The sequence below is a fragment of the Variovorax sp. Soil_C_26 genome, assembly GCF_057657075.1.
In genome coordinates, this window is record NZ_JBDGJC010000015.1 from 1 (window position 1) to 57671 (window position 57671).

A 57671-nucleotide genomic window follows, 5' to 3' on the forward strand; every position below is an offset into this window, starting at 1 on the left:
TCGCTCTTGTGTCCCACCACCAGCCGGCGTTTGAGGTCTTCCAAATCGTCTGTCATTTACGTTCCCACGTTGCTCTATGTGGGAACGTAGGCTGTCAGGTCATAGCCTGCGGCTCAAGGACGTGGTTCGTTGACCGCATACGATAGAGCGGTAAAACTCGTCGAACATCGCAGCTTTGCTTTCACAAGCTTCCAGGGTTTCTTCAGGTCAACGCTGCCCCCCACAGACCGGGCTTGAGTTCGACGGGGCTGCGGGAATCTAGAAGACTGCTATCGCTGCATATCTGCCGTTCGCAGGGACAGTGCGCCGGCCTGGTCGCGGCACGTTACTACTGCTTGCGGTGCGTTCTCGGCCGCGGGACAGCACAATGTTCTCGCGGCGCTGGTTATCGCGGAGCTGATCAAGCGCTCGTCAACAACGCAGTGCCGCCCCTACTTGTTCATAAAAGCTGGCCTTCGTAAACGCCTGCTTATCGTGAGTTGAGATGGTAGCGAGCTCGACCGACGGCAATAGGGCGTTTACGTACCTTTGGTTATCGTAGGTTTCGCCGCGGCCCTCGGCTTTGGGCAAGGCGGGCGAATGACCGTCAGCCATCCTTGCTCATGCTTACAACTACCGATGCGCGGGCTGGTTGTCATCGTGTCGTTGCGGGCTGTACAAGCATTCCGCCCTTGGTGTTCAAGTGTCCCGGCGCGTTCTCGCCTGTTGCGCTACGCTCACTGGCACGCTGACTGTGAGGTCCAGCAGCATCTGCGCCATGCCCTTGCCCAGCGGGTCCATGCGCATCGAAGAGGGCCCGCCGCCGTCGAGCGCATCGTGCACGAGCAGGTTCATCGAATCCGTTCCCGGCAGATGGAAGCGCGTGACCTTGCCCGCCGGCAGGTGCCGAAAATAGGTCTCGACAATCTCAGGCTGAAGCCGATCCCAGAGCAGCGGCAGCCATTCGGGCTGCCGCGCGATGAGACCGATGTTCGAGATGTTCCCCTTGTCCCCGCTGCGCCCGTAGGCCAGTTCGATGAGGCGCACCTTCTCGCTCGGCTCGCCGGCATCTCTCCACGGCTCAGGCTGCGACATCGCCGGCGCGTCGATGACCGCCGAACCGGGCGCGATCTCGACCGCACGCCTCTCGCCATTGAGCACGAAGTTCGTCTGCAGCGCCTTCTTTTCCAAAAGGAAAGAGAAGGGCTTGATCAGCGGAGACACGGCGGGCCGGCCGCCGCCCGGGCTGGTGGTGCCCGGCGCCCACGAGGTGCCTGATGGCGTGATCTCACGCGCGAACATCGCTAGCGCGGTCTTCTGCGGATGGTTCGCCACCACACGCATCATCACCTCGCGTACGTTGCGTGTGCGCGCATGCGGGCCGTAGAGCGTTTCCGACCCGATGACCTCGATGTACGTCGACGTGAAAGGCGGCAGGCCGCCGTCGCGCAGGATCTCACTGGTACGTTCAATGATTGCCTCCGCTGTCCGGCGCGCCTTCTTCTCTGCATCAATGCCGATGATCACCATGCTGCCCGCGCAGCGAAAGCCATCGAGCTGTGTGGCCGACACCTTGTAGTGCGGTGTCGGCGCGCGGCCTTTCGCGGGGCTCACACGCACACGGTTCTCGCCCTGCTGCTCGATCGTGACGTCGCGGAAGTCGCAGCTCACGTCGGGCAGCAGGTACGCGGAAGGGTCGCCGATCTCGTACAGCATCTGCTCGGCGACGTTGGCACGGATCACCTTGCCGCCGGTTCCTTCGGGCTTGGTCACCACGAAGCTGCCGTCGGCATGGCATTCGACAATGGGATAGCCCATGTGGGCCCAATCTGGAATGTCTTCCCAGTCGGTGTGCAGCCCGCCCGTGGCCTGGCAGCCGCATTCGATGATGTGCCCGGCCAGGCTGCCCGAGGCGAGCAGGTCGTAGTCGCTGGTGCGCCAGCCGAACTCGTGCATCAGCGGACCGAGCGTGACGGCGCTGTCGACGCAGCGCCCGGTGATCACGACGTCGGCCCCTGCGGCCAGTGCAGCTGCCACCGGTGCGGCGCCCAGGTAAGCATTGGCGCTCAGCACCTGCTCCGGGAGTGCTTCGCCGGTGAACATGTCGCGCACGCCGCGCTCGCGCAGTTCAGGCATGAGCGCGCTGACGTCGTCGCCCTCGACCACGGCGATGCGCAGCGCGATGCCTTGCGCATCTGCTAGTGCCTTCAGCGCGGCCGCGCAGCCGTGCGGGTTGATGCCGCCCGCATTGCTCACCACCTTGATGCCCTGGCGCTTGACCTCGGCGAGCACGGGCTTCATCGCGATGTCCACGAAATCGGTCGCATAGCCCATGTCGGGATTCTTCGCCCGCGCCGACGCGAGGATCGACATCGTCGTCTCCGCAAGGTAGTCGAAGACGAGGTAGTCGAGGCGGCCGCCCTTCACCAGTTGCGGTGCGGCGACCATGCTGTCGCCCCAGAATCCCGATGCGCCGCCGATGCGCACGGTGCGGCCCGTTGTGTTTGATGTGTCTGTCATAGGGTGTCCTCTGCGCAGGCCAGCTTATCCAAGGCCCCGCCGCAACGCTTGCGCCGACTGGCTGACGCGTGCAGCCACTTTGCGCAAGACCGATGGCCTCGCTTTGCGCAAGATGCATCCAGAGCGAGAGCCAACCCCATGCCACTGTCAGTCCCGACCCTCGAGCGCAAGCTCGCGCACACCCGCACCATCACGATCCGCGGGCACGAGCGCGGCGACGGGCTGTTCGACATCGAGGGCCATCTGGTGGACGTGCGCCCCGAGGCCGTGAGCTTCGCGGGGGGCGGCCGCCGCGCCGGCGAGCCGATCCACGTCATGTGGCTGCGGCTCACGGTCGATGCCGAGGCGCTGATCGTCGATGTCGAGGCCGTGACCGACGCGGGTCCGTTCGGCAGCATGTGCGGCGCGATCTCGCCTGCGTACAAGGAGCTCATCGGCGTTCGCGTGGGTGCCGGATTTCGCGGCCACGTCCGCCGCCTGCTGGTGGGCGTGCGCGGCTGTACGCACATGACCGAGATGCTGTCGACCATGGCCACTGCCGTGATCCAGACGCTCGCCGGCAGCCGCCTGCAGCCGGAGGACGAACGCCCGTTCCAGCTCGACGGTTGCCACGCGCTGGCGGTCGATGGCCCGACGGTCGCGACTTTCCATCCGCGCTGGTACCGCAGGAAGGAAGCGTCGCCCGATTGAGGCCGCGCTGCGCGCGCGACCGGTTCATCCGCCCTCGGTCCGCAGTTGCGCCTTGTGGATCTTTCCGGCGGGCGTCAGCGGCAGTTCTCTGCGCAACGCGACCTGACGCGGCATCTTGTAGTCGGCGATGCGGCCCGCACAATGCGCCAGCACGTCGGATTCGGTGAGCCCGCTACCTTCCCTGGCCACGACGAAGTACCGGCCGATCTCGCCCAGCACCGGGTCGGGCACGCCGATGCCCGCGACCATCACCACCGCAGGGTGCGTAGCGATCAGCGCCTCCACCTCGGCCGGGTACACGTTGAAGCCGCCCTGGATGTACATGTCCTTCATCCGTCCCTTCAGCGTGATGAAGCCGCGCCCGTCCACCTGGCCCAGGTCGCCGGTGCGCAGCCAGCCGCCATCGAACGCGCCCTGGTCTGCGGCCGCGCCGATGTAGTCGCGGACCACGCCCACCCCGCGGAACTGGAGCTCGCCGATCTCGCCCGGCGGGAGTGCTGCGCCGGCCGGCCCCATCACGCGCACCTGCGCGCCGTCCAGCGTGGTGCCGATGCTCTGAATCAGGTCGTCGTCGCCGCATTGCCAGGGCGTCATCACGAGCGCGCCCGAAGCCTCCGACAGGCCGTAGAGATTCATGATCGTCGCGACGGGCATGCGCTGCTGCAGGTGCGCGAGCAGCGTGGCGTCGACGTTCGACCCGCCGGTGATGATGAGACGCACCGAACTCAGGTCGACCTCCGATGACTCGGGGTGCATCAGCAACAGCGTCAACATCGTCGGCACGCCGATGAGGATGGCCGGCGGATGGCGCCGGATCATGTCGAGCACCGTCTTGGCCTTGAAGACCGGCACCAGTTCACAGGTGCCGCCCGCCAGCATCTGCGACAGGATGCCGCAGGTGATGCCGCCCACGTGGTTGAACGGATTGGCGAGCTGCACCAGGTCGCCCGGCCGCGTCCGCGTGTGGCGGAACTGGCCGCCCGCGGAGGCCAGCAGGCTGGCATGCGTGAGTGCGCACCCCTTCGGGCGCCCCGTGGTGCCGGAGGTGTAGATCACCATCGCCAAGTCGGCGGGCAGCACGGCTCGCGTCTGCGCCGCCAGCGCGGCCTCGTCGACGGGCGCGCTCGCCATGTGCACGAACACGTCGCTGTCGATGGCGATCACATGCCGCAGCGCAGGCAGCGTCGACGCGATGCGGTCGAGCATCGGCAGGAACTCGAAGCCGTCGACGCAGCTCGTCGTGAAGACCGCCTTCGCCTCGCTGTCGGCGAGCATGAACGCGATTTCAGCGTCGCGGTAACGCGGGCTCAGCGCCACCACCGCCACGCCGATACGCGTCGCGGCGAAGAAAAGCTGCAGCCACTCGACCTGGTTGTGCGAGAGCACCGCGATGCGGTCGCCGCGCACGATGCCGTGCCGTAGCAGGGCCGAAGCCAGCCGCCGGCTCGCGGTTTCCACGTCGGAGAAAGAGAAGCGCCGTTCGCCGTCGATGTAGGCGATGACATCGGGGTGTGTCGTCGCTGCGTGGTGCAGCGCGGCATGGAGGAGGGCACCGTTCCCGGAAGGTGACGCGTCGTTGGGGCTGGCGTGGGCGTTGGCTGGCATGGCGGGGCTGGACGGCGAGAGACTGCTTGAATCGAGGGGGGTATTCGCACAGCCTAAGAAATGCACGCCGCCGTGGCTTGCGTGCACTCGCTGTTTGCAGCCACTTCGCGCAAGACCCGCCATGCGCCCACGGCTAGCCTCGTGGCAAGCAAGGAGCACCGCATGGAATTCTTCGAAGCCCCGCCGCTTCCCTTCTATTTCACTCCCGAGCACGAGCAGTTTCGCGCCAGCCTAAGGGGCTTCATCGCGCGAGAGATCACACCGCACGTCGACGAGTGGGACGAGGCCGAGACCTTCCCGCGAACGCTCTACGGACGCGTGGCCGAGCTGGGCGTGCAGGGCCTGGGCTATCCGGAGGAATACGGTGGTACGCCGGCCGACATCTTCTACCAGTTGGTCGTCGCGGAGGAATTCGCGCGCTGCGGCGGCGGGGGCGTGCAGGCATCGCTCAACTCGCACAGCATCGCGCTGCCGCCCATCCTCAAGGCGGGCAGCGACGAGATCAAGCGTCGGGTGATCCCGCCGGTGCTGTTGGGTGAGAAGATCGCTGCGCTCGCGGTCACGGAGCCTTCCGGCGGATCGGATGTTGCCAACCTCCGAACGACCGCGGTGCGCGACGGCGATCACTACATCGTGAACGGCGAGAAGACCTTCATCACCTCCGGCATGCGCGCAGACTTCATCACGACGGCCGTCCGGACCGACCCCGTCATCAAGGGCTCGGGCGGCATCTCGGTGCTGCTGATCGAAGGCGACACGCCTGGCCTGTCCCGCACGGCGCTGAAGAAGATGGGCTGGTGGAGTTCCGACACGGCGCACCTGCGCTTCGACAACTGCCGCGTGCCAGTCGCCAATCTCGTGGGCGAGGAGAACAAGGGCTTCAAGACCTTCATGAACAACTTCAACAGCGAGCGCCTGTTCATGTCCGCGCTGGCCTGCGGCTACGCGGAGGTCTGCTTGCAGGAGGCGCTGGACTGGACGCGTCAGCGTACGCTGTTCGGCAGCACCCTGTCCGAACGGCAGGTGGTACGCCACAAGCTGATGGACATGACGCTGCGCATCGATGCGGCGCGCGCGCTGCTCTATGACCTGGCTTACCGCATCGAGCATGGCCTGGCCCGTCCCGCGCAACTGGTGGCGCGCGTCTGCCTTGCCAAGGTGCAGGCCACGCAGGCCATGCAGTTCTGCGCGGACCAGGCGGTGCAACTGCTCGGCGGCATGGGTTTCATGCGCGGCACGCGCAGTGAGCGCATCTACCGCGAAGTGAAGGTGATGATGATCGGTGGCGGCTCCGAGGAAGTGATGAAGGACCTCGCGGCGCGGCAACTCGGCGTATAGCCGCCCCGAGTAGCGAACGCAAGACGATCCGGAAAAGAAAAAACGACAAGAGAGCCACGATGAAACAGACCATCGAAGACCTGCGTGCCGAGTACGCCCAACTCACCAACCTCGCGCGCACGCTGACGCCCGCCCAGTGGGCCGAGCGCAGCGCCTTCTACGGCTGGACGCCCTGGGACGAGATCGCGCACCTGTGCTTCTTCGACGAGACGGCGTTGCTGTCGGCCACCGATCCAGGCGCCTTCGCCGCCAACACCGCGGCGCTGCTCGCCGAACTGGGTACCGGCAGAGAGATCAGCGCCATCGCGCGCGCGAAGTACGCGCACCTCGACGGCACCGCGCTGATCGCGCATTGGGAGCCCGTGTCCGCGAAGCTGATGCAGTCGCTCGCCGTGCTCGATCCGAAGGCGCGGTTGCCCTGGTACGGGCCGTCGATGAGCGCGCGCTCCTTCGCGACGGCGCGCCTGATGGAAACGTGGGCGCATGGACAGGACGTGTGGGACGTGGTCCGCCGAAGGCGGGCCGCTGGCGACCGCCTGCGCCACGTTGCCCACATCGGCTTCACGACTTTCGGCTGGAGTTTCGTCAATCGCAAGCGTCCGGTACCCGACGTGGTGCCATACGTCGAACTGCGAGCGCCTCAGGGCAACGCGCTGTGGACATGGGGCGATCCGGTGTCGCCGGAGCAGGTGCGCGGCTCCGCGCTCGACTTCTGCCTGGTCGTGACGCAGCGCCGCAACCTGGCCGACACCGAGCTTACCTATACAGGTGGTTCGGCGAAGGAATGGCTGCAGATCGCGCAGTGTTTCGCCGGCGATCCGGTGGACGCGCCCGCACCCGGCGTTCGTCAGGTCGCCTACGTCGATTGAGCGCGCCGCAAGCGATCACGCTGGCGCTGCAGTCGCGCATCGACGCAGCGCTCGAGCAGCTGCGCCACGGCAGCGGTGCGAAGTGCCTGTCCGACCATGCCTTCTCGAACCTGTATCTGTTCCGGGACGCGCACGACTACCGATTCTTTCCGGGTGAATGGCCGGGTGTTGCAGGCCGCACCTACGACGGCGCGCGCCACTTCATGCCGCTGTTCGATCCTTCGAGCACGCCGGTCGTCGCGCTCGAATCCCTCATCGACGTGCATGGCTGTCTTTATCCGGTTGCAGGCCGGCATGTCGCGGCACTGGAGGGCCACTTCGTCACCAGCACCTCCGACGATGACGCCGACTATCTCTACGATGCGTCGAACTTCCGCGACTACGCAGGCCGTGCGCTGGCTAAGAAGCGCAACCAGGTGCGGCAGTTCCTCGCGAGCCACGCGCCGCGCACCGTGTCTTTCGACTCCTCCCACGCCGATGCCGCACTGGCGGTGCTCGCTGGTTGGATGGCACAGAAGGGCAAGGGGAAAGGCGAGGCGGACGAGCGCGCCTGCATCGAAGCCGTCACGCATGCCACCCGCTTCCGGTTGGAAGGCTTCGTGCATCTCGTCGACGAGCGGCCCGTGGCCTTTGTGCTGGTCCAGGAACTGCAGCCCGGCCTGTTCGCGGTGCGCTTCGCCAAGGGGCTGGACAGCCATGTCGGCGTCTACCCCTTCATGTTCCAGCACCTCTGCCGCCATTTCCCGCGGCCGGTGCGCTGGTTGAACTTCGAGCAGGACATGGGCATCGCCGGCTTTCGGCGCAGCAAGCGCTCGTACCAGCCGAGTGCCCTGCTTTCGAAGTGGCGCGTGTCGCTGCGCGCCTGAGTGCTGAGTGCGGCGCGCCGGCGTCGGCGGCTCAGCGCTTGTTGCGGATCGGCAGGTTGATCTCCGATGCGGGAATCTCCCGCACGAGATCGAGAATGTCGAATTCGGTCTGCTGAGCCCGCTTCTTCATGCGGAAGTGGAACATCGGCATCATGGCCTGGTGGTCTTCCTTGCGGAAGGTCATCTGGCCCTTCGGAGTCTCGAAGGCCATGCCCTCCATCGCCGCGATGAGCCTTTCGGTGTCGGTCGACTTCGCCTTGCGGATGCCGGTGACGATGGCGCTCGCGGCCGAGAAGCCGCCGCACACGAAGAAGTCCGGTGGCGCCTTGAAGCGCTTCATGTGCTCGGCTACCAGCCAGTCGTTCGCCTTGTTCTTCGGGAACGTGTAGTGGTAGTAGGTTCCGCCTTCCAGCCCCTCGAACTCGCGCCACGTCTGCATCACCGACAGCAGCGATCCGCCGGGCGAGAGCTCGATTCCGAAGCGATCGGGCCGCATTGCCGCCAGCTTTCGGATGGGGTGCTCGCCGCCCCAGGGAATCACCATGACCTTGCGCCCGCTCACGCCCTTGAACGCATCCGCGATACGCTGGAAGGGCGCGGTGAAGTCGACGGTGCCTTGCGGCACGAACTCCTCGTGACCCATTTTCGCCTGTGGATTGAGCCGGGCGAACGACTCCTTGTACGCGCTCACGTTGTCGCGGCCGAACACGTTGTCCTGCGCCAGGAAGGCGACGCTGATCGGACCGGGAAACGCGGACACGGTCGCGGTCGAGTCCAGCGTGCCGGTGCGCGCGACGCGGAACACGTAGCGGTTCCATTTCTCGCCGGTGATCGAGTCGGCGGCAGAAGGCTCGACGATGAGGATCTTGCGGTATTCCTCCGCGATGGGCAGGGCGACCACGGTGCCCGACGAGCCGCCCGCGCCCACCGCGATGTCCTTGTCGTCGGCATAAGCCTCGGCGAGCAGCGCCTTCGACAGGTCGGGGCGCAACTGGTCGTCCTTCACGATGATCTGCACCTTGCGGCCGTCGATTGTCATGGCTCCGCCGGTGAGGTACTCCAGGCCCATTCGGAAGCCGAGTTCGTCCTGCTTGGCGTAGGCCTCGAAGGGCCCGGTCTTGCCCGCAATTATCGCGACCTTGATGTCGCTCGTCTGCGCGATGGCGAAGCGGCCCGTGTGCGCGGCGAGCGCACCGGCGGTGGCGGCCTGCGTGAATCGGCGTCTTGAAATCATGTTCATCCTCGGTGTGAAGTGGCTTGTCTCGTCGTTCTCAGAATTCGAACCGGGCTTCCATCGCGATGCCGCCTTCGGCTGTGCGCGTCCACAGCGTGTGCTCGCGCTCGTCGCCGGTGGGCGCGGCCATGCACACGCGCACGCCATCGCCAGTGCAGAAAAGTGGCGCACGTGCACGAAAGGTGGCGCGCCTCGGCGATCTCGCAGGAGAAGCGGCGCGGACGGTTTCCGCCAGCAGCATCGCCTGCAGCGGACCGTGCACGACCAGGCCCGGATAGCCGGCGATGCCCGTCGCGTAGGGATGGTCGTAATGGATGCGATGCGGATTGAAGGTGAGTGCCGAGAAACGGAAGAGCATCGCTTCGTTCACCGTCCAGTGCCGCTCGACGGACACGAATGGGGCCTCTGCACGAGGCGCCGTCACCCCGGCGGGCGGCGCCGCGCCCAGGAACACGATGCGCACCTGCTCCACGACGCAGGTCTCGCCGCCCTGCAGGTGTGTGTGTTCCAGCGTGACGAAGACCATCTCTCCGCGCAGTCCGTGCCTGGCCTCGATGCTGCTCAGGCGCGATTGCCGCTGCGTCGCGACGCCGAACGCGAGCGGCGCCATGAAGTCGTACTCCGCACCGGCCCACATGATCTGCTCGGCGTCGACTGGCGGCAGCAGCGCCTGGTCGCGCGGTGCGCCGTCGTCGCCGAGCTCGATGGTCGGCGTCGTGTCCGGAAAGTGCAGCATGTGCCACAGCGGCGGAAGATGGCCGCTCGGCCATGCCCTCCGCGGCAGGCTCAGGGTCGCCGCGAGGCATTGCGCGGGCACGGGGCTGAGCGTCTCCTCGGCGGATTCTCCGCGCCCGATCCAGAGCCGTAGCTCGGCGAGTTCCGATTCGCTCATGGCGTCGGCTCCGTGGCGGCGCCCGTGCGCGCTGCCAGCTCGCACCGGACCCTCACGGTCAACGAACCGGCGAGTTCTTCCGCCTTCAGGCGTTGGGCGTCGGTGTCGAAGAAGGCGAGCGCAACGACGCCGTGCTTCGGATCGTCCTCCACGTGGATCGACGCCGGCAGGTTCACGGCCTGCAGCAGCTCGCGCAGCGCACGCTCGATGGCGCGCTTGCGCAGCGCGGGCTTGAAGATCTTGCCGACGGCGGTCACCGGCATGGCGTCGATGCATTCGACCCAGACGGGCGCAGCGGCGCGTTCGGTCACGTGTGCCTTGGCGTAGGCCTTCAGGCTCTCGGCATCGGCGGTCGCGCCGGGGCGCAGGGTGACGTAGGCCACGGGCAACTCGCCAGCGTACGCATCGGGCCGACCGACCGCCGCGGCGAGTTCCACGTCCGGGTGGCGCGCCAGCGTCTCCTCGATCGTTGAGGGATCGATGTTGTGGCCGCCGCGGATGATGAGGTCCTTCGCGCGGCCGCAGAGCCAGAAGTAGCCGTCGGCGTCCTGTCGGCCGAGGTCGCCTGTGTTCAGCCAGCCGCCGGGCAGCCACAGGCTGGCGTTGTGCCGCGGATCGCGATAGCCGGGGATGAGATGCGGACCCTGGATGGCGACCACGCCGATCTCGCCGATCGCTGCGTCGCGCGCATACGCTCCCTGGTCGTCCATCACCATCGTTTTCATGCGGCTGTAGGGAACGGGCAGCCCGATGGAGCCGATGCGGCGCTCGCCGTCGCGCGGGTTCACCGACGCGCACGCGGTCGTCTCCGTCATGCCGAAGCCCTCGAGCAGGCGGATGCCTGTCGTCTTCTCGAAGCGGTTGAAGGTTTCGACCGGCATCGGCGCGGCGCCGCAGATACCGAAACGAAGCGATGTGATGTCGGCGTTGTCGATAGGCACGTTCAGCAGCGCGGCGTACACGGTCGGCACGCCCGAAAAGGTGGTCACACGAAAGCGCTCGACCAGCCGCCAGAAGTTGGGGATGAGCGCCGGGTTGCGGAAGCCGTTACGCCCCGCGATCAGCACGCAGGCGCCGCTCATGAACACGGCCAGCCCCGTGACCACCACGCCGTTCACATGGAACAGCGGCAGCCCGCAGACGATGACGTCACTCGGCTGGATATCGAACATCTCGCCGAGCATCCAGCTGTTGACGACGAGCGAGCGATGGTTCAGCTGTGCGATCTTCGGCGTGCCCGTGGTGCCGCCGGTGTGAAAGCACGCGGCGATGCGCTCCGGGTCCGCTACTGGTGCGAAGCGAGGCGCCGTGGGCTGGCCCGACATGGCCGCGCCGAAGTCCTGCGCGCCCTCCGGTGTTTGGCCGTCCGAGGCGCCGACCAGGAAGGTCGCGCGCAGGCCCGGCAGCGCGGGCAGCAGCGGGGCGACCTTCGCCCACAGATCGGGAGCGAGCGCGGGCGAGGCAGCGACAATGACCTTCGCGCCGAGTGCCTTCAGGAGCTCGACGATCTGCGCCGGCTCCAGATAGTGGTTGACCGCCGCGACCCGGCAGACGGCCTGCGCGCCCCAGATGCAGTAATGCGCCTCGGGGACGATGGGCAGCAGGTAGACCACGCAGTCGTCCGCGCCGAGCCCCAGCGAGGCGAACAGATTGCCGGCTTGCACGACGCGATCGCGCAGTTCGGCGTAGGTGACGTCGACGGTCGCCTCGGCCGGATCGCCGTCGCGAAGGAATCGGATCGCCTTGCGCTCGGGCCAGCGCTGTGCCGCCGCATCGAACACATCGAGCGTCGATCGCATGTGGGCGAGTCGATCGGCCAGAGGCACAGCTTCGCGGTCGGCAAGGTCGGCGCTGTGGCGAACCGGCGGTCGATCGATCCGGTCGGCGACCCTCGACGGGCCGGAATGCGTGCTGGAGGGGATCATGATGTGTCGTGCGAAGCCGGCGACGAGGCGGCCAAAGGCGATGTCCAGAGGCTAGCGGGCCCGCGCCCGCAGCGCTTGCGTCGACTCGCTGAGTGGCCGTCGCGCGAAGCGCCGGCGACAGCCAGTTCCCGCAAGACCCGCCATCGGCCTTTGCCTAAGCTGGCAGCCATCCAACAGTCCGCGAACGCCAACCCGGCATTTGCAGCACCACAGCACATGGCAATCATCGAGTCGAACGTTTCCCCCGGCAGCGAGGCCTTCGAGGCTAACCGCACCGGCATGCTGGCCCTAATCGAGCGCGTACGCGACTACGAGAAGCGCAGCATCGCCACATCGGGCAAGTCCCGCGAGCGCTTCGAGAAGCGCGGGCAGCTGCTGCCGCGGGAGCGGCTCTCTCTGCTGCTCGACCCGGGAACGCCTTTCCTGGAGATCGGTTCGCTGGCGGGTCTCGGCCTTGACAATCCAGACCTCGAGAAGAGCGTGCCGGGCGGCGGCGTGATCGGTGGCATCGGCTGGGTCTCCGGCGTGCGCGTGATGATCAACGCGTCCGACTCGGGGATCGATGCCGGCGCGCTGCAGCCCATGGGCATTCCCAAGCAATTGCGCATGCAGGAGCTGGCGCTGGAGAACAAGCTGCCCTACGTGCAGCTCGTCGAAAGCGCAGGCGCGAACCTGATGACCTACAAGGTCGAGGAGTTCGTCACCGGCGGCAACTTGTTCCGCAACATCGCGCGCATCTCGGCGGCAGGGCTGCCGGTGGTGACGGTCACGCACGGCTCCTCTACGGCAGGCGGCGCCTACCAGACGGGCTTGTCCGACTACATCATCATGGTGCGCGGCCGCTCGCGGGCATTCCTCGCCGGTCCACCGCTGCTGAAGGCCGCAACAGGGGAGATCGCGACGGAAGAAGAACTCGGCGGCGCGCTGATGCACACCTCCATCTCCGGCCTCGGCGACTACCTGGCCGAGGACGACCGCGACGCGATCCGATTGGCTCGCGAGATCCTATCGAACATCGACTGGAATCGCGGCATGCCGACCGAGCCGGCGCGCAGTTTCAAGCCGCCGCGCTATGACGCGGAAGAACTGCTCGGCATCATGCCGATCGACCACAAGCGCCCGGTCGACATGAAGCAGGTCATCGCGCGCATCGCCGACGATTCCGAGTTCCTGGAGTTCGGCGAGAACTTCGGTAGTGCGACGGTCGTGGGCCACATCAAGATTGAAGGCATGCCGCTTGGCGTGATTACGAACAACGGGCCCATCGATCCCGCCGGCGCCACCAAGGCCACGCACTTCATCCAGGCCTGCTGCCAGTCGAAGACACCGATCCTCTATCTCAACAACACGACGGGCTTCATGGTCGGCAAGGACTACGAGGAGGCCGGCATCATCAAGCACGGCTCCAAGATGATCCAGGCCGTGACCAACGCCACCGTGCCGCAGATCACCATCTATTGCGGCGCCTCGTTCGGCGCTGGCAACTACGGCATGTGCGGCCGTGGCTTTCATCCGCGCTTCTGCTTCTCGTGGCCCAACGCGAAGACCGCGGTGATGGGCGGCGAGCAGGCCGCGCAGACAATGGTCAACGTGACAGAGGCCGCGATGAAGCGAAAGGGCGCAGAAGTCGACCGTGAGAAGCTCGCCGAGATGGAGCGCCGCATCGTCGACCGCTTCGACAGCCAGATGAGCGTCTTCACCACCAGCGCGCACTTGCTCGACGACGGTGTGATCGACCCGCGCGATACGCGCGAGGTGCTTAGCAAGGTTCTTTCGATCTGCCGCGACGCCGAGTTGCGCCAGCCGCAGAAGATGCAGTTCTCCGTAGCGCGGCCCTGAGTCGTGGCGAGCCGAGGTACACCATGCAACTCACGCCAGAACACGACACCTTGCGCGACACGCTCAAGCGCTTCATCGACAAGGAGGTGAACCCCCATGTCGATGAATGGGAGCGCGCCGAGGTCTTCCCGGCCCACCAGGTGTTCAAGCGCCTCGGCGACCTGGCCATGCTGGGCTTGACCAAGCCGGTCGAGAACGGCGGGGCCGGGCTGGACTATTCGTACGGTGCCGTGATGGCCGAGACGCTCGCGCACATGAATTGCGGCGGCGTGCCTATGGCCATCGGCGTGCAGACCGACATGGCAACGCCAGCGCTGGCCCACCGCGGCAGCGCCGAGTTGCGTGCGGAATTCCTGGCGCCCGCGATCAGCGGCGACTACGTGGCCTGCCTGGGTGTGTCCGAGGTAGGCAGCGGCTCCGACGTGGCGTCGATCAAGACAACGGCACGCAAAGTCGGCGACGACTACGTCATCAACGGCGGCAAGATGTGGACGACCAACGGCACGCAGGCCGACTTCTGCTGCGTGCTCGCCAACACCTCGGAAGGTGCCTCGCATCGCAACAAGTCGCTGATCGTGGTGCCGATGAAGACGAAGGGCGTCGAAGTCGCCCGCAAGCTGCGCAAGATGGGTATGCATTCGTCGGACACCGCGCAGATCCATTTCGACGAGGTGCGCGTGCCGCAGCGCTTCCGCATCGGCGAGGAGGGCATGGGTTTTATCTACCAGATGGAGCAGTTCCAGATCGAGCGACTCTGGGGCGCACTCAACAATGCCGGCATGGCGCAGCGCGCCATCGACACCACCATCGCCTACACGCGCGAACGCCGCGCATTCGGCCGCTCCATCCTGGACAACCAGTGGGTGCACTACCGGCTGGCCGAACTGCAGACCGAGGTCGCGGCGCTGCGCGCGCTGTGCTGGCAGGGCGTGGAAGAAGTCACGGGCGGGCAGGACGCCACCCGGACCGCCACGATGGCCAAGCTCAAGGCAGGCCGCGTGATCCGCGAGGTGGCCGACGGCTGCCTCCAGTTCTGGGGCGGCATGGGCTTCGTCGACGAGAGCCCCATCTCGCGCATCTACCGCGACGGCCGGCTCACATCGATCGGAGGCGGCGCCGACGAGGTGATGCTCCAGATCCTCAGCAAGTTCATGGGCACCTTCCCGTCCGCTCATTGAAACAACATCGACGAACGCTCCATGACCGCATCGACTTCCAGGCTCACTCCCTTCCGCAAGATCCTCATCGCCAATCGCGGCGAGATCGCCTTGCGCATCATCCGCAGTGCGCGCGCGCTCGGCTACCGCACCGTCGCCGTCTACTCCACGGCGGACGCCGGCGCACGCCACGTGCGCGAGGCCGACCAGGCCGTGTGCATCGGCGAGCCGTTGCCCGCTCAGTCGTACCTGCGCATTCCCGCCATCGTCGAGGCGGCGAAGCTCAGCGGCGCCGACGCGGTGCATCCCGGCTACGGCTTCCTGGCCGAGAACGAGGACTTCGCGCAGGCCTGCACCGACGCGGGGCTGGTGTTCATCGGGCCCTCGGCCGAGGCCATCGTCTCCATGGGCAACAAGGCCGGCGCCAAGACCCTCATGCAGGCGGCCGGCGTGCCCTGCATTCCCGGCTACCAGGGCGATGACCAGAGTGAGGAACGGCTCGCGGCCGAAGCCGTGCGCATCGGCTTCCCGGTGATGATCAAGGCCACCGCCGGCGGCGGCGGGCGCGGCATGCGGCTGGTGCCGTCGGCTCGTGAATTCTCCGAACTGCTGCGCAGCGCGCGCTCCGAGGCGCAGAGCGCGTTCGGCGACCCCGAAGTGATCCTCGAGCGTGCCATCGTCGAGCCGCGCCACATCGAGATCCAGGTGTTCGCCGACCGCCACGGCAACGCCATCCACCTCGGCGAACGCGACTGCTCGGTGCAGCGCCGCCACCAGAAGCTGATCGAGGAGGCGCCGTCACCCGCCGTCAATGCCGACCTGCGCGCGCGCATGGGCGCCACCGCCGTCGCCGCGGTGAAGGCCATACGCTACGAGGGCGCAGGCACGCTCGAATTCCTGCTCGACGCGGAGGGCAACTTCTACTTCATGGAAATGAACACGCGCCTGCAGGTCGAGCACCCGGTGACGGAGGCCATCACCGGGCTCGACCTCGTCGCGCTGCAGTTGCGCGTGGCCGGCGGAGAGGCGCTGCCGATCACGCAGGAGCAGGTGAGCTTCAGCGGGCATGCCATCGAGGTGCGCCTGTGCGCCGAGGACGCCGACAAGGGCTTCATGCCCCAGAGCGGCACGATGGCGCTGTGGGAAATGCCGGCGCAGCTTCGCGTGGAGCATTCGCTGCGCTCGGGTGGCGAGATTCCACCGTACTACGACTCGATGATCGCCAAGATCATCAGCCACGGCGACACGCGCGATGCCGCCCGCCGCAAGCTGATGTCCGGGCTGGACGATGCGGTCGCGCTCGGCGTGACGACGAACCAGGCCTTTCTCAACCGTTGCCTCGGTCATCCCGTTTTCGCCGCGGGTGGCGCGACCACGGCGTTCATCGCGCAGAACCAGGATGCGCTGCTTGCGCCCGACACCGCGACGCGCGACCGCGCCGCTGCCGTCGCCGCCGTGCTGCTGTACGAGACGACCGGCGCGCGCCGCCAGCCCTCGACGGGTCGTCGCATGACGCACAGCCTACCGATCTCGCTGCGCTTCGACATCGACGGCCGCGCGGTGAGCGCCGGCATCGTGCTGACGCGTCAGCGCCGCTTCGACGTGTCGATCGGGGAGGCCACTCATGTCGTCGAGCTCGACGAGATCGACGGGCACATGGCGCGCTTCGTGTGCGACGGCCTCTACGAAAGCGCCGCCTTCTATCGCGACGGCGCCGCGCTGCTGCTGCACTACCGCGGGGCTCCGACCCGCATCGAGGACAAGACCCGCGCCGCCACCGCGCGCCAGGGCGAGGCCGGCGGCGACGGAAAGGTGCGCGCGTCGATGAACGGCCGCGTGGTCGCAGTGATGACGGCGATCGGCGACCAGGTGGAGGCGGGCCAGCCCGTCGTCACGCTGGAGGCGATGAAGATGGAACACATCCACTCGGCGCCAGTGGCCGGCAAGGTGATCGCGCTGCATGTGAAGACCGGCGACCAGGTCGCGGCGAGCCGCGTCGTGGTGGAGATCGAAGTGGCCGAGAAGGAAGCCGTGGCTGCCTAGGCACGGCCCATCGCGGGGCGCGCGGCCGGCGTCCGGAGAACAAGGAGCAAGACAGATGACGCAGACGAACGACCACGCCGGCGAGCCGGCCGTGCTGGTGGAGAAGCGTGGCCACGCGATGTGGGTCACGATCAATCGGCCCGACAAGCGCAACGCGATCAACAAGGACGTGGTGGCCGGCATCCGCGACGGCTGGCGCCGCGCCCATGCCGACGGCGACGTGCGTGTGATCGTGCTGACCGCCGCGGGCGAGAAGGCCTTCTGCGCCGGCGGCGACCTGCAGCCGGGCGCAGGCTTCGCGTTCGACCTGTCGCAGCCCAACATCGACTACGCGGACATGCTGCGCGAGGTGCAGAACGCCACGCTGCCGAGCATTGCGCGCATCAACGGCGTCTGCATGGCGGGCGGCGTGGGCCTGCTGTGCATGGCCGACCTGGCGGTCGCGGCCGACCACGTGCAGTTCGGCCTGCCGGAAGTGAAGATCGGCCTATTCCCCATGCAGGTACTCAGCCTGCTGCAGACCATCGTGCCGCGCCGCACGGTGCGCGAGTGGTGCCTGACCGGCGAGCCTTTCGGCGCCGCCGAGGCCCGGGACGCCGGCCTGGTGAACTACGCGGTGCCGGCGGATGAACTCGACGCCAAGACGCAGTGGCTGGTCGATCGCCTCGCGGGCAAGTCGCCCACGGCGCTGCGGCGCGGCAAGTACGCTATGCGCGCCATGGCTTCGATGTCCTTCGACGAGGGCATCGCCTACACCGAGAGCCAGATCGCGCTGCTCGCCATGACCGAGGACGCGCGCGAGGGACTTGCATCGTTCAACGAGAAACGGCGGCCGGTATGGACCGGTCGGTGAGCACCGGCGCGGCAACCGACCGCAGCGCACACGCGGTCGGACTGGCCGAATGGCTGGCTCGGCGCGCGGCACGCGCACCGCACCGTCCGGCGCTCACCTGCGACGACGTGTATTGGAACTATGGCGAACTCGTCGATCGCGTCGAGCGCATGTCGGCCGTGCTGGCCGCTGGCGGCGTGACCGCCGGCGCGCGCGTCGGCTACCTCGGCCTCAACGATCCGGTGTTCGTCGTGGTGCTGTTCGCCACCGCGCGGCTCGGTGCGATCAGCGTGCCGCTCAACTTCCGGCTCAGCGGTGCGGAGCTCGCCTTCGTCATCGACGACGCCGGTGTGCACACGCTGGTGGTTGGCGAAGAGCACATCGCGGTGATCGATCCGATGCGCGACGGGCTGAAGTGCGGCCGCTACATCCATCGCGGCGCCGGTGCGCCGGGTTGGGAATCCGCCGATGCGCTGATGGCGGACGCACCCGCCGCCCCGCCGGCGGTGGCCGTCCGGGCGGATGATGTCTCCGTGATCATGTATACGTCGGGCACTACGGGCCACCCAAAGGGCGCGATGCTCACGCACGGCAACTTCTGGGCGAACAACCTCAACGAGATGTTCCTGTGGGACATGGCGTCCACAGATGTCACGCTGAACTTCGCGCCGATGTTCCACGTTGGCGGACTGCTCTGCGGCAGCATGACGACGCTGTTGGCCGGCGGCCATCTGGTGCTGCAGCGCGGCTTCGACCCGAAGGCTGTGCTCGACGCTGTGGCTAGGCATCGCGTGACGGTGAGCTTCGCGGTGCCGGCGATGCTGCTGTTCATCAGCCAGCACGACGCGTTCGAGGCGGCCGACCTTTCCTCGCTGCGGCTCGTAGCGGTGGGCGGCGCACCCATGCCCGAGCCGCTGCTGCGCCTGTACGGCTCGCGCGGCATTCCGGTGCACCAGGGCTACGGCATGACTGAGACCGCGTCCATGATCACCTTCCTGCACCCTGACCGCTCGCGCGACAAGCTCGGCTCGAGTGGCACGCCGCCGCTCCTGACCGAGATCAAGCTGATCGACATGATGGGTGACGAGGTCACGGCGCCCGGCGCCACGGGCGAGATCTGCGTGCGCGGCGGCAATGTGATGCCTGGCTACTGGAACCGCCCGGAGGCGAACGCTGCCGCCTTCACGGCCGACGGCTGGTTTCGCAGCGGCGACGTCGGCTATCGCGATGCCGAGGGCTTTCTTTTCGTCTGCGACCGGCTCAAGGACATGGTCATTAGCGGTGGCGAGAACATCTACCCAGCCGAGGTCGAGAGCGTTCTCTACGACCACCCGGATGTCGCGGAGGCGGCCGTCATCGGCGCGCCGGACGCGCAGTGGGGCGAGCGCGTGGTTGCGGTGATCGCACCGAGGCCCGGTAAGAGCATCACGCTAGAAGGCCTGCGCGAGTTCGCGCAGATGCGGCTGACGCGCTACAAGTTGCCGAAAGAACTGCGGCTGGTCGCGGCGCTGCCGCGCAATCCGACCGGCAAGGTGTTGAAGGCCAAGCTGCGCGAGCACGACGCCGCCGGCCCGAAGGGCTGAGCATGGCCGGCCCCACTCCCGAGTTCTGGCAGCAGCGCTTCGAGACGGGCGGCACGCCCTGGGATCGAGGCGAGGCCGGCCCGCAGCTCCAGCGTTGGATCGACGGCGGCGCCGTCGCGGCAGGCCAGCGCGTGGTCGTACCGGGCTGCGGCAGCGGCTGGGACGTGGCCACCCTCGCGGCGGCGGGCGTGGAGACCACGGGCATAGACTACGTCGACGCACCGGTCGAACACACGCGCGCGCTGCTCGTATCGCGCGGTCTGACGGCGCAGGTCGTGCGTGCGGACGTGCTCCAGTGGGCGCCGCCAGCGCCCGTGGATGCGGTCTACGAGCAGACCTGCCTCTGTGCGCTGCATCCCGATCACTGGAAGGCCTACGCGGCGCAGCTGGCGGCGTGGATCAGGCCGGGCGGGAGGCTGCTCGCGCTGTTCATGCAGAAGCGCGAGCCCTCGGCCGCCTACGGCGTGGTGAGCGGGCCACCGTACCACTGCGACATCCACGCGATGCGCGCATTGTTTCCCGCCCATGACTGGGCCTGGCCGAAACCGCCTTATGCGCACGTCGAACACCCGAGCGGCGCGTATGAACTGGCAGTGGAGCTGGTGCGAGCGCCGGCGCGCTGACAACAAACGATTGGAGACAAGATGGATTTCGCTCATTCCGACAAGTCGCTGGAACTACAGCAGCGCGTGCGCAGCTTCATGGAGACGCATGTTTACCCGGCGGAGAAGGTCTACTACGAGCAGGTGCAGGCCAGCGACCACCCGTACCGCACGCCGCCCGTGCTGCAGGAACTGAAAGCGCTCGCGCAGGCGCAGGGCCTGTGGAACCTGTTCCTTTCTTCTGCCAAGGGCGGCCTCAGCAACCTGGACTACGCCCCGGTGAAGGAGATCATGGGCCGCGTGCTCTGGGCGCCGGAGATCTTCAACTGCTCCGCCCCAGACACCGGCAACATGGAAGTGCTGGCGCACTACGGCACGCCGGCACAGAAGGCGCGCTGGCTCGATCCGCTGATGGCGGGCACCATCCGATCGGCTTTTTCCATGACCGAGCCGGCGGTGGCTTCCAGCGACGCGACCAACATCCGGTGTGAAATCCGGCGCGATGGCGACGACTACGTCATCAACGGGCACAAGTGGTTCACATCCGGCGCGCTCAACGAGGAATGCAAGCTGCTCATCATGATGGGCAAGACCGATCCCGACCACGCCGACCGCCACCGGCAGCAGTCGATGATCCTCGTGCCCAAGGACTCGCCCGGCGTGCGCATCGTGCGCGACATCACGGCCTTCGGCTACGACGATGCGCCGGTCGGGCATCCGGAGATCGTCTACGATAACGTGCGGGTACCGGCGTCGAACATGCTGCTGGGCGAGGGCAGGGGCTTCGAGATCGCGCAGGGGCGGCTCGGCCCGGGCCGCATTCACCACTGCATGCGCCTCATCGGTTGTGCGCAACGCGCACTGGAGATGATGTGCGAGCGCGCGAACACGCGCGTCGCCTTCGGCAAGGCCCTGGGCGAGCAGGGCTCGGTGCGCGAAGACATCGCGCATTCCTTCTGCGAGATCGAGCAGGCGCGCCTGCTCACGCTGCATGCGGCCGACAAGATGGATCGCGAAGGAAACAAGGCCGCGAAGGACCTCATCGCCGCGGCCAAGATCGTCGTGCCCAGCATGGCGGCGCGCGTCATCGATCGGGCGATCCAGGTCTTCGGCGGCGCCGGCGTGTCGCAGGAGACCTTCCTGCCGCGCGCCTATGTGTACGCGCGCTTCATCCGCATCGGCGACGGGCCGGACCAAGTGCACCTGTCGGCCGTCGGCAAGGAACTGCTCAAGCGCAGCGCAGCGCGCGTGCCGGCGTGAACGCGCCCACCGTCAGTGCACCGCCGCTCGACCTGGCGAGGCTCGGGCGCTACCTCGAAACGAACGCGCCGGGCTTCCACGGCCTGCGGTCGGCCGAGCGCTTCGTCGGTGGCAATTCGAATCCGACCTGGCGCGTGGAAGCGGCGAGCGGCTGCTACATCCTGCGCACGCAGCCGGCCGGCGAGCTGCTGAAGTCGGCCCATGCGCTCGACCGTGAGGCCCGCATTCTCACGACCTTGCGGCGCAGCGCGGTGCCGGTGCCGCACCTGCGCGTGCTGTGCAACGATCTCGACGTGGTGGGCGTGCAGTTCTACCTGATGGATTTTGTCGAAGGCGTGGTGCACCGCCACGTCGGCCTGCCCGATGTGGCGCAAGAGGAGCGCCGCGCGGTGTACGACGCGGCCATCGACAGCCTGGTGACTATCCATCGGGTCGATGTAGATGCGCTCGGGCTGCGCGACTTCGGTCGCGCGGGGAACTACTTCGAGCGGCAGCTCCATCGCTGGACGCAGCAGTACCGCGCCGCGATGCCCGAGGGTTCGGCGCCGATGGATGCGCTCATCGCGCGACTGGAGGCGTCGATACCGCGCGAGTCGCATCCGGTGGTGCTGCTGCACGGCGATTCGCGCCTGGACAACCTGATGTTCGATCCGACGGGCAACCGCGTGATCGCGGTGCTCGACTGGGAACTGTCGACCCTCGGGCATCCTCTGGCGGATCTCGGCCAGTTCCTGGGCGTGCAGGAGCTTCCGCGCGACTACCTGTTGCCGGGCCTGCGCGGGGCCGACCGTGCGCAGCTCGGGTTGCCCACGCAGGACGAACTGGCCGCCCGCTACTTGCGCGCGATGAGCATGGACCCACGCACCGACATGCGCTTCTACAAAGCCTTCGCGATGTTCCGGCAGGCAGCCATGTCGGCCGGCCTGCGCCGCCGTGCCGCGCTCGGCACCGCGGTGGCGGAAAGCGCGCTGGCCTTCGGCGACACGATGGATGTATTTGCGCTGGCCGGCATCGAAATTCTCGAACCCGGCGCCTCGCGCTGACACCCATGGAGAACGACATGACAGGCATCCGCCCTTTCGACCTGACCGGCAAGGTCGCACTGATCACGGGCTCGTCGCAGGGCATCGGCGCTGCGACGGCACGCGTGCTGGCACAGGCCGGCGCGTACGTGATCATCAGCAGTCGGAAGATCGACGACTGCGAGCGCGTGGCGCAGTCCCTGCGCGACGAAGGCCTGAACGCCGAGGCCCGCGCATGCCACATCGGCCGCATGGAAGACATCGCGGCGATGGGCGAGCATCTGCAGGCAACGCACGGCGGGCTCGACATCCTCGTGAACAACGCGGTGCTCAGCCCATGGCGCACTATCGAGGACATCGACCCTGGCCTGTTCGCGAAGACGGTGGACGTCAACCTGCGCGGCTATTGGTTCCTGTCGAGCGAAGCCGTGAAGCTGATGAAGCCGCGTGGCGGGGGCAGCATCGTGAACATCTCGTCGGTTTCGGCGCTGCATCCGGAGAAGATGCTGGGGCTGTACGGCACGCTGAAGACAGCGCTCATCGGCATGAGCCGCGCCTTCGCGCTGGAGTACGGGGCCTTCGGGATCCGCGCCAACACGGTGTTGCCGGGCGTGATCGAGACCAAGCTCGCGGAGGCGTTCGACGGCGAGGCGCGCGAGCGCATCCTGCAGAAGACCGCAGTGCGCCGCGTCGGCCAGCCGGAGGAGATCGGCTATGCCGTGCTTTACCTGAGCGCGCCCGCCGGCGCCTTCACCACCGGTGCGAGTCTGGTGGTGGACGGCGGCATGTCCATTTCGATGTTGTGAGGAAAGAAAAGATGAAAGCCGTTCTCGCCAAGCGCCATGGCCCGCCGGAGTCGCTCGTGCTGGAGGAAATCGATGCGTTGCGCGCCACGCCGGGACACGTGGTGGTCAGCGTGCACGCCAGCGCGGTGAACTTCCCCGACACCCTGATCATCGAGAACAAGTACCAGTTCAAGCCTGCGCTTCCATTCTCGCCGGGTGGCGAGGTGGCGGGAACGATCAAGGAGGTGGGCGAGGGCGTGGAGGGCATCGCCGCTGGCGACCGCGTGATCGCGGTGTGTGGCTGGGGCGGCTATGCGGAGGAGGTGCTGACCACGCCGGCCAAGCTCGTCGCGTTGCCCGGCGGCATCGACATGGAGGCGGCAGCTGCGCTCGTCATCACCTACGGCACCTCGCACTACGCATTGAAGGACCGCGCAGCGATCCAGCCCGGCGAGACGCTGCTGGTGCTCGGCGCGGCGGGCGGCACCGGCATCTCCGCGGTCGAGCTCGGCAAGCTCATGGGCGCGCGCGTGATCGCGGCTGCGTCCACCGACGAGAAGCTGGCGCTGTGCAGGGCGCACGGCGCCGACGAGACCATCAACTACAGCACCGAAGACCTGCGCGAACGCATCAAGGCGCTGACAGGTGGGCGTGGCGTCGACGTGGTGTACGACCCGGTCGGCGGCGACTACACCGAGCCCGCGCTGCGCAGCATGGCGTGGCGCGGCCGCTATCTGGTGATCGGCTTTACCGCAGGCGAGATCCCCAGGCCGGCGCTGAACCTGGTGCTCTTGAAGGGATGCGCGATCGTCGGAGTTTTCTACGGCGGCTTCGCGCAGGCCGAGCCGGTGCGCTACCAGGTCTTCATGGAAGAGCTCGTCGGCCTGCTCGCGAAAGGGCGCATCAAGCCTGCGATCACGGCGCGCCATCCGCTCGAGGAAGCCGCCCAGGCGTTGCGCGTGGTGGCGGACCGCAAGGCCACCGGCAAGATCATGCTGACCACGGCTCTGGGCCGCGCGAAAGGGTGATGGAAGAGCGCTGACGGGCTCGGCCGAGCTCAGCGGCCGGGGTGCAGCGGCAGCATGCGCCGCGCCAGCCACTCGAGCAGCAGCGAATTCACTGCCTCGGGTTGCTCCTGCTGCGTCCAGTGCCCGCAATCGGAGATGGTGTGGCGCTCCAGGTCGGGAACGATGCGCTCCATGCCGCGCGTGATCGCCGGCGGCAGGAAGAAGTCGTCGACCGCACTGACCATCAGCGCCGGCACGCCGACGTGATCCGGCGTGGCGGCGGTGTCGAGCCAGTTGCGGTGCAGGTTGCGATACCAGTTCAGGGCGCCCTCGAAGCCGGTGCGCTCGTAGGCCTGTGTGAAGACGCGCAACTCGGCCGCATCGAGCAGTGGCGCACCCATCACCGCGGGCTCGCCGGTGAACAGCGTCGCCGGCAGCGCCAGAACGCGCGCCGGAAGTTGCGCGAACTGCGCGAGCGTGAGGGCCGGGCGCCGCATGAGCCCCTCGAACGTTGCCGTCACGTCCGCCCCGAGCAGGGCCTCGCCGACGCCGGGGTGTTGGAACGTAACCATGTAGTGATCGGGTCCGCGCGCCTGCAGCATGGTCTGGACGAGATCGGCGTCGGTGCGACGGGTGTAGGGCGTGTTCAGCGAAGCGACGCCGATCACGCGCTCCGCGTGATCGCGCGCCAGGGTCCAGGCCAACGCGCCTCCGAAATCGTGACCGACGACGACCGCACGCCCGATGCCGAGCGCATCGAGCAGGCCCGTCACGTCGCAGGCCAGGTTCTGCATGCGGTAGCTCTCGAGCGGCCCCTGCGCGCCGGTGTCGCCGTAGCCGCGCAGGTCGGGTGCGACGACGCCGTAGCCGGCCTGCGCGATTGCGCGGACCTGGTGCCGCCAAGCGAAGGCGAGTTCCGGAAAGCCGTGGAGCAGCACGACGGTGGGTCGTGATGAATCAGTCGGCGGCACATGGCACGTCGCAATGTCGATACCGTTGCTCGCCACGCGGCGCCAGCCCGGAAGGGCTCCAGAAGTCGACAGTTCTGACATGGTGCCTTCGGGGTTTGTCGTCGTTCAGAGCGTGGCCGCGAGACGCACGCCTTCGTCGATGGCGCGGGTTGCGTCCAGCTCGGCGGCGATGCGGGCCCCGCCGATGGGCGTCACCGGCACGCCGGCCGCCTCGAGCGCGGGCGCGAGCGCGTTCTCCGGATCCTGTCCGGCGCACAGCACGATGGTATCGACCGCCAGCACCCGCGGTTCGCCGCGCACCCGCAGATGCAGCGCCAGAGCGTCGCCGTCGGCCTCGATGCGCTCGTAGGCTACGCCCGCCCATTGGTGCACGCCGCGCCGGCCCAGCAGCGCACGGCGAATCCAGCCGGTGGTCTTTCCGAGGCGCTTGCCGGGTACCTCGTCCTTGCGTTGCAGCAGCCACACGTCGCGCGGCGATTGAGGCGGTGCCGGCGGCACGAGCCCGCCGCGGGCAGCTACGCTGAAGTCGATGCCCCAGGTCCTGGCGAAATGCGCTCGTTCGTCGCTCGCGTCCAGAGACTCGTGCGTGAGCAGTTCCGCGACATCGAAGCCGATGCCGCCCGCGCCGATGATCGCGACGCGCTGGCCCGCCAGCGCACGGCCGTCGATGAGTTCGGCATAGCCGATCACGCCGGGCAGCGTGACGCCGGGGAGGTCGGGCGTGCGCGGCCGCACGCCGGTGGCCAGGACCACATGGTCGAAATCGCCGCCTGCCAGCGTCTCGAAATGGGCTCTGGCGCCGAGCACCTGCCGCACGCCCGCACGCTCCAGCCGCGCGGCGTAGTGGCGCAGCGTCTCGGCGTATTCCTCCTTGCCCGGGATGCGTCGGGCCAGGTTGAACTGGCCGCCGACGCTGGTGGCCGCATCGAACAGCGTCACGGCATGGCCGCGTTCCGCGGCAGTCACCGCCGCGGCGAGGCCGCCCGGGCCGGCGCCGACCACCGCGATGCGGCGCCGTGTGACCGCCGGCGCGATGACGAGTTCGGTCTCGCGGCAGGCGCGGGGGTTGACCATGCAGCCGGTCAGGCGGCCGGAGAAGGCCGCGTCCAGGCAGCCCTGGTTACAGGCGATACAGGTGTTGATCTCGTCGGCATGCCCGGCGCGTGCCTTGGCGACGAAGTCGGCGTCGGCGAGCAGCGGCCGCGCCATGGAGACCAGGTCCGCATCGCCGCGTGCGAGGATCGCCTCCGCCAGCGCCGGGTCGTTGATGCGGTTGCTCGCCACCACCGGCACGCGCAGCTCGCGCTTAAGCCGCGCCGTCAGCTCGACGAAGGCGGCGCGCGGCACCAGCGTGGCGATGGTCGGCACCCGCGCCTCGTGCCAGCCGACGTAGGGGTTGACGATGGAGGCGCCCGCGTCCTGCACCGCGTGCGCGAGCATCACCACCTCGTCCCAGGTGCAGCCGCCTTCGACCAGGTCGAGCATCGAGAGACGGTAGATCAGAATGAATCGCGGTCCGGTGGCCGCGCGCACGCGCCGCACGGCCTCCACGGCGAAGCGCATGCGGTTCTCGGCGCTGCCGCCCCAGTCGTCCTCGCGCTGGTTGGCGCGCGGTGCCGCGAACTGGTTGATGAGATAGCCTTCGGCCCCCATCACCTCGACGCCGTCGTAGCCGGCGCTCTGGGCCAGGCGAGCGGCTCGCGCGTAGTCGTCGAGCGTGCGCTGGATGTCGGCCTCGTCCATCTCGCGTGGCGTCGCGGCCGAGAGCGGCGACTTGCGTGCCGATGGCGCCACGCCTCGGTCGTGGTGCGCGTAGCGGCCTGCATGCAACAGCTGCACGGCGACCAGTGCGCCGTGCGCGTGAACGGCGTTGGTGATCTCGCGGTGCGGATCGACGTCCGCCGGGTCGGCCAGCGTGCGCATGCCCGCCCACATGTTCCCTTCAGCGTTCGGCGAAAGCCCGCCGGTGACGATCAGTGCCACGCCGCCGCGTGCGCGCTCTGCATAGAACACGGCCATGCGCGCGATGCCGTCGGGCTTTTCCTCGAGCCCGGTGTGCATGGAGCCCATCAGCATGCGGCAACGCAGCGTGGTGCGGCTGCCGTCAGCGTGGTCGATCTCCAGGGGCGACAGGAGCGTGGGGTAGTCGTTCATCGTGCGGCGATTCTGTGGTCGCGCCGCCCAGGGGTCTTGCGCTTTGTCGCCGACCTAAGGCGCCTAGTACTTTCCCCAGGATCCTGCCAGACCAGCGACTCGGCACAAGACCGCCGGGGTGCGTGCTGGCCAAACTGCGCGCGTAGTCGATCGATCCTGATCGCCGAAGTCTAGGAGTTCGCGAGATGAAGACAAAACGTGCCGGCATGGGGGCCGCATGGCTGGCCGCCGCGACGGCGGCTGTTCCGTTCGCGGTGGGTGCGCAGGCCACCCAGGGCGTGTCGAAGACCGAGGTGCTCGTGGGCACCATTCAGGATCTGTCTGGCCCCATCGCCGCCTTCGGCAAGGAGACCGTCAACGGCATGAACATGCGTATCGAGGAGGCCAACGCCGCTGGAGGCATCGCGGGCCGCAAGATCCGCCTGATCGTCGAGGACTCGAGCTACGACACGAAGAAGGCGGTGCTGGCTGCGCAGAAGCTGGTGCAGAACGACAGGATTTTCATCACGGTCGCCAACATCGGCACCGCGCTGGCGCTGACGACCATGCCGATCTTCACTGAGGGCGGCGTGATTCACGCCTTTCCGCTCGCGTCGGCACGCGGCCTGTACGACCCGCCGAACCCACTGGCGTTCGCGTTCACCGTGCCCTACTACCAGCAGGGTCGCGTGATCGTGAAGGCGATGACCAGGACCCGAGACGACCGCAAGTGGTGCTCGCTGATGCAGGACGACGAGCTGGGCACCGAACTGATGAAGGGCGTTGAGTCGCAACTCGGCGACCTGAAGAAGAAGGTGCTGGAGAAAACCACCTACAAGCGCGGCGCGACCGACTTTTCGTCGCAGGTCGCGCGCCTGAAGAGCGCGAACTGCGACACCGTGGTCGTCGGCACGACGCTGCGCGAGACCATCGGCACGCTCAACGAGGCGAAGAAGGTCGGCTTCGCGCCGGACTTCATCGGCACTTCGGCTTCGTACTCGCATCTGGTGCCCAGGCTGGGCGGCTCGGTGACGGAGGGATTCCTGTCTTCGCACGCGAGCTCGCAGCCCTATGCCGACGACGCATCGAAGGAGCTGCGCGACTGGTACGCCACCTACAAGGCGAAGTACAGCGAGGACCCAGGGCAGTACGCGGTGTTCGGTTACGGCGCGATGGACTGGACCATCAAGACGCTGGAGAAGGTCGGCGCCGACCTCACGACCAAGCGTTTTGTCGAGGCCATGGAGACCTCGACTTTCCCGCGCGACAAGCTGGGCTTCGACACCATGAGATTCTCCAAGACCAAGCGCCTGGGTTCCGAGGCCGTGCGCATCTCCAGGCTGGTGAACGGCCGCTGGGTGCCGGTCACCGACTACCTGCAGCCCTGACCGGCCAGGGCCGACACACGCTGCCGCCACACAGGAGTTGACTTGGAATTCATCCAGCTGCTGATTTCCGGAGCCGCGCTTGGCTGCATCTATGCACTCATCGCGCTGGGCTTCGTCCTCATCTACAAGGCCACCGAGACGGTCAATTTCGCGCAGGGCGAACTGATGATGCTCGGCGCCTGCACCGGCTACCTGCTGATGCTGTGGTTCAAGCTGCCCTTCCTCTGGGCGGCGCTGGTCAGCGTGGCCGGCATGGCGGGCTTCGGCATGCTGCTGGAGCGCGCGGTGATCCGGCCCATCCTCGGGCAGCCGCAGTTCACGGTGGTCATGCTCACCATTGGGCTGGGCTACATCACGCGCGGGCTCGTCACCATGCTGCCGGGCATCGGCACCGACACCCATGTGCTCGACGTGCCCTATCGCGGAGAGGTCTGGAAGCTCGGCACGCTGGTGCTGAGCGCGGAACAGGGTGCGGTGATCGGCATCACGCTGGTGCTGTGCCTCGCGCTCTTCGTGATGTTCAAGTACACGAAGCTGGGCGTGGCCATGCAGGCGGCGTCGCAAAACCAGCTTGCGGCCTACTACATGGGCATTCCGGTGCGCCGGCTCAACGGGATGGTGTGGGGCCTGTCCGCCGCCGTCGCCACCGTGGCCGGCCTGCTGCTGGCGCCTATCACCTTCGTGCACGTGAACATGGGCTTCATCGGGCTCAAGGCCTTCCCGGCAGCGGTGGTCGGTGGCTTCGGGAGCCTGCCGGGTGCCATCGTGGGCGGGCTGATCATCGGCATCGTCGAGGCCTTCGCAGGCTTCTACCTGCCGGAAGGTTTCAAGGACGTGGCGGCCTATGTCGTCGTGCTGCTGATGCTCATCGTCAAGCCCAGCGGATTGTTCGGCGAGAAGCTGCGAAAGAAAGTATGAGATTCATCTTCAGGACCAGCTATAGCCAGGACTACCGCCTTGCGCAGCACGGCGGGCACGTCTTCTGGTACGGCCTGCTGCTGGCGGTACTGGTGATTGCGCCGTGGTTCGTCGGCTCGTATTGGACATCGCAGCTGACCTTCGTGCTGATCTACGCCATCGCCGGGCTGGGGCTGATGGTGCTCGCCGGATACACCGGCCTGGTGTCGATCGGGCATGCGGCCTTCCTCGGCGTCGGCGCGTACACGCAGGCCGTGCTCACGGGGCAGGGCTGGTCGTTCCCGGTGGCGCTCGCGGCATCGGCGGGGCTGTCGGCCGCCGTCGGCGTGGTGGTCGGGCTGCCGGCGCTGCGCGTGAAGGGCATCTACCTCGCCGTGGCGACGCTGGCCTTCGGCTTCATCGTCGAGGAAGTGATGGCGCGCTGGGAACACGTCACCGGTGGCAACGCGGGCCTGGCGGTCAAGGCGCCGGCGATGTTCGGCTGGACGGCCAGCAGCGCGCAGGCCTTCTACATGGTGGTGCTGGTCGTGTGCCTGCTGGTCACGCTGGGCGTGCTGAACCTGCTGCGCAGTTCGACGGGCCGCGCCTTCATCGCGATCCGCGACTCGGAGATCTCGGCGCAGAGCATGGGCATCCATCTGGCGCGCTACAAGACCATGTCCTTCGCCGTTTCCGCTGCCATCGTGGGCGTGGCGGGCGCGCTCTACGCGCACAAGCTGCGCTTCATCTCGCCCGAGCAGTTCGGCATCGCACAGTCGATCGACCTGCTGCTGCTGGTGGTCGTGGGCGGGCTGGGATCGGTTCACGGTGCGTTCTTCGGCGCAATCTTCCTCATCACGATGCCGCAGTTCATCGCGATCTTCAAGGACTGGTTGCCGCCTGCCATCGGCCAGGCGGCCGGGCTGCAGGCCGTGGTGTTCGGCGTGGTGCTGATGATGTTCGTGCTGTTCGAGCCGACAGGGATCTACGGCCGCTGGGTCAAGCTGCGGACCTATCTGGAGTTGTTCCCGACCTACCGGCGCGGCATGTTCCGCCGCCAGAAGACCTTCCAGAAATCGGAGCGTGTGCGGTGAGCGACATCCTTCTTTCCGCCAGGGAGCTGAGCGTGCGCTTTGGCGGCGTGCTGGCCGTCAACAAGGTGAGCTTCGATGTGAGAAAGGGAGAGGTCTTCACGCTGATCGGCCCAAACGGCGCGGGCAAGACGACGGTGTTCAACCTGATCAGCCGCATCTACATGCCGACGACCGGAAGTCTCTCGTTCGACGGGCAGCCGATCGACCGCATGCCGGCGCACAGCATCGCCGCGCTGGGTATCGCGCGGACCTTCCAGAACATCGAGCTCTTCGAGCATGCGACCGTGTTGCAGAACCTGCTGATCGGCTTTCACACGCACAGGCGGTCGGGCTTCTGGAGCGACCTGCTGTTCGCACCCGCCGCGCGGCGCAACGAGATCGCCGCGCGCCGCAAGGCCGAGGAGGTGATCGAGCTGCTGCGGTTGATGCGATACCGCGACCAGCGCGTGGCCGGCCTGCCCTACGGCGTACGCAAGGTTGTCGAACTGGCCCGCGCGCTGTGCAGCGCACCCAGGCTGCTGCTGCTCGATGAACCGTCGTCGGGCCTCAACGCGGAGGAGACCGAGGACATGGCATGGTGGATCCAGGACATCCAGCGTGAGCTCGGCATCACGGTGCTGATGGTCGAGCACGACATGACGCTGGTGTCGCGCGTATCCGATCGCGTGCTGGCCATGAACCAGGGCGAGGTGCTGGCGCTCGGCTCGCCGGCCGAAGTGCAGGCGCATCCCGGTGTCATCGAAGCCTACCTCGGCACCATCGACGACGTGTCGAGCCTGCGAAGGGAGGCGGCATGAGCGCGCAGCCCCAGGCGCCCCTTTCGACCGTGCCGGCCGACGTCACGCTCAAGCTGTCCAACCTGGAGAGTTCCTACGGACCGGTGAAGGCCATTCGCGGCGTCAGCCTGCGCGTGCGTCGCGGCGAGATCGCGACGGTGCTGGGCTCCAACGGCGCGGGCAAGAGCACGATCCTCAAGACCATCTCCGGCGTGCTCGACCCGGCCAAGGGCCGCGTGGAGTTCAAGGGCGCCGACATCACCGGGCAGGACCCGGCAGCCATCGTGCGCGCCGGGCTCAGCCACGTCCCCGAGGGGCGCGAGGTGTTCCCGCTGCTGTCGGTGCGCGACAACCTGATGATGGGCGCCTTCACCCGCAAGGACCGCGACGGCGTCGCGCGCGACATCGAGGCGGTGTACGGCTACTTTCCCATCCTGCGCGAGCGCTCGGCGCAGGACGCGGGGCTGCTCTCCGGCGGGCAGCAGCAGATGCTCGCCATCTCTCGCGCACTCATGGCCGAGCCCGAGCTCATCCTGCTCGACGAGCCGAGCCTGGGCCTGAGCCCGCGACTGACCAAGGAGATCTTCGAGATCATCGTGCGCATCAACGGGGAGCGCGGCACGACGATTCTCCTGGTCGAGCAGAACGCGAACATGGCGCTCAATGCGGCGGACTTCGGCTATGTGCTGGAGAACGGACGCATTGTGATGGAGGACACCTGCAGCGCGCTGCGCGAGAAGGACGACATCAAGGAGTTCTACCTCGGCGCCAAGGACGACGGCGTGCGCGGCGAGCGGCGCTGGAAGAAGAAGAAGACCTGGCGCTGAGCGCGGCACCCGAGACCCTGGAAACAAGACATGGCCCATCAAGCTCCGTTCCCTACCGTCCCGGCGGACATCGACACCGTGCCACGGCTGTTCCGCCATGCGGTGCAAACGCGCGGCGACGCGGTGATGCTGCGTCAGAAGGAGCTCGGCATCTGGCGCGCGTACACCTATGCCGAAGTCGGCGTGATCGTCGAGGAACTGGCGCACGGCCTCGCTGCGCTGGGTCTGCGCCCCGGCGAAGTGATGTCCGTGCTGTCGAACACCTGCCGCGAGTGGCTATGGATGGACCTCGCCGGGCTGACCGCCGGCGCCGTGGTCAACGGCATCTATCCGACCGACGCCGCGTCGCAGGTCGAATACCTCTGCAACGATTCGGGCTCCACGCTGCTCGTCGTGGAGAACGAGGAACAACTCGACAAGTTCCTGGAGGTCCAGGAGCGCGTGCCGGGCGTGCGCCACATCGTGGTGTTCGACATGGAAGGGCTGGCGCGGCTGGACGATGCACGCGTGATGTCGCTCGACGCGCTGCGCGAGCTCGGTCGCGCGCACCAGGCCGCGCATCCCGCCTTCCTCGAGGAGCGCATCGCAGGCCGCGGCGCCGCCGACCTGGCCGTGCTGGTCTACACCTCGGGCACCACGGGCCGACCCAAGGGCGCGATGATCTCGCACGCCAATGTCATGGCGGCGAGCCGTACGCTGGCCGAATTCCTGCCGCGCACCTCGCTGCGCGAGAGGGCCGCCTTCCTGCCGCTGTGCCACGTGTCGGAGCGCATCTTCGGCGAGTACTACGCGCTGCTCGCCGGGCAGACGCTGAACTTCGTCGAAGACCCCGAGACCATCTTCGACAACATCCGCGAGATCCAGCCCGACGTTTTCATGGCGGTGCCCCGCATCTGGGAGAAGCTCTATTCGAGCGTGTCGACTGCGATGCGCGAGGCGACGCGGCTCGAGCAGTGGGCCTATCGGCGCGCGCTGGCCGTGGGAGAGCACGTCGGCAAGTGCCGCGAGCAGGGCGTGCCGGTGCCGGCGGGCCTGCGCGCCCGGCACTGGATCGCGCGCAAGCTGGCGCTGGACAACGTGCGCGGCCTCATGGGGTTGGGCCGCGTGGAGCTCGCCATCACCGGCGCCGCGCCGATCTCGGCCGACCTCATCCGCTGGTACATGGCGCTGGGCATCGAGCTCAACGAGCTGTGGGGCATGACGGAGCTGACCGGCGCCGCCACCTGCAATCCGCGCGGTCGCAGCCGGCCGGGCAGCATCGGCATTCCGCTGCCGGGCTCCGAGGTCAGGCTATCGCCGCAAGGTGAACTGCAAGTGCGCGGCGGGCAGGTCTTCATGGGCTACCTCAACCTGCCGGAAAAGACGGCCGAGGTCTTCGAGGACGGATGGCTGCGCACCGGCGACGTGGGCCGTCGCGACGACGACGGCTACTTCTACATCACCGATCGGATGAAGGACATCATCATCACGGCCGGCGGGAAGAACGTGACGCCTTCCGAATGGGAGAACCAGCTGAAGTTCAGTCCCTACGTGACCGACGCGGTGGTCATCGGCGACCGCCGGGCCTACCTGAGCTGCCTGGTGATGATCGACCAGGACAATGTCGAGCAGTGGGCGCAGGAGCGGTCGGTGGCGTTTTCCGACTACCGCTCTTTGACGCGTAGCCATGAGGTGGTCGACCTCATCGCCGAGGAGATCGAGAAGGTCAATCGGCACTTCGCGCGGGTCGAGCAGATCAAGCAGTTCCGCCTGATCGAGAACCGGCTGAGCGCCGAGGACGAAGAGCTCACGCCGACGATGAAGCTCAAGCGCTCGCTGGTAAGCCGCAAGTACGCGGCGCTGATCGACTCGATGTACGAAGAGCGCGCCGCCTGATCGCTCAGGAGTTCTGCGCGTGCAGGCGCCGCATGCCGCGCAGCCAACGCTCAGGGTCGGCCACCTTGCGCTGGAACTGCTCCTGGACGAATTCGTGCGTCAGGATGAGGAAGCGCTCTGCGGCGAGCGCGTCGACCACCATGGCTGCCACTGCGTCGGTATCGATCAGACCCTGGGCGAGCAGCGCACGGCGGGCGTCAGACTCGGCCTGCAGCAACGGGGTGTCGACGGGACCGGGGCACAGGCAGCTCACGCGGATGCCGCGATCGCCGTAGGTGATGGATAGCCACTCCGCGAAGGCCACGGCGGCATGCTTGCTGACCGCATAGGGCGCATCGAACTGCGAAAGCAGGCCCGCGGCGGACGCCGTCTGCAGCAAGTACCCGCCGCCACGCGCCAGCATGCGCGGAAGCAGCGCTCGCGCGGCGCGCACATGCGCCATCAGGTTGACATCCATCACGCGCGCCCAGTCGGCATCGGGCAACTCGGGGCCGCCGATCGCGGTGATGCCGGCGTTCGAGCAGAACAGGTCGATGGGGCCGTGCCGTGCCTCCACTTCGTCGACCAGACGCTCGATGGCGCCGTCGTCGCGCACATCCAACGCGGCGGCATGCGCGCCGATCCGGGCTGCCTCCGCGTTGGCGCGTTCGCCTTTGCGGTCGGCGACGACCACGGCGTGTGCGCCTTCGGCGACGAAACGCTTTGCCATCGCCAGGCCGATGCCGCTTGCGCCGCCGGTGATGACGACGACCTTGTCCTTCAACCGCATGTCAGTGCTCCTCGCGCGCCGGCTCGCAGGCGGGCGCGCTTCAGGTTAAGCCTCGCCCGACTGTGCGTCTTGCGCCGAACGGCTGTCGCGCGCGCGAACGACAGCGACTTCGCGCAAGCAAACGGCAGGCAGCACCACTAGCCTTCGCAACGCGCCGCGCTGCGGCCCGCCCAGCGACTCAGGATCGAGAAAACCACCATGAAAGCTGCTGTCTTCCGAGGCGTCGACTGCCTTCTGTCGATCGAGGATCTACCCCTTCCGCAGGCCGGCCATGGCGAACTGGTGCTGCGCGTGCACTACTGCGGCGTGTGCGGGTCCGACCTGCACGCTACGCACCCGGGGCTCTTCACCGTGAAGAGCGGCACGGTGCTCGGCCACGAATTCGCCGGCGAGATCGTCGAGAGCGGCGCCGCCGGCTGGAAGGTGGGCGAGCGCGTCACCGCGCTGCCGAACAACGCATGCAGCGCCTGCGTGGCCGAGGGCCATCGCGAATGTCGTGACGGCCTTGGAATGATCTGCACGAACAACCGGTTGACCGGCTTCAGCCCGAACCGCCCGGGCGCCCTTGCGGAATACGTGAAGGTGTCCTCGGGACAGGCGCTGCGCCTGCCGGGCGCGGTGGGGGAGCGCGAGGGCGCGCTGATCGAGCCCCTGGCGGTCGGCCTGCATGCGGTGCAGTCCGGCCGGGTGGGACTTGCCGACCGCGTGCTCGTGATTGGCGGCGGCCCGATCGGTCTTGCGGTGAGCGCCTTTTCGCGGCAGGCCGGTGCCACGCACGTCGTGGTCAGCGAATTCGCCGCCGGCCGGCGCGAGACGGCGGCCCGCTTCGGTGCGACGGCCGCCATCGACCCCGCCGCGGGTGATGTGGGCGGGGCCTTCGCCAGGGCGACGGGCGGTGCGCCGGACGTGATCTTCGAATGCGTCGGGGCGGCGGGGCTCATCCAGCAGTGCATCGAACTGTCCAAGGCGCGCGGGCGGGTCGTGGTGGTCGGCGTCTGCCCGACCGAAGACCGCGTGCTGCCGCAGCGTGCCATGGCCAAGGAAATCAGCCTCCAGTTCGTGATGGGTTACGGCAAGCCTGACTGGCGGCGCGTGCTCGAACTGCTCGATGCCGGCAGCGTGGACCCAGCGCCGATGGTCACCGACACGGTGGGCCTGGACGACCTGCCGGCCGCCTTCGAGGCGCTGCGCCGGCCCACGACGCAGATCAAGTTGCTGGTGCGTCCGGGGTCGACCCCGAGGCGATCAGCGACTTGACGCAAGAGACTGGAATGTCCCTTTGCTAGCCTTGCCCGACCACTGCGCAGTGCGCATTCAAGCGACCTTCCAATGACTGAAATCGTCTCTCTAGCCCGGCACGGCGACATCGCGGTGCTGGCCATCTCGAACCCGCCGGTCAATGCGCTGTCGCCCGACGTGGTGGCGGGCCTGGCCGCCGCCGTGAAGGCCTTCGAGGCCGATCGCTCGTACAAGGCGATGCTCGTGCACAGCACGGGGCGCACCTTCGTTGCGGGCGGCGACATCAACTCCTTCGACGATCCGGACTTCTCGGCGTCGCCGTTCAACGGAACGCTCGCGCGCATCGAGGCGCTGGACCGGCCGGTGGCCGCGTCGCTGCACGGCACCGTGCTCGGCGGTGGACTGGAACTGGCGCTGGCCTGCCACTGGCGCGTGGCGTTGCCCGCCACCAGGGTCGGGTTGCCGGAAGTCAAGCTCGGCATCCTGCCGGGTTCGCTCGGCACGCAGCGGCTGCCGCGCATCGCAGGCGTGAAGCTGGCGCTCGACATGATCGCCACCGGCCGCAGCATCGGCGCGGAGGCCGCGCGCCAGGCCGGCATCGTCGACGAGGTGCGCGAGGGTGCACCGCTCGACGTGGGGCTGGCGTTCGTGGAGCAGTTGCTCGACAGCGGCGCCGGCGCGCGCCGCGCGAGCGAGCGCCCGGTGCCCGACGAGGAGCTGCCGGCCGATTTCTTCGCCAAGGCGCTGGAAGAGGCTGCAGCGCGAAAGCCGTTCTATCCGTCGGCCCGAAACATCGTTCTCGCGGTGCAGGCGGCGGCGACGCTGCCTTTCGCGCAAGGCGAGACGGCGGAAGCACGCCTGTTCGAGGAACTGCGCGTGTCGCCCGAGTCGCAGGCCATGCGGCACCTGTTCTTCGCGGAGCGGCAGGCCGCGAAGATTCCGGGCCTGGCCCGCGACGTGGCGCTGCGCCCGGTGCGCACCGCCGGCATCTTGGGGGCGGGCACGATGGGTGGCGGCATCGCCATGAACTTCGCCAACGCAGGCATTCCGACCGTGTTGGTCGAAGCCACGCAGGCGGCGCTGGACCGCGGCATGGGCCTGATCCGCGCCAACTACGAGGCGAGCGCCGCGAAAGGCCGGCTCACGGCGGGGCAGGTCGAAGAGCGCATGGCGCTGCTGCGCGGCACGCTCGACGACGCGGCGCTGGGCGAGTGCGACCTGGTCATCGAGGCCGTGTTCGAGAACATGGATCTGAAAAAGCAGGTGTGCGCGCGGCTGGGCCAGGTCTGCCGGTCCGGCGCGATCATCGCGACCAACACGTCGACGCTGGACGTCGACGTTTTGGCTGCCGCTACGGGCCGCCCGGGCGATGTCGTCGGCATGCACTTCTTCAGCCCCGCCAACGTGATGCGCCTGCTCGAGGTGGTCCGCGGCGAGAGGACGGCGCCCGAGGTGCTCGCCACGGTGATGCAGCTGGCCCGAACCATCGGCAAGGTCGCGGTTGTGTCGGGTGTCTGCTACGGCTTCATCGGCAACCGGATGGCCGAGGTCTACATGCGCGAAGCCGAATTCCTGATGATGGAAGGCGCGAGCCCTTCGCAGATCGACGGGGCCGTCGAGGCGCTGGGTATGGCGATGGGTCCTTGCCGCATGCTGGACATGGCGGGCATCGACGTGGGCGCGAAGACGGTCATCGAATACGGCAAGGCCGGCGGCCTGCCGCCGGACGACAGCTACCGAGCGGTGGTGCGCAGGATGTTCGAGCTGGGCCGCTTCGGGCAGAAAGCCGGTGCGGGCTACTACCGCTACGAGGGCCGCAAGCCGGCCGACGACCCCGAGACGGCGCGCATCGCATCGGAGATGGCCGCGGCACACGGCGTCAAGCGGCGTGCGGACATCGGCGCACAGGAGATCGTCGAGCGGCTGCTCTATCCGCTCATCAACGAGGGGGCGAGGATCCTCGAGGAAGGCATCGCCTACCGCCCCGGCGACATCGACATCGTGTGGACGGCGGGCTACGGCTTTCCCGACCACAAGGGCGGTCCGCTGTGGATGGCCGATGGCATCGGGCTGGCTTCGATCGTCGAGCGACTGGCGCACTACGGCCGCACGCGCGGCGACGCCTTCGGCTACTGGCGCGTGTCGCCGCTGCTGGCATCGCTGGCGCGCGATGGCAAGCGCATCTCCGACTGGAAGGCCGCATGACGGCGTTTCCGTACCAAGCATTCCAAGACAGATCAGGACATTCCCAATGAAAGAAGCCGTCATCGTCTCCACCGCGCGCACCGGCATCGGCCGTGCCTACAAGGGTGCGCTCAACCACACCAGATCGCCTTCGATGCTGGCGCACGCCATCACGCACGCAGTGCAGCGTGCCAAGGTGGACGGCGCGGAAGTCGAGGATGCGGTGATCGGCTGCGTGCTGACTGGCGGCACAGCGGGCATGAACCTCGCGCGCAATGCGGTCCTCGCGGCCGGCCTGCCGACCACCGTGTCGGGCCAGACGATGGACCGCCAGTGCGCGTCGGGGCTGATGGCCATCGCCACCGCGGCGAAGCAGGTGATGGTCGATGGCATGGACATCGTCGTGGCGGGCGGCCACGAAAACATCTCCGCGGTGCAGGACGCCTACATGGCCTGGGTCGCGAAGGAGAAGGACCCGCGCGTCATCGGGCACGCGCCGAACGCCTACATGCCGATGTTGCAGACGGCCGAGCTCGTCGCGAAGAAGTACGGCATCTCGCGCGAAGCGCAGGACCGCTATTCGCTTGCATCGCAGCAGCGCACCGCGGCGGCGCAGGCCGCGGGCCGGTTCGACGCGGAGATCGTGCCCTTCAGCACGACGATGGCCGTGGTCGACAGGGCGACGAAGGAGGTGTCGTACCGCGAGGTGACGCTCGATCGCGACGAGGGCAATCGTCCCGAGACGACGCTGGAAGGGCTGGCTTCGCTCAAGCCAGTGATCGAAGGCGGCGTGGTGACGGCGGGCAACGCGAGCCAGCTGTCCGACGGCGCGTCCGCCTGCGTGGTGATGGAACGTGGGCTCGCGGAGCGGCGCGGCCTGGCGCCGCTGGGCATCTACCGCGGCATGTCCGTGGCCGGTTGCGCACCGGAGGAGATGGGCATCGGCCCGATCCATGCGATTCCGAAGCTGCTGAAGCAGCAAGGCCTGAAGGTGGATGACATCGGCCTGTGGGAGCTCAACGAAGCCTTCGCCTGCCAGGTCCTCTACTGCCGCGACCACCTGGGCATCGACCCAGAGAAGTACAACGTGAACGGCGGCGGCATCTCCATTGGCCATCCGTACGGCATGACGGGCGCGCGCGTGGTCGGTCACGCGCTCATCGAAGGCAAGCGCCGCGGCGTGAAGTACGTCGTCGTGACGATGTGCGTCGGCGGCGGCATGGGCGCGGCGGCGCTGTTCCAAGTCGCCTGAGCTGCCGGCAGAAGAACAGGAAGAGCAGGAGAAAAAGGCATGCAGGATCTCACCCTGATCGACAGCCTCAAACGTCAGCTGGTCGATCGACCGGACGAGATCGCCTATCGCAACAGCGACCGGCGGTTGAGCTTCCGCGACGTGGAAGCGCACACCAACCGCATCGCCAACGCGCTCGCGAGCGTCGGCGTCGCGCGGGGAACGCGCGTCGCCGTGCTGACCAAGCAGCACATCGAGTGCATTCTGGTGACGCTGGCCGCCTGTAAGCTCGGGGCGGTGTGCATGCCGGTCAACTGGCGGCTCTCGCCCAGAGAGGTCGAGTACATCGTCAACAACGGCGAGGCGCCTTTCCTCATGGCAGACGCGGAGTTCCTCCCGGTGCTGGAGAAGGCGGCGATCCCCGGTGTGAGGACGCTGGTGTGCACAGGCGGCCCTGGCGACAGGCTGCCCTCGCTGGCGCAATGGTACGGCGAATTTCCCGACACCTTTGCACTGGTGGAGTCCGGCACCCACGACGCTGCGCTGCAACTCTATTCGTCGGGCACCACCGGTCTGCCGAAAGGCATCGTGCTGTCGCACGCCGGGTTGCTGTCGACCTCGCGCGTGGTGTCGAAGGAGTGGAAGTTCGACAACCGGCATGTGCTGGGCAACCCGCTACCGGTGTTCCATGTCGCGGGCATGACGATGCTGCTGCTCACGCTCTATACCGGCGGGCAGACGTCGGCCTACGCGGAGTTCGATCCGAAGGGCTATCTCCAGGCCATCTCGCAGCACGGCATCACCCACACCTTCGTGGTGCCGGCCATGATCCTCTTCATGCTGCAGGTGCTTGGCGCCAAGTCCCACGACTTCGGCACGCTGCAACTGATGGCCTACGGCGGATCGCCCGTGAGCGAAACGGTGCTGAAACAGGCCTTTGAGGTCTTTCGCTGCGACTTTCTTCAGGTGTACGGGCTCACGGAAGTCTCGGGCCCGGCCACGTTCCTGTATCCGGAAGATCATCGTTCGGGCGACGTCGAACTGCTGCGCTCGGCGGGCCGACCCATCGGTGGCGGGCGGCTGCGCATCGTCGACCCGATCGCCATGCAGGACCTCCCGGACGGCGATGTCGGCGAGATCTGGATCGAGTCGGACCGCAACCTCAAGGAGTACTGGCGCGACCCCGAGGCCACGGCCGCCGCCTATCCGGAAGGACGCAACGAGAACGGCGGCTGGTTCCGTTCGGGCGACGGCGGCTATCTCAAGGACGGTTATCTCTACATCAACGACCGCATCAAGGACATGATCGTCTCGGGCGGCGAGAACATCTATCCGGCCGAGGTCGAGAACGTGCTGATGCGCCACCCCGCCGTGGCCGACGGGGCGGTCATCGGCGTACCCGATGCGACCTGGGGCGAGGCGGTCAAGGCCTGCGTGGTATTGCGACCGGGAGCAACGGCCGACGCAAGCGACATCATCGAATTCATGCGCGCCAACCTCGCGCACTACAAGTGCCCGAAGAGCATCGACCTGGTCGATGCTCTTCCGCGCAACCCGAGCGGGAAGGTGTTGAAGCGCATCCTGCGCGAACCCTATTGGAAGAGCCAGAAGCGCGCCGTGGGCTAGGGCGCGCTCCTGCCATCGAGCGCCGGATCGATACATACAAAAGGAGACAAGCATGCTGAAGAAACTCATCGTCGCGGCGACCGCCGCCATGACCTGCTGGGTGGCGCCGCAGGCGTTGGCGCAGGAGAAGCCGATCAAGATCGCGCTCATCGCGAGCAAGACCGGCCCCTCGGAGGCCTATGCGCGCGACACAGAGCGCGGGTTGCGCCTGGGGCTCGAATACCTCACGCAAGGCACCATGACCGTCCTCAACCGCAAGATCGAGGTGATCGTCAAGGACGACCAGATGAAGCCCGAACTGTCCAAGGCCATGCTCACCGAAGCACTGGCCGACGACAAGGCGGACATCGCCGTGGGCACCTCGTGGTCCGGCGGCGCGCTGTCGATGGCGCCGGTGGCCGAGGAGTACGGCAAGATCCTGATGGTCGAGCCCGCCATCGCCGACTCGCTGACCGGATCGGCCTGGAACAAGTACCTGTTCCGCGCCAGCCGCAATTCGTTCCAGGACGCGCTCGCCAGCGCGGCCGGCCTGAAGGACGGCGACAACGTCGCCTTCCTCGCGCCGGACTACGTGTACGGCAAGGACGGCGTCAAGGCCTTCAAGGACGCGCTGGTGTCCACCAAGAGCAAGGCGAAGGTCATCCACGAGGAGTTCATTCCGCTGTCGACCTCGGACTTCACGGCGCCGATGCAGCGCATCTTCGATCGCATGAAGGACCTGCAGGGCAAGAAGTACCTGGTCGTGATCTGGGGTGCGCCCAACCCGATCCGTAAGATTTCGGAACTGAACCCGGGCCGCTACGGCATCGAGTTCCTGTCGATCGGTGGGGCCAACCTGGAGAACGCCAAACCCTGGAAGGGCCTGGACGTGACTGGCGGCACGTTCTACTACTACGGGTTCCCGAAGAATCCGATGAACGACTGGCTGGTCGCGGAGCACCAGAAGCGCTACCAGGTGCCGCCGGACCTCTTCACTGCCGGTGGCTTCGTGACGGCCGCGGCCATCGTCGCGGGCATCAGGAAGGCGAACTCGATCGACACGCCGAAACTCATCGCCGCGATGGAGGGAATGGAGTTCGACACGCCCAAGGGCAAGATGACCTTCCGCAAGGAAGATCATCAGGCGCTGCAGCCGCAGTATCAGTTCCGCATGAAGAAGTCGCCGACGAGCGAGTGGGACCTGTTCGATCTCGTCCGCGAGATCCCGGCGTCGGAAATGCCGCTGCCCATCACGGTCAAGCGCTGACGCGATGAGCGGCCCGACGATTCATGAATCCACGCGGCAGGTGCCGGCGCTCGCGAGCCGCGGACTCGGCATCCGCTTCGGCGGCCACGCCGCGGTCGACGAGGTGACGGCCGAGTTCGCGGCCGGAACGCTCACCGCGATCGTCGGACCCAACGGGGCCGGCAAGACGACGTACTTCAACCTGCTGTCGGGGCAGCTCGCAGCGAGCGCGGGCAACGTGCTGCTCAAGGGCGAGGACATCACGCGGCTGAGCGCGGCGCAGCGGACCGCGCGCGGCATCGGGCGAGCCTTCCAGCTGACCAACCTGTTCCCGCGCCTGAGCGTGTTGGAGAACGTGCGCCTCGCGGTGCAGAGCCGGCATCGCGCGGGTTTCAACATGCTCGCAATGTGGCGCAGCCGCGGCGACCTGATCGAGCAGGCCGAGTCGTATCTCACGCAGGTCGGCCTCGCCGCGCGGCGTGACGACCTCGCAGCCAAGCTGCCGCATGGCGACAAGCGCAAGCTGGAGGTCGCGATCCTCATGGCGCTGGAGCCGGAGATCGTGATGTTCGACGAGCCCACCGCGGGCATGAGCGTGGACGAAGTGCCGGTCATTCTCGACCTCATTCGCAGCCTGAAGGTGCGCGGCGACAAGACAATCCTCCTGGTGGAGCACAAGATGGACGTGATCCACTCGCTGGCCGACCGCATCGTCGTGCTGCACAACGGACGCCTCGTGGCCGACGGGAAGCCGGCCGAGGTCATGGCCTCGGCCATCGTGCAAGAGGCCTACCTGGGCGTGAAGCGCACGCCAGCGGCACGCAAGGAGACGGCGCATGCATGACGCTCTCGACGGCGGGGCACCGTTGCTCACGCTCGACGGTGTGCACACGCACATCGGCGAATATCACATCCTCCAGGGCGTCGACCTGGTCGTGCCGCGTGCCGGCCTGACGGTGCTTCTGGGCCGCAACGGCGCAGGCAAGAGCACCACGCTGCGGACCATCATGGGCCTGTGGCAGGCGAGCCGCGGAAAGCTCACCTTCGACGGTGCCGACATCACGGCGGAGGAAACGCCTGAGGTCTCGCGCCGCGGCATCGCCTTCGTGCCGGAGGACATGGGCATCTTCTCCGGCCTGACGGTGCAGGAGAACCTGCGCCTCGCGGCGATCAGCGGCCGCTTCGACGAGGCCCGGCTGGACTGGATACTCGGGTTGTTTCCCGCGCTCAAGCGCTTCTGGCTCCGCCCCGGCGGCACGCTCTCGGGTGGACAGAAGCAGATGGTCGCCATCGCACGCGCCATCATCGAGCCGCGCAAGCTGCTGCTGATCGACGAGCCCACCAAAGGCCTCGCGCCGGCCATTGTCGACAACCTGGCACAGGCCTTCGAGGACCTCAAGGACCGCGACACCACCATCCTGCTCGTCGAGCAGAATTTCCATTTCGTCCGCTCGCTCGGCGACCATGTCGCGGTAATGGACGACGGCCGCATCGTGCACACGGGCAGCATGGAAGCGCTGTCGGCGGACGAAGCCCTGCAGGCACGGCTCCTTGGCCTGCATGCCGGTGCCGTGCACTAGCACATGCGTACATTGAACGGAGAGCCAATGGCTGCCATCGAATCCACGATCGACCTCCCTTGCGCGGACCCGGCCGTGCTGGAGGCCCTGCCGGGACGCACGCGCGACCTGGTTCCCGGGGCGATCATCCTCGCCTTCATCGCGATCGCGCTGCCCGTCATCGGCAGTGTCCCGACCTGGATCACGCTGACCGTGGCAGCGCTCGCCATGGGGATGATGCTGTTCATCATGGCGAGCGGGCTCACGCTCGTCTTCGGACTGATGGACGTGATGAACCTCGGTCACGCCGCCTTCGTGGCAGTGGGCGCCTACACCGCGACCCTGCTGGTCGAGCCGCTCAAGCACCTGCTCGAGTCGCCCTCTGTGTGGGCGAGCTTGGCCGCCATCGCGGCGGTGATCGCGGCCGCAATGCTTGTGACGGCCGCGCTCGGCTGGGTCTACGAGCGCCTGTTCGTGAAGCCTGTGTACGGCGATCACCTTAAGCAGATTCTCATCACCATCGGCTCGATGATCATCATCGAGCAGCTGGTTCTGGTGATCTTCGGCGCCAACCAGATGCTGCTGCCGCTGCCCGAGGCAGTGCGCGGCTCGTTCCTCTTCGGCGACGTCGCCATCGAACGCTACCGCGTGGTCGCCGTGGCGGTGGGCGCGGTGGTCTTCATCGGCCTCACGATGCTGCTCAACCGCACGCGCATCGGCCTGCTGATCCGTGCCGGCGTGGAGAACCGTTCGATGGTCGAGGCGCTCGGCTACCGGGTGCGCGGCGTGTTCGTCGGCGTGTTCGTCGCGGGATCGGCGCTGGCCGGCCTGGGCGGTGTGATGTGGGCCTTCTACCGCGAGCAGTTCACGGTGGCCATCGGCGCCGAGGTGCTGGTGCAGATGCTCATCATCGTCATCATCGGCGGGCTCGGCTCGGTCACCGGTTGCTTCGCCGGCGCGATGCTCATCGCATTGAGCACCAATTACGTGAGCTTCCTGCTGCCCGACTTGGCACTGGTGTCGAACATCCTCGTGATGATGATCGTGCTGCTGTGGCGTCCGCAGGGGCTCTATCCTGTCAACAAGCACTAGAGCGCTCCATGCTGATCCGAATCCTTTCCGGCGACTTCCCGCGCAGCCGCGTTCTCTCGACGCTGCTGGTGCTGGTTCTCGTCTACCTGGCGACCGCGCCTTTCCTGTTCTCCGGTGCGCGCTCACTCAATGTGGCCGCGACCATCTGCGTCTTCATCGTGCTGGTGGCGTCTTTCGACCTGCTGCTGGGGTACTGCGGCGTGGTGTCCTTCGCCCATGCGATGTTCTACGGCATCGGCGCCTACGGCGTCGCGATCGCGATGTACAAGATGGGTCCGACCTGGACGGCGATGGGCGTCGGCGCGGTGGCGGCCATCGCGCTTTCGCTGGTGCTGTCCTTCCTTATCGCGCTCATCTCCTTGCGCGTGAAGGCGATCTTCTACACGATGATGACGCTGGCCTTCGGCGCGGCCTTCGGCGCCCTGGTGATGCGGCTGAGCGACATCACCGGCGGCGACGACGGCCGCACCTTCCGGCTGCCCGAGGTGCTGACGCCGGCCTTCCGCGTCTTCGAAGACCCGGTGTTCGGCACGACCATCAACGGCCGCGTGCTGACGTACTACCTCATCTTCGTGGTGTCGGTTGCGCTCTTCCTGCTGATGCTGCGCGTGGTGAACTCGCGCTTCGGCCGCGTGCTGGAGGCGATCCGCGAGAACGATTTCCGCGCAGAGGCCATCGGCTACCGCACGCTCTACTACCGCATCGCGATCAACTGCCTGGCGGCCGCGTTGGCGACCTGTGCGGGCATTCTGATGGCGCTGTGGCTTCGCTACGTCGGGCCGCAGACCACGGTCGGATTCAACGTGATGCTCAACATCCTCCTGATGGCGGTCATCGGCGGGCTGGGCACCGTCTACGGCTCGGTGGTTGGCGTCGCGCTCTTCATCGTGGCAGAGAACTATCTGCAGAGCCTGATGGGCAGCCTCAGCGGTTCGCTCACGTCCGCGCCGTTGCTGGCCAATCTCTTCCACCCCGATCGCTGGATGCTGTGGTTCGGCCTCGTGTTCGTGCTGTCGGTCTATTTCTTCCCCAGCGGCATCGTCGGCAAGTTGCGCGCCGCCTTGCCTGGCGACAAAGGACTTCGATGAGAGAGCAGGAAACGCAGGAACCAGCCACCACGCCGGCGGTCGAGACGCGCATCGATGGGCACGTGCTGATCGTCACCATCCAGCGGCCGCAGGTTCGCAACGCCGTCAACATGGCGGTGGCGCAGGGCATCGCGGCAGCGATGCAGGAACTCGATGCAAACGCCGAGCTTCACGTCGGCATCCTCACCGGCGCGGGCGGCACCTTCTGTTCGGGTATGGATCTCAAGGCCTTCGCCTACGAAGGCGTCGAGCCCGCCATCGAGGGCCGGGGTTTCGCCGGCTTGTGCGAGGCCCCACCACGCAAGCCGCTGATCGCCGCTGTCGAAGGCCATGCGGTGGCGGGCGGCTTCGAGATCGTTCTGGCGTGCGACATGGTGGTCGCGGCGCGAGGCGCGAGCTTCGGCCTGCCGGAGACCAAGCGCGGGCTCGTCGCCTCTTCCGGCGGGTTGATGCGCTTGCCGCACCGGCTGTCGGCCAATCTGGCGATGGAGATGGCGTTGCTTGGCGACCCGATTTCCGCCGAGCAGGCGCATGCCTGGGGGTTGGTCAACCGGCTGGTCGAGCCCGGCGCAGCGCTTGACCACGCCTTGAAACTGGCGCATGCCATCGATGCCAACGCGCCGCTCGCCGTGGCGGCGAGTAAGCAACTGGTGCAGGGATCGCGCACGTGGAGCGACACGGAGATGTTTGATCGACAGCGCCCGATTGCGAAGGCGGTGAATGCGTCGTCGGACGCGCGCGAAGGCGCCGCAGCCTTTGCGGAGAAGCGCGCGGCGCGATGGCAGGGCTGTTGATGGGCCCGATGCCGACCTGAAACGACACGGAGCGGGGCGTCCGGCGCCGGTCTCAGTTCAGTGTGAACGCCGACATGCGCGGCAACGTCCGCTCCCCGGACTTCTGAAGATGCCGCCGCATGCGCTTCTCGGCCTTCTCTTGGTCGCCCTCGAGGATCGCCTCGGTGATGGACCGGTACTCGGCCACCATCGAGCGCAGGTCCGCCGTCGTGAGCGAGTGATAGAACTGGGCGCGAAACAGGTGAGCGCGAGCCTGCGGCAGAACGCGATCGAGCTCCGGGCTGGCGGCGATCTCGAACATCACCTTGTAGTAGTTGGCGCGCTCGTCGAGCACGCGGTCGAGCGCCTCGGGCGTCTCGGCCCTGATGAGCTTCTGCGCGGCGGCCTCGAATCGGCGTGCGTTGTCGCCGATACCGATGTTGGCGGCAGCGAGGCGAGCCGCCAGTCCGGAAAGAACCTCCAGTACGCCCAGGAGACTTGCCGCATCCTCGCGCGTGAGCGAGCGGATGACAGCGCCGCGGTGCGGCGTGAGGTCGACTACGCCGCTCGAAGCAAGGATGCGCAGCGCCTCACGCACGGTGCTTCGGCTCACGCCAAGATCACGGGTGAGGTCCGCCTCGATCAGCCTTTGCCCGACGGTGAACCGGCGCATGAGGATGCCCTTGCTGATCGCGTCGGCCACGCGGTCCGGCGTACTGCGTGGGTGAGCCTTCTCCTGCGCTGGTTTGGCTCCCGCGACCATGGCTTTGGGCGCAGTCGCCTTCTCGATGTCGTTCATTGGACGCTCCCACGCTTGAAATATGGAATGCCGCTCTGCCGGCGGGCGCTATTTTGAGGCAATGCCATCAGCAAAGAAGGCGCTTTCTTAAGGGGAAACCAGATAGGTCAATCTTTTGATTGTCCGGCAATATTGGCAGACAAACAAATTCGAAGCACTGGGTTGAACCCTGTCAGGGAAATGAATGAGAGGTAACCGTCATGAGCCAACAGATCGACGACATCATCGCGCTCCCGCCGATGGCGCAGCGCACGCTCGCAGCGGTGCTTGAAGGCCACCTGCGCAGTCGCCCCGACAAGGCGGCCGTGTGCGATGTCGAGCGAAGCATGAGCTACGCATCGCTCTACGAAGAAGCGTTGGCCGTTGCATCGGGCTTCACGCGGCTGGGCGTGGCGCGACAAGAGCCTGTGCTGCTCATGCTCGACAACCACCTCGATTTCGTGATCGCGTGGTGGGCGCTGTCGCTCACGGGGCGGGCGGAGGTGCCGGTGAACACAGCGTACAAGGGCTCGATCCTCGCACACGTGATCAACAACTCTGGGGCCCGCGTGATCGTGGTCGAGGCAGGCTACGTCCCGCTGCTGAACGCGGTGGCCGACAAGTTGGAGCGGCTCGAGCACGTCGTGGTCCATGGGTCCGGCGACGGGTCGGTCGACCTCGCGCCGCGCCTGCGGCAGCGGCCCTGGTCCACGTTGCGCGGCCCGCGCGAGGCGCCTGCGCACATCGATCCATGGGACGTCATTGGGGTCATGTACACGTCGGGCACCACCGGGCCGTCGAAGGGTGTCCGCGTCACGCACGCCCATGCGTACGGCTACGCAGCGCCGCAGGTGCTGGGCTTGGCGGACCCGGACGACGTCTCGCTGTGCACACTGCCGCTCTTCCACATCGGCGGACAGTGGGCGGCCATCTACAACAATCTGATCGCGGGCGGAAGCAACGTGCTGCTGCCGCGCTTCTCGGCCACCACCTTCTGGGACGACGTGCGTCGCTACGGCTGTACCTACACGATGTTGCTGGGCGCCATGGCGAACTTCTTGTTTCGCCAGCCGGCGCGTGCCGACGATGCGATGCATCCGTTGCGGCGCGTGATGATGGTGCCGGTAATGGCGCAGATCGACGAGTTCAAGGTCCGTTTCGGGATCGAGGCCGTCTGCACCGCCTACGGGCTGACCGAAGGTTCCACCGTGCTGCGTGCGCCGGTCGGCCGCGCCGAACCGGGAAAGGTCGGATGGCCGCGGCCCGATTTCCAGGTACGGCTGGTCGACCGCAACGATCAACCGGTCGCCGACGGCGAGATGGGCGAACTCGTGATCCGCACCGACGAGCCTTGGATGGTGATGGACGGCTATCACGACATGCCGCAGGCGACGGTCAACGCGTGGCGCAACCAGTGGCTGCACACCGGCGACGCCTTCCGGCGCGAGCCTGATGGGCAGTTCGTCTTCCTCGATCGCATTAAGGACGCGATGCGACGTCGCGGCGAGAACGTCTCGAGCTTCGAGGTCGAGAAAGAGATCAACGAGCACCCGGCTGTGCTGGAGTGCGCGGTGATCGCCGTGGCGAGCGACGCGAGCGAGGACGAGATCAAGGCCTGCGTCGTACTGCGCGAACCGCAGGGTGTCGAGGCGGCAACGCTGCTAGCCTTCCTCGACGACCGGCTGCCGTACTTCATGGTGCCGCGCTATGTCGAATTCATGAGCGAACTCCCCAAGACACCGACCGCGAAGATCCGCAAGCAGCAGTTGCGAGAGGCCGGCCTCAACGCACGGACGTACGACCGCACCGCTGATCCGGTGGCACCCACAAGGAAGAGATGAGCAAGGACACCAGCAACGAGCCGGGCGGTGCGACGCGCCAGGCATTCGACGACTTCATCGCGCGGCGCGACGGCCTCGCCGACGCCGCGCGACCCGCGGCCATCGCACGCCAGCATGCGCTCGGAAAGCTGTCTGCTCGCGAACGCATCGCCCTGCTGGTCGACCCGGGCAGCTTTCACGAGATCGGCGCGCTGGTCGAGCCCAAGCGGGACACTTTCGACACCGAGACGCTCAGAGCGCCGTTCGACGGCGTGATCACCGGCCACGCCCGCATCGACGGCCGTCCGGTGTGCCTCTGCGCCTTCGACTTCACCGTGCTCGGAGGGTCCAACGGCCGCATCGGCGAATACAAGGTCGAGCGGCTGGCGCTGCACGCGCTGGAGCATGGCTGTCCGTTCGTGATGCTGCTCGACGGTGGGGGCCATCGCATCCAGGAAGGGCTGGACAGCCGCCACTTCGCGCAGGGTTCGCACTACTTCCAGACGGCGGTGGCGCTGTCGGGCTGGGTACCGACCGTGGCGGCGGTGATGGGGCCGGGCTTCGCGGGGCCGTCGAACTTCGCCGCGCTATGCGATTTTGTGGTGATGGTGCGCGGCACCTCCACCATGGGCATCGCCGGGCCGGCGCTGGTGGCGGCGGCCACGGGCGAGGTCGCAGACAAGGAGACGATCGGCGGCGCCGCGGTCCAGGCCGACCAGAACGGGCTGGCCGACATCGCTGCAGGCGACGATGTGGAGGCCATCGCACTGGTGCGCGGCTACCTGGCGTACATGCCGTCGAACGCGCGGCTGCCGGTTCCCGCTGCACCATCGTGCGAGCCCGACGAAGAGGCCGAGGCCGCGCTGCTCGACGTGATGCCCGACAACCCGCGCAAGCCCTACGATATCTGCGACGTGATCGCAGGCGTGATCGATCGTGGCTCCTTCTTCCAGCTCAAGCCGGGCTTCGCCCCGAATCTGGTGGTGGGCTTCGCGCGCCTGGAGGGCAGGGCGGTTGGTATCGTGGCGAACCAGCCGCTGCACTTGGCGGGAACGCTCGACGCCAAGGCGTGCGAGAAGGGCGCGCACTTCGTATCGGTGTGCGACTCGTTCGGCCTGCCGCTCGTCTATCTCGTCGACCTTCCGGGCTTTCTCGTCGGCAGCCAGGCCGAGGACACGGCACTTGCGCGACGCAGCGCCCGGCTGCTGTTCGAACTAGGCCAAGCCACCGTACCGCGCGTCTCGGTGGTGCTGCGCAAGGGCTACGGGCTGGGCTACATCGCCATGTGCGGTGGCCGGAGTTTCGATGCCGACCTGTGCGTGGCATGGCCGACCGCCGAGATCTGCGCGATGTCGGTCGAGGGCGCGGTCGACGTTGCATACCAGAAGCAGGTGAAGGCAGCGCCCGACCCGCTGCGCAAGCGCGAAGAACTCATCGCGCGCTTCCGTGAGCAGTTGGGCGCGCTGCACGCGGCCGAGCATTTCGGCATCGACGACGTGATCGACCCGCGCGATACCCGATCGGTCATCGCCGCGACGCTGGCGCGCTGCCTGCCGCGCAAGACGAGCCGCGGCTGGCCGGACAAGCCGCACGGCATCTCGCCGATCTGATCCGGCGGCTGCGTCCGTCGGATCTTGCGGTCGGACTGGGTGTTTCCCCGGGGAACGGCGGCGCCGGTGCAGCGTCTGGACACAAGACGCTCCGGCAGTCGCTCCCTACGCTGCCTGCATGTCGCCGATGCGGCGATCCGAAAGGTTCTCGATGTCTTCCGCCTTGTTGCTGGACCGTCGCGACGGCGTCGCCGTCATCACCCTGAACAGGCCCGAGCGTGCCAACGTGCTCGACCTGGAGTTGTCGGCAGCGCTGATCGACGCCGTCGACGCGGTGGCGGAAGACAGCGCGGTCCGCGCCGTGCTGCTGCAGGCCAAAGGCCGTCACTTCTGCGGCGGTGGCGATATCGGCGACTTCGTACGTTCACGCGACGACATCGGGGCGCTGCTCGACAGGCACATCCCGCCGCTGCACCGCACCATCGAACGACTGGCGACGCTGCCGGTGCCGGTGGTCAGTGCGCTCAACGGGCCGATCGGCGGTGGCGGCATCGGCCTGGCCCTGAGCGCCGACATCGTCCTCGCGGCCGAATCGATGAAGCTGCGCGGCGGCTACTCGGCCATCGGCCTCACGCCCGACGTCGGCGCGTCCTGGTTTCTCATGCGGCGCGTAGGCGTCGCGCGCGCCAAGGAAATCTTCTTCACCAACGAGCCCCTGTCCGCCCAGCGCTGCCTGGACTGGGGCATCGTCTCGGCGGTATGGCCCGATGCGGAACTGGGCGAACGTGCTGCCGCACTGGCCGCCAGCCTGGCGCGAGGCGCGACCGCAGCACTCGGGTGGGCCAAGCGTCTCGTTGATGAAGCGCCGCAGCGTTCGCTCGCCGAGCACCTCGATCACGAACACCGCGCCATGGTCGCGGCGGGCCGTACGACCGATGCCATCGAGGGCGTGACCGCATTTTCCGAGAAGCGGGCGCCGGTCTTCGGCCGCAAGCCTGATTGAGACCCCATCACCACAAGAAGGAGACATCGATGTTGCGCAGAAACCTGATCACCACGGCTCTGCTGCTCGGCGCAGCCGGCCTTTCGCTCGCACAGGGCACGGGCGTGAGCGATGGCGAGATCGTGCTCGGCACGATCACCGACCTCTCGGGCCCCATCGCCAACTACGGCAAGGAGTCCCGCAACGGCATGAACATGGCCGTCGAGGAGATCAATGCCAAGGGCGGCATCCATGGCCGCAAGATCCGCCTGGTGGTCGAGGACCACGGCTACGAACCCAAGCGCGCGGTGCTCGCCGCGCAGAAGCTGGTGACGCAGGAGGGCGTCTTCGCCATCCTCGGGCATCTCGGCACCGCCACCAACATGGCGGCGTTGCCCTTCCTGATCGAGAACAAGGTGTTCAACTTCATGCCGCAGGGCGCATCGAAGGATCTGTACGACCCGCCGAGCCCGTACAAAATCGCGCTGGCGCCCTCGTACTTCTCGATGTCGGCCTCCACCCTCGACTTCATGATGAAGAAGAAGCCCTACAAGCGGGTCGGCGTGATCTACCAGGACGACGACTACGGCCGTGAGGCCTTCGAGGGAGTCGAGGCCTATCTCAAGGCCAAGGGCATGGCTGTGGCGGAGAAGACCACGTACAAGCGCGGCGCGACGGATTTCTCCTCGCAGATGGCGCGTCTCAAGGCGGCCAATTGCGATCTCGTCTTCAACGCATCGACATTGCGTGAATTCATCGGCTCGGTGGGCGAGGCTCGGAAGATCGGCTTCAGTCCCGACTTCCTGGGCACAGCAGCCAATTATTCGCAGCAGGTGCCCACGCTCGGCGGCGCGGCGATGGAGGGCGTGTACGGCGCCACCTTCATCCCCTTGCCCTACGCGGACGATGCCAACCCGGCCGTGCGCGACTGGGTCGCTTCGTACAAGAATCGCTTCGGCGACGACCCGGGCCTGTATTCGATGTACGCCTATTACGCGATGACGACCTTCGCGAAGGTGGCCGACAAGGCCGGCAAGAAACTCACTGCCGAAACCTTCAACACCGCCATGGAGTCGACCAAGCTCGGCCCCGACGCGCTGGGCAATCCGGGCTTCAACGTGTCCAAGGACAACCGCCTGAGCAACCAGAAGGTGCGCATGACGCAGATCGTCAACGGCAAATGGACGCTGGCCAGCGAGTATCTCGATCCGGTCAAGGTTTCCAAGTGAAGCCCGCGGCGGCGGTCGATCCGCGACGGCGCATCGGCCGTGTCGCGCTGGGCGACATGCTGCATCGTGCGGCACGCCGATTCGGCGGCCGTACGGCGCTGGTCGAGGGCGAGCGTCGCACGAGCTTTCGCGCGCTCGACGACGATGCGAACCGCATGGCGCACGCGCTGGCGACCTCCGGTCTCGTGGCTGGCGACCGCGTCGCCATGCTGTGCGACAACTCCGCGGACATGGTGGTCGCCATGTTCGGCATCTACAAGGCGGGGCTCGTATGGGTGCCGATCAACACCGCACTCGCGCCGGAGGCGGTCGCGTTCATCCTCGCGCATTCGGAAGCGCAGCACCTGCTCGTCGATGCGCGCTTTCTGGCGGGCGATGCGCTGCGTGCGCTGGTCGCTTCGGCTGGCGTCGAAGTCACGGTCTGCGGTGCGGATGCCTCCGAAGCGCCTCGCCCCTGGCCATCGCTGAGCGAGCGGATCGCGGGATGCCCGGCGACGCAGCCGGAGGTCGACATCGACGGCGATGCGCTGGTGCAGATCATGTACACCAGCGGCACGACCGGGCGGCAAAAGGGCGTGATGCATTCGCATGCGTCGATCCATTCGGTTCTCATGTCCAACCTCGTCGAATGGGGCATGGGCGTGGACGGCGAGGTGTTCAGCTGCCATCTGCCGCTATTCCACGTCGGCCAGCACGTGGTTTTGATGTCGGCGCTGCTGTGCGGCGCGAGTTCGATGCTGATGCGCGGCTTCGACGCCGACGCGGTGTTGCCGGCCATCGAGCGGCACCGAATCAGCCTGCTGGTTGGACTGCCCATGATGTATCGCGCGCTCCTGGATCACCCGGACAGGCCCCGCACCGATCTGTCGAGTCTCAAGCTGTGCATCTACGCGATGGCGCCCATGTCGAAGACGCTGCTCGCAGCGTTGCTGGAAGGCTTCTGCGGCCGCTTCGCGCTGTGCTCCGGCCAGACCGAGATATACACGGCGGCGACCATCTTCCGGCCCGAGCAGCAGATGCGGCGATTCGGCGCGTACTGGGGGGTGGCGACGCTCTCCAACGAACTGGGCGTGATGTCCGACGACGGGCGCTTGCTCGGCCCCGGCGAGGTGGGCGAGATCGTCTATCGCGGGCCGAACGTGATGCTCGGCTACTACAAGGATGCGGGGGCCACGGTCCATGCATCGCGCTTCGGCTGGCACCACTCTGGCGACCTGGGGTGCTGGGACGACGACGGTGAGCTGCTGTTCCTCGACCGCATCAAGGACATGATCAAGACCGGCGGCGAGAACGTGCCGTCGATCAAGGTCGAAGAAGTCCTGTTGCGCCACCCCGCCGTGCGCGGCGCGGCCGTGGTCGGGTTGCCGCACGCCCGCTGGGGAGAGGCCATCACCGCTTTCCTGGTGCTCGATCCGTCGGCCCAAGCGGACCAGGCGGCCATCGAGGCGCATTGCCGCGCCCACCTGGGTCGGTTCGAGGTGCCCAAGGCCTTCGTGCGGCTCGCGTCGATGCCGGTCACGTCCACGGGAAAGATCCAGAAGTTCGAGTTGCGCCAGAGCCATCTCCGGCATTTCGAGGAAGAAGAATGAAGGCCATTGACCTGCCGTCCTTCGAGACGCTGAACTTGTCGCTGGAAGGCGGTGTTGCGCGCATCGAGCTCAATCGCCCGCGAAAGGCCAATGCCATCAACGCAGCGATGTGGCAGGAACTGCGCGATGCGATGGACTGGCTGGACGTCACGCCGCAGGCGCGCGTCGGCGTGCTGTGCGCGGCCGGTGCGCATTTTTCTGCCGGGCTGGACCTCGCCATGCTCGACGAATTGAAGGCGCAGACCGCGGACCCCTGCGACGGGCGCTCGCGTGAGAAGACGCGACGCAACATCCTCGACCTGCAGGACACCGTGAGCGCCATCGAGCGCTGCCGCAAGCCGGTGATCGCCGAGGTGCATGCGGTCTGCGTGGGTGGCGGCATCGACATCATCACGGCCTGCGACATGCGCTATTGCTGCGATGACGCGTGGTTCTCCGTGAAGGAGATCGATGTCGGGCTGGTCGCCGATGTCGGCACGCTGCAGCGCCTGCCCCGGCTGGTGGGCGAGGGCATGACCCGTGAGCTGGCCTACACGGCACGCCGGTTCTCGGGCGCGGAGGCCGAGCGCATCCGGCTGGTGAACCGCTGCCACGGAACGCGGCAGGAGCTCGCGGCGGCGGTCTCGGAGATCGCGACGCAGCTCGCGGCCAAGTCGCCGCTGTGTCTGCGCGGCACCAAGGAAATGATCAGCTACGTGCGCGACCGACCCGTGGCGGACGGGCTCAATTACATCGCGACCTGGAATGCGGCGATGTTGTATTCCGAAGACCTGGACGAGGCGCTGAAGGCCGTCCGGGAGCGCAGGACGCCGTCGTTCCGCGACTGAAACCGGTATCCACTTGCCGCCGTCCCGAAAGCTTCGAAATGTCGGACAAACCCTAGGACATTGTCTGACAATAATACGTACGATGCAGCCTATGGACGGTCATGCATTGAACGACGGCGAAGACATGGGGACGATGGTCTCGAGCAGCGCGCTCGATCTCCCGGGGCTTCAATCCTGGCTGTGCGCCCACATCGAGGGCTTCAAGACGCCGGCTGCATTGCAGCGCTTCAAGGGGGGGCAGTCGAACCCAACCTACCTGCTGACCGACGGCGCCGGCAAGCGCTACGTGCTGCGCAAGAAGCCCGACGGCGAACTGCTGCCGTCGGCCCACGCGATCGATCGCGAATACCGGGTCATCGCGGCGCTGGGCGGCAGCGAGGTACCCGTCGCGCGAGCCCTCGGCTTCTGCGACGACGCGTCGGTCATCGGCACGCCGTTCTACGTGATGGCCTTCGTTGAAGGACGTGTCCTCTGGGACCCAGCACTGCCCGGCAGCGACAACGCCGAGCGTGCAGCGATCTACGACGACATGAACCGCGTGGTCGCCGCGCTGCATCGCGTGGATCCGGCGGCCGTCGGCCTGGCGGACTATGGCCGCAGCGGCAACTTCTTCGACCGGCAGATCGGTCGCTGGACGCGCCAGTACCAGGCGGCCGTCGTCGAGCCCATACCCGCCATGGAGCGGCTCATCGAATGGCTGCCGGAACATGTGCCGCCGAACGACGAGACCGGCATCTTCCACGGCGACCTGCGCATCGACAACATGATCTTCCACCCGACCGAACCGCGCGTACTGGCCGTGCTGGATTGGGAACTCTCGACGTTAGGGCACCCGCTTGCCGACTTCGCCTACCACGCGCTGCCCTGGCGCCTGACGGCTGCGCAGTTCCGCGGCATGGCGGGCAGCGACTACGCCGCGCTCGCCATCCCGGACGAGCGGAGCTATCTCGACACCTATTGCCGCCGGACAGGCCGCACGCCCATCGACCCTGCCCACTGGGAGTTCTACCTGGCCTACAGCATGTTTCGGCTCGCGGCCATCCTGCAGGGCATTCTGAAGCGATCGGTGGACGGCACCGCTTCCAGTGCAGAGGCGCGCGAGACCGGCGCCAAGGCGCGGCCCATCGCCGAGGCGGCGTGGCGCCAGGTCGAGGCGCACTTTCCGCGCGGCGAGCGATAGCCCCTCACCCATCCACGTACGCCGCGATATCGGCAAGACGCCATCCAGAAAGGCTCAAGTGTTCGAGTTCTCACCCAAGGTCCAGGATCTCCAGAAGCGCCTCGGCGCATTCATGGAAGAACATATCTATCCCAACGAGGAGCGCTACTACAAGGAAGCCGAAAGCCTCGGCCCCTGGAGGGTCGCGCCCGTGCTCGACGAACTCAAGCCGAAGGCGCGCGAGGTCGGCCTCTGGAATCTGTTCCTGCCGGAATCGAGCCACGGCGCGGGACTGACGAATTTCGAGTACGCGCCCCTGTGCGAGATCATGGGGCGCTCGCATCTTGCGCCCGAGGTATTCAACTGCTCGGCGCCCGACACCGGCAACATGGAGGTGCTCGCGCGCTACGGAACGCCCGAGCACCAGGAGCGCTGGCTGAAGCCGCTGCTGGCCGGCGAGATCCGCTCCTGCTTCGCGATGACGGAGCCGGGCGTCGCATCGAGCGATGCGACCAACATCGAGTCGAGCATCGTGCGTGACGGCGATCACTACGTCGTCAACGGCCACAAGTGGTACACGACGAACGCGACTGACCCGCGCTGCAAGATCGGCATCTTCATGGGCAAGTCGGACCCCGACAACGCCGACCGCCACAAGCAGCAGTCGATGATCCTGGTGCCGATGGACACGCCCGGCGTGAAGGTGGTGCGGCCGATCGCGGTCTTCGGCTTCTACGGCGTGCCTGACCGGGCATCGGAGGTCGTCTTCGACAACGTCCGCGTGCCGGCGACGAACATGCTGCTGGGTGAGGGCAGGGGCTTCGAGATCGCGCAGGGGCGACTCGGCCCGGGGCGCATCCACCACTGCATGCGGCTCGTCGGGCTCGCCGAGCGCATGCTGGAGCGCATGTGCAGGCGCAGCCTTTCTCGCGTTGCCTTCGG

Annotated in this window: 47 protein-coding genes (1 of these 47 running past the window's edge); 38 read left to right on the top strand and 9 right to left on the bottom strand. The window is 67.2% G+C overall.

The genetic code is table 11. The annotated features are described in order from the left end of the window. Window positions 1–678: 678 nt before the first annotated feature. The gene (locus AC3A6G_RS25505; protein ID WP_487874868.1) at window positions 679–2499 is read right to left on the bottom strand and encodes an acyclic terpene utilization AtuA family protein; all 1821 of its coding nucleotides are present in this window, start codon (window positions 2497–2499) and stop codon (window positions 679–681) included. Window positions 2500–2637: 138 nt separating this feature from the next. On the opposite strand from AC3A6G_RS25505, the gene AC3A6G_RS25510 reads away from it, so the two are divergent. Next, on the top strand, window positions 2638–3189 hold the full coding sequence (locus tag AC3A6G_RS25510) for a DUF2889 domain-containing protein (RefSeq protein ID WP_487874869.1): 552 nt from the start codon (window positions 2638–2640) through the stop codon (window positions 3187–3189). 24 nt (window positions 3190–3213) lie between these two features. On the opposite strand, the gene AC3A6G_RS25515 is transcribed toward AC3A6G_RS25510, so the two are convergent. Continuing rightward, window positions 3214–4794 (bottom strand): class I adenylate-forming enzyme family protein, encoded by a 1581-nt coding sequence (locus AC3A6G_RS25515; protein WP_487874870.1) that lies wholly within the window; start codon window positions 4792–4794, stop codon window positions 3214–3216. A 162-nt stretch (window positions 4795–4956) separates the two neighbouring features. Here AC3A6G_RS25515 and AC3A6G_RS25520 point away from each other — a divergent pair, with 162 nt between their 5' ends. Genes AC3A6G_RS25520 through AC3A6G_RS25530 form a run of 3 tightly spaced genes read left to right on the top strand, consistent with a single transcriptional unit; the run spans window position 4957 to window position 7867 of the window. Beyond that, window positions 4957–6132 carry an acyl-CoA dehydrogenase family protein gene (locus AC3A6G_RS25520; RefSeq protein ID WP_487874871.1) on the top strand — a complete coding sequence of 392 codons (1176 nt, stop codon included), beginning with the start codon at window positions 4957–4959 and terminating at the stop codon, window positions 6130–6132. 59 nt (window positions 6133–6191) lie between these two features. After that, window positions 6192–7001, top strand: coding sequence for a TIGR03084 family metal-binding protein (locus AC3A6G_RS25525; RefSeq protein WP_487874872.1), 810 nt, complete (start codon window positions 6192–6194; stop codon window positions 6999–7001). Continuing rightward, window positions 6998–7867, top strand: a complete 870-nt coding sequence (locus AC3A6G_RS25530) for a phosphatidylglycerol lysyltransferase domain-containing protein (protein ID WP_487874873.1) — start codon at window positions 6998–7000, stop codon at window positions 7865–7867. The genes AC3A6G_RS25525 and AC3A6G_RS25530 overlap by 4 nt, the downstream gene beginning before the upstream one ends. Before the next feature lie 31 nt (window positions 7868–7898). On the opposite strand, the gene AC3A6G_RS25535 is transcribed toward AC3A6G_RS25530, so the two are convergent. The 3 genes from AC3A6G_RS25535 to AC3A6G_RS25545 are packed head-to-tail and all read right to left on the bottom strand — an operon-like array spanning window position 7899 to window position 11918. Continuing rightward, the gene (locus AC3A6G_RS25535) at window positions 7899–9101 is read right to left on the bottom strand and encodes a substrate-binding domain-containing protein (protein WP_487874874.1); all 1203 of its coding nucleotides are present in this window, start codon (window positions 9099–9101) and stop codon (window positions 7899–7901) included. A 37-nt stretch (window positions 9102–9138) separates the two neighbouring features. Continuing rightward, window positions 9139–9993, bottom strand: coding sequence for an HTD2 family dehydratase (locus AC3A6G_RS25540; RefSeq protein ID WP_487874875.1), 855 nt, complete (start codon window positions 9991–9993; stop codon window positions 9139–9141). Beyond that, window positions 9990–11918, bottom strand: coding sequence for an acyl-CoA synthetase (locus AC3A6G_RS25545; RefSeq protein ID WP_487874876.1), 1929 nt, complete (start codon window positions 11916–11918; stop codon window positions 9990–9992). The genes AC3A6G_RS25540 and AC3A6G_RS25545 overlap by 4 nt, the downstream gene beginning before the upstream one ends. A gap of 216 nt (window positions 11919–12134) precedes the next feature. On the opposite strand from AC3A6G_RS25545, the gene AC3A6G_RS25550 reads away from it, so the two are divergent. From AC3A6G_RS25550 to AC3A6G_RS25595, 10 genes are read left to right on the top strand one after another with little or no spacing between them, the layout of a single operon-like run. After that, complete coding sequence (locus AC3A6G_RS25550; protein WP_487874921.1) at window positions 12135–13757, top strand: acyl-CoA carboxylase subunit beta; 1623 nt, start codon at window positions 12135–12137, stop codon at window positions 13755–13757. Between the two features lie 23 nt (window positions 13758–13780). Then, complete coding sequence (locus AC3A6G_RS25555) at window positions 13781–14935, top strand: acyl-CoA dehydrogenase family protein (RefSeq protein WP_487874877.1); 1155 nt, start codon at window positions 13781–13783, stop codon at window positions 14933–14935. Between the two features lie 21 nt (window positions 14936–14956). Further along, window positions 14957–16957 (top strand): acetyl-CoA carboxylase biotin carboxylase subunit, encoded by a 2001-nt coding sequence (locus AC3A6G_RS25560; RefSeq protein WP_487874878.1) that lies wholly within the window; start codon window positions 14957–14959, stop codon window positions 16955–16957. A 55-nt stretch (window positions 16958–17012) separates the two neighbouring features. Further along, window positions 17013–17810, top strand: coding sequence for an enoyl-CoA hydratase/isomerase family protein (locus tag AC3A6G_RS25565; protein ID WP_487874879.1), 798 nt, complete (start codon window positions 17013–17015; stop codon window positions 17808–17810). Next, window positions 17795–19372: an acyl-CoA synthetase gene (locus tag AC3A6G_RS25570; protein ID WP_487874880.1), complete on the top strand. Its 1578-nt coding sequence runs from the start codon at window positions 17795–17797 to the stop codon at window positions 19370–19372. Before AC3A6G_RS25565 ends, AC3A6G_RS25570 begins: the two co-directional genes overlap by 16 nt. Before the next feature lie 2 nt (window positions 19373–19374). Continuing rightward, window positions 19375–19995, top strand: a complete 621-nt coding sequence (locus tag AC3A6G_RS25575) for a methyltransferase domain-containing protein (RefSeq protein WP_487874881.1) — start codon at window positions 19375–19377, stop codon at window positions 19993–19995. Window positions 19996–20016: 21 nt separating this feature from the next. Next, window positions 20017–21234 carry an acyl-CoA dehydrogenase family protein gene (locus AC3A6G_RS25580; protein ID WP_487874882.1) on the top strand — a complete coding sequence of 406 codons (1218 nt, stop codon included), beginning with the start codon at window positions 20017–20019 and terminating at the stop codon, window positions 21232–21234. Beyond that, window positions 21231–22277 carry a phosphotransferase family protein gene (locus AC3A6G_RS25585; RefSeq protein WP_487874883.1) on the top strand — a complete coding sequence of 349 codons (1047 nt, stop codon included), beginning with the start codon at window positions 21231–21233 and terminating at the stop codon, window positions 22275–22277. Before AC3A6G_RS25580 ends, AC3A6G_RS25585 begins: the two co-directional genes overlap by 4 nt. Window positions 22278–22294: 17 nt before the next feature. Beyond that, entirely contained in the window at window positions 22295–23062 is a 768-nt protein-coding gene (locus tag AC3A6G_RS25590; RefSeq protein WP_487874884.1) for a glucose 1-dehydrogenase, read from the top strand. 11 nt (window positions 23063–23073) lie between these two features. Continuing rightward, window positions 23074–24069: an NADPH:quinone oxidoreductase family protein gene (locus AC3A6G_RS25595; RefSeq protein WP_487874885.1), complete on the top strand. Its 996-nt coding sequence runs from the start codon at window positions 23074–23076 to the stop codon at window positions 24067–24069. Between the two features lie 29 nt (window positions 24070–24098). Here AC3A6G_RS25595 and AC3A6G_RS25600 read toward each other — a convergent pair whose 3' ends face one another. Together AC3A6G_RS25600 and AC3A6G_RS25605 are read right to left on the bottom strand one after the other, a co-directional pair. Next, a complete protein-coding gene (locus AC3A6G_RS25600; protein ID WP_487874886.1) occupies window positions 24099–25100 on the bottom strand; it encodes an alpha/beta fold hydrolase in 1002 nt (333 codons plus the stop codon). Between the two features lie 24 nt (window positions 25101–25124). Beyond that, window positions 25125–27173 (bottom strand): oxidoreductase, encoded by a 2049-nt coding sequence (locus AC3A6G_RS25605; RefSeq protein ID WP_487874887.1) that lies wholly within the window; start codon window positions 27171–27173, stop codon window positions 25125–25127. Between the two features lie 185 nt (window positions 27174–27358). Here AC3A6G_RS25605 and AC3A6G_RS25610 point away from each other — a divergent pair, with 185 nt between their 5' ends. From AC3A6G_RS25610 to AC3A6G_RS25635, 6 genes are read left to right on the top strand one after another with little or no spacing between them, the layout of a single operon-like run. Next, on the top strand, window positions 27359–28540 hold the full coding sequence (locus AC3A6G_RS25610) for an ABC transporter substrate-binding protein (protein WP_487874888.1): 1182 nt from the start codon (window positions 27359–27361) through the stop codon (window positions 28538–28540). Window positions 28541–28582: 42 nt separating this feature from the next. Next, window positions 28583–29458, top strand: coding sequence for a branched-chain amino acid ABC transporter permease (locus AC3A6G_RS25615; RefSeq protein ID WP_487874889.1), 876 nt, complete (start codon window positions 28583–28585; stop codon window positions 29456–29458). Next, window positions 29455–30531 (top strand): branched-chain amino acid ABC transporter permease, encoded by a 1077-nt coding sequence (locus tag AC3A6G_RS25620; protein ID WP_487874890.1) that lies wholly within the window; start codon window positions 29455–29457, stop codon window positions 30529–30531. Before AC3A6G_RS25615 ends, AC3A6G_RS25620 begins: the two co-directional genes overlap by 4 nt. Further along, complete coding sequence (locus AC3A6G_RS25625) at window positions 30528–31328, top strand: ABC transporter ATP-binding protein (RefSeq protein WP_487874891.1); 801 nt, start codon at window positions 30528–30530, stop codon at window positions 31326–31328. Before AC3A6G_RS25620 ends, AC3A6G_RS25625 begins: the two co-directional genes overlap by 4 nt. Next, on the top strand, window positions 31325–32134 hold the full coding sequence (locus AC3A6G_RS25630; protein WP_487874892.1) for an ABC transporter ATP-binding protein: 810 nt from the start codon (window positions 31325–31327) through the stop codon (window positions 32132–32134). The genes AC3A6G_RS25625 and AC3A6G_RS25630 overlap by 4 nt, the downstream gene beginning before the upstream one ends. Before the next feature lie 30 nt (window positions 32135–32164). Next, the gene (locus AC3A6G_RS25635; RefSeq protein ID WP_487874893.1) at window positions 32165–34009 is read left to right on the top strand and encodes an AMP-dependent synthetase/ligase; all 1845 of its coding nucleotides are present in this window, start codon (window positions 32165–32167) and stop codon (window positions 34007–34009) included. 4 nt (window positions 34010–34013) lie between these two features. Here AC3A6G_RS25635 and AC3A6G_RS25640 read toward each other — a convergent pair whose 3' ends face one another. Next, complete coding sequence (locus AC3A6G_RS25640) at window positions 34014–34778, bottom strand: SDR family oxidoreductase (protein ID WP_487874894.1); 765 nt, start codon at window positions 34776–34778, stop codon at window positions 34014–34016. A 198-nt stretch (window positions 34779–34976) separates the two neighbouring features. Between AC3A6G_RS25640 and AC3A6G_RS25645 the strand changes: the two genes are divergently transcribed. The 10 genes from AC3A6G_RS25645 (at window position 34977) to AC3A6G_RS25690 (ending at window position 46816) form a co-directional block, all read left to right on the top strand. After that, window positions 34977–36035: a zinc-binding dehydrogenase gene (locus AC3A6G_RS25645; RefSeq protein ID WP_487874895.1), complete on the top strand. Its 1059-nt coding sequence runs from the start codon at window positions 34977–34979 to the stop codon at window positions 36033–36035. A 72-nt stretch (window positions 36036–36107) separates the two neighbouring features. Beyond that, a complete protein-coding gene (locus tag AC3A6G_RS25650) occupies window positions 36108–38222 on the top strand; it encodes a 3-hydroxyacyl-CoA dehydrogenase NAD-binding domain-containing protein (protein ID WP_487874896.1) in 2115 nt (704 codons plus the stop codon). A 46-nt stretch (window positions 38223–38268) separates the two neighbouring features. Continuing rightward, window positions 38269–39453, top strand: coding sequence for an acetyl-CoA C-acyltransferase (locus tag AC3A6G_RS25655; protein WP_487874897.1), 1185 nt, complete (start codon window positions 38269–38271; stop codon window positions 39451–39453). Between the two features lie 39 nt (window positions 39454–39492). Continuing rightward, entirely contained in the window at window positions 39493–41058 is a 1566-nt protein-coding gene (locus tag AC3A6G_RS25660) for a long-chain-fatty-acid--CoA ligase (protein WP_487874898.1), read from the top strand. A 52-nt stretch (window positions 41059–41110) separates the two neighbouring features. After that, a complete protein-coding gene (locus AC3A6G_RS25665; protein ID WP_487874899.1) occupies window positions 41111–42304 on the top strand; it encodes a substrate-binding domain-containing protein in 1194 nt (397 codons plus the stop codon). A 4-nt stretch (window positions 42305–42308) separates the two neighbouring features. Continuing rightward, window positions 42309–43127 carry an ABC transporter ATP-binding protein gene (locus AC3A6G_RS25670; protein ID WP_487874900.1) on the top strand — a complete coding sequence of 273 codons (819 nt, stop codon included), beginning with the start codon at window positions 42309–42311 and terminating at the stop codon, window positions 43125–43127. Further along, on the top strand, window positions 43120–43863 hold the full coding sequence (locus AC3A6G_RS25675) for an ABC transporter ATP-binding protein (protein ID WP_487874901.1): 744 nt from the start codon (window positions 43120–43122) through the stop codon (window positions 43861–43863). The genes AC3A6G_RS25670 and AC3A6G_RS25675 overlap by 8 nt, the downstream gene beginning before the upstream one ends. A gap of 27 nt (window positions 43864–43890) precedes the next feature. Next, the gene (locus tag AC3A6G_RS25680) at window positions 43891–44934 is read left to right on the top strand and encodes a branched-chain amino acid ABC transporter permease (RefSeq protein ID WP_487874902.1); all 1044 of its coding nucleotides are present in this window, start codon (window positions 43891–43893) and stop codon (window positions 44932–44934) included. An 8-nt stretch (window positions 44935–44942) separates the two neighbouring features. After that, window positions 44943–46022: a branched-chain amino acid ABC transporter permease gene (locus AC3A6G_RS25685; RefSeq protein ID WP_487874903.1), complete on the top strand. Its 1080-nt coding sequence runs from the start codon at window positions 44943–44945 to the stop codon at window positions 46020–46022. Next, window positions 46019–46816 carry a crotonase/enoyl-CoA hydratase family protein gene (locus AC3A6G_RS25690; protein WP_487874904.1) on the top strand — a complete coding sequence of 266 codons (798 nt, stop codon included), beginning with the start codon at window positions 46019–46021 and terminating at the stop codon, window positions 46814–46816. Before AC3A6G_RS25685 ends, AC3A6G_RS25690 begins: the two co-directional genes overlap by 4 nt. Window positions 46817–46868: 52 nt before the next feature. Here AC3A6G_RS25690 and AC3A6G_RS25695 read toward each other — a convergent pair whose 3' ends face one another. Then, window positions 46869–47594 (bottom strand): GntR family transcriptional regulator, encoded by a 726-nt coding sequence (locus AC3A6G_RS25695; protein ID WP_487874905.1) that lies wholly within the window; start codon window positions 47592–47594, stop codon window positions 46869–46871. A 200-nt stretch (window positions 47595–47794) separates the two neighbouring features. Here AC3A6G_RS25695 and AC3A6G_RS25700 point away from each other — a divergent pair, with 200 nt between their 5' ends. The 8 genes from AC3A6G_RS25700 to AC3A6G_RS25735 all read left to right on the top strand — a co-directional run. Continuing rightward, the gene (locus AC3A6G_RS25700) at window positions 47795–49414 is read left to right on the top strand and encodes an AMP-binding protein (RefSeq protein ID WP_487874906.1); all 1620 of its coding nucleotides are present in this window, start codon (window positions 47795–47797) and stop codon (window positions 49412–49414) included. Beyond that, window positions 49411–51003, top strand: a complete 1593-nt coding sequence (locus AC3A6G_RS25705) for an acyl-CoA carboxylase subunit beta (protein WP_487874907.1) — start codon at window positions 49411–49413, stop codon at window positions 51001–51003. The genes AC3A6G_RS25700 and AC3A6G_RS25705 overlap by 4 nt, the downstream gene beginning before the upstream one ends. Before the next feature lie 151 nt (window positions 51004–51154). Then, on the top strand, window positions 51155–51946 hold the full coding sequence (locus AC3A6G_RS25710; protein ID WP_487874908.1) for an enoyl-CoA hydratase/isomerase family protein: 792 nt from the start codon (window positions 51155–51157) through the stop codon (window positions 51944–51946). Between the two features lie 29 nt (window positions 51947–51975). Further along, window positions 51976–53154 carry an ABC transporter substrate-binding protein gene (locus AC3A6G_RS25715; protein ID WP_487874909.1) on the top strand — a complete coding sequence of 393 codons (1179 nt, stop codon included), beginning with the start codon at window positions 51976–51978 and terminating at the stop codon, window positions 53152–53154. Next, a complete protein-coding gene (locus AC3A6G_RS25720; RefSeq protein WP_487874910.1) occupies window positions 53151–54743 on the top strand; it encodes a class I adenylate-forming enzyme family protein in 1593 nt (530 codons plus the stop codon). Before AC3A6G_RS25715 ends, AC3A6G_RS25720 begins: the two co-directional genes overlap by 4 nt. Beyond that, window positions 54740–55570 carry a crotonase/enoyl-CoA hydratase family protein gene (locus tag AC3A6G_RS25725; RefSeq protein WP_487874911.1) on the top strand — a complete coding sequence of 277 codons (831 nt, stop codon included), beginning with the start codon at window positions 54740–54742 and terminating at the stop codon, window positions 55568–55570. Before AC3A6G_RS25720 ends, AC3A6G_RS25725 begins: the two co-directional genes overlap by 4 nt. Window positions 55571–55694: 124 nt before the next feature. Next, the gene (locus AC3A6G_RS25730) at window positions 55695–56750 is read left to right on the top strand and encodes a phosphotransferase (RefSeq protein WP_487874922.1); all 1056 of its coding nucleotides are present in this window, start codon (window positions 55695–55697) and stop codon (window positions 56748–56750) included. Between the two features lie 112 nt (window positions 56751–56862). Beyond that, a protein-coding gene (locus AC3A6G_RS25735) for an acyl-CoA dehydrogenase family protein (protein WP_487874923.1) crosses the window boundary here: on the top strand, window positions 56863–57671 show its 5' portion. The gene runs 340 nt beyond the window's last position; only the first 809 of its 1149 coding nucleotides appear in the window; it begins with the start codon at window positions 56863–56865; its stop codon lies off the right edge, out of view.

Excerpts from the sequence above, each read along its gene's own strand:
- AC3A6G_RS25505 (WP_487874868.1), bottom strand. The coding sequence starts at position 2,499 with ATGACAGACACATCAAACACAACGGGCCGCACCGTGCGCATCGGCGGC.
- AC3A6G_RS25510 (WP_487874869.1), top strand. The coding sequence starts at position 2,638 with ATGCCACTGTCAGTCCCGACCCTCGAGCGCAAGCTCGCGCACACCCGC.
- AC3A6G_RS25515 (WP_487874870.1), bottom strand. The coding sequence starts at position 4,794 with ATGCCAGCCAACGCCCACGCCAGCCCCAACGACGCGTCACCTTCCGGG.
- AC3A6G_RS25520 (WP_487874871.1), top strand. The coding sequence starts at position 4,957 with ATGGAATTCTTCGAAGCCCCGCCGCTTCCCTTCTATTTCACTCCCGAG.
- AC3A6G_RS25525 (WP_487874872.1), top strand. The coding sequence starts at position 6,192 with ATGAAACAGACCATCGAAGACCTGCGTGCCGAGTACGCCCAACTCACC.
- AC3A6G_RS25535 (WP_487874874.1), bottom strand. The coding sequence starts at position 9,101 with ATGATTTCAAGACGCCGATTCACGCAGGCCGCCACCGCCGGTGCGCTC.
- AC3A6G_RS25540 (WP_487874875.1), bottom strand. The coding sequence starts at position 9,993 with ATGAGCGAATCGGAACTCGCCGAGCTACGGCTCTGGATCGGGCGCGGA.
- AC3A6G_RS25545 (WP_487874876.1), bottom strand. The coding sequence starts at position 11,918 with ATGATCCCCTCCAGCACGCATTCCGGCCCGTCGAGGGTCGCCGACCGG.
- AC3A6G_RS25550 (WP_487874921.1), top strand. The coding sequence starts at position 12,135 with ATGGCAATCATCGAGTCGAACGTTTCCCCCGGCAGCGAGGCCTTCGAG.
- AC3A6G_RS25555 (WP_487874877.1), top strand. The coding sequence starts at position 13,781 with ATGCAACTCACGCCAGAACACGACACCTTGCGCGACACGCTCAAGCGC.
- AC3A6G_RS25560 (WP_487874878.1), top strand. The coding sequence starts at position 14,957 with ATGACCGCATCGACTTCCAGGCTCACTCCCTTCCGCAAGATCCTCATC.
- AC3A6G_RS25565 (WP_487874879.1), top strand. The coding sequence starts at position 17,013 with ATGACGCAGACGAACGACCACGCCGGCGAGCCGGCCGTGCTGGTGGAG.
- AC3A6G_RS25570 (WP_487874880.1), top strand. The coding sequence starts at position 17,795 with ATGGACCGGTCGGTGAGCACCGGCGCGGCAACCGACCGCAGCGCACAC.
- AC3A6G_RS25575 (WP_487874881.1), top strand. The coding sequence starts at position 19,375 with ATGGCCGGCCCCACTCCCGAGTTCTGGCAGCAGCGCTTCGAGACGGGC.
- AC3A6G_RS25580 (WP_487874882.1), top strand. The coding sequence starts at position 20,017 with ATGGATTTCGCTCATTCCGACAAGTCGCTGGAACTACAGCAGCGCGTG.
- AC3A6G_RS25590 (WP_487874884.1), top strand. The coding sequence starts at position 22,295 with ATGACAGGCATCCGCCCTTTCGACCTGACCGGCAAGGTCGCACTGATC.
- AC3A6G_RS25595 (WP_487874885.1), top strand. The coding sequence starts at position 23,074 with ATGAAAGCCGTTCTCGCCAAGCGCCATGGCCCGCCGGAGTCGCTCGTG.
- AC3A6G_RS25600 (WP_487874886.1), bottom strand. The coding sequence starts at position 25,100 with ATGTCAGAACTGTCGACTTCTGGAGCCCTTCCGGGCTGGCGCCGCGTG.
- AC3A6G_RS25605 (WP_487874887.1), bottom strand. The coding sequence starts at position 27,173 with ATGAACGACTACCCCACGCTCCTGTCGCCCCTGGAGATCGACCACGCT.
- AC3A6G_RS25610 (WP_487874888.1), top strand. The coding sequence starts at position 27,359 with ATGAAGACAAAACGTGCCGGCATGGGGGCCGCATGGCTGGCCGCCGCG.
- AC3A6G_RS25620 (WP_487874890.1), top strand. The coding sequence starts at position 29,455 with ATGAGATTCATCTTCAGGACCAGCTATAGCCAGGACTACCGCCTTGCG.
- AC3A6G_RS25630 (WP_487874892.1), top strand. The coding sequence starts at position 31,325 with ATGAGCGCGCAGCCCCAGGCGCCCCTTTCGACCGTGCCGGCCGACGTC.
- AC3A6G_RS25635 (WP_487874893.1), top strand. The coding sequence starts at position 32,165 with ATGGCCCATCAAGCTCCGTTCCCTACCGTCCCGGCGGACATCGACACC.
- AC3A6G_RS25640 (WP_487874894.1), bottom strand. The coding sequence starts at position 34,778 with ATGCGGTTGAAGGACAAGGTCGTCGTCATCACCGGCGGCGCAAGCGGC.
- AC3A6G_RS25645 (WP_487874895.1), top strand. The coding sequence starts at position 34,977 with ATGAAAGCTGCTGTCTTCCGAGGCGTCGACTGCCTTCTGTCGATCGAG.
- AC3A6G_RS25650 (WP_487874896.1), top strand. The coding sequence starts at position 36,108 with ATGACTGAAATCGTCTCTCTAGCCCGGCACGGCGACATCGCGGTGCTG.
- AC3A6G_RS25655 (WP_487874897.1), top strand. The coding sequence starts at position 38,269 with ATGAAAGAAGCCGTCATCGTCTCCACCGCGCGCACCGGCATCGGCCGT.
- AC3A6G_RS25660 (WP_487874898.1), top strand. The coding sequence starts at position 39,493 with ATGCAGGATCTCACCCTGATCGACAGCCTCAAACGTCAGCTGGTCGAT.
- AC3A6G_RS25665 (WP_487874899.1), top strand. The coding sequence starts at position 41,111 with ATGCTGAAGAAACTCATCGTCGCGGCGACCGCCGCCATGACCTGCTGG.
- AC3A6G_RS25670 (WP_487874900.1), top strand. The coding sequence starts at position 42,309 with ATGAGCGGCCCGACGATTCATGAATCCACGCGGCAGGTGCCGGCGCTC.
- AC3A6G_RS25675 (WP_487874901.1), top strand. The coding sequence starts at position 43,120 with ATGCATGACGCTCTCGACGGCGGGGCACCGTTGCTCACGCTCGACGGT.
- AC3A6G_RS25680 (WP_487874902.1), top strand. The coding sequence starts at position 43,891 with ATGGCTGCCATCGAATCCACGATCGACCTCCCTTGCGCGGACCCGGCC.
- AC3A6G_RS25685 (WP_487874903.1), top strand. The coding sequence starts at position 44,943 with ATGCTGATCCGAATCCTTTCCGGCGACTTCCCGCGCAGCCGCGTTCTC.
- AC3A6G_RS25690 (WP_487874904.1), top strand. The coding sequence starts at position 46,019 with ATGAGAGAGCAGGAAACGCAGGAACCAGCCACCACGCCGGCGGTCGAG.
- AC3A6G_RS25695 (WP_487874905.1), bottom strand. The coding sequence starts at position 47,594 with ATGAACGACATCGAGAAGGCGACTGCGCCCAAAGCCATGGTCGCGGGA.
- AC3A6G_RS25700 (WP_487874906.1), top strand. The coding sequence starts at position 47,795 with ATGAGCCAACAGATCGACGACATCATCGCGCTCCCGCCGATGGCGCAG.
- AC3A6G_RS25705 (WP_487874907.1), top strand. The coding sequence starts at position 49,411 with ATGAGCAAGGACACCAGCAACGAGCCGGGCGGTGCGACGCGCCAGGCA.
- AC3A6G_RS25710 (WP_487874908.1), top strand. The coding sequence starts at position 51,155 with ATGTCTTCCGCCTTGTTGCTGGACCGTCGCGACGGCGTCGCCGTCATC.
- AC3A6G_RS25715 (WP_487874909.1), top strand. The coding sequence starts at position 51,976 with ATGTTGCGCAGAAACCTGATCACCACGGCTCTGCTGCTCGGCGCAGCC.
- AC3A6G_RS25725 (WP_487874911.1), top strand. The coding sequence starts at position 54,740 with ATGAAGGCCATTGACCTGCCGTCCTTCGAGACGCTGAACTTGTCGCTG.
- AC3A6G_RS25730 (WP_487874922.1), top strand. The coding sequence starts at position 55,695 with ATGGGGACGATGGTCTCGAGCAGCGCGCTCGATCTCCCGGGGCTTCAA.